General features: G+C 67.3%; 46 protein-coding genes (1 of these 46 running past the window's edge). 21 read left to right on the top strand and 25 right to left on the bottom strand.

From position 1 onward, the window contains the following. Positions 1–478: the final stretch of a metallopeptidase gene (locus ACFULV_RS28605; protein ID WP_378632407.1), read on the top strand. 968 nt of this gene lie to the left of the window's left edge; the window shows 478 of its 1,446 coding nt (coding positions 969–1,446); the start codon falls outside the window, past its left edge; its stop codon occupies positions 476–478. A gap of 189 nt (positions 479–667) precedes the next feature. On the opposite strand, the gene ACFULV_RS28600 is transcribed toward ACFULV_RS28605, so the two are convergent. Then, positions 668–1,990 carry an FHA domain-containing protein gene (locus tag ACFULV_RS28600; protein WP_378662006.1) on the bottom strand — a complete coding sequence of 441 codons (1,323 nt, stop codon included), beginning with the start codon at positions 1,988–1,990 and terminating at the stop codon, positions 668–670. Between the two features lie 143 nt (positions 1,991–2,133). On the opposite strand from ACFULV_RS28600, the gene ACFULV_RS28595 reads away from it, so the two are divergent. The 8 genes from ACFULV_RS28595 (at position 2,134) to ACFULV_RS28560 (ending at position 11,021) form a co-directional block, all read left to right on the top strand. Further along, complete coding sequence (locus ACFULV_RS28595) at positions 2,134–3,333, top strand: hypothetical protein (RefSeq protein ID WP_378662005.1); 1,200 nt, start codon at positions 2,134–2,136, stop codon at positions 3,331–3,333. Between the two features lie 71 nt (positions 3,334–3,404). Next, positions 3,405–4,598, top strand: coding sequence for a hypothetical protein (locus ACFULV_RS28590; RefSeq protein ID WP_378662003.1), 1,194 nt, complete (start codon positions 3,405–3,407; stop codon positions 4,596–4,598). Continuing rightward, on the top strand, positions 4,595–5,827 hold the full coding sequence (locus ACFULV_RS28585; protein WP_378662001.1) for a hypothetical protein: 1,233 nt from the start codon (positions 4,595–4,597) through the stop codon (positions 5,825–5,827). Before ACFULV_RS28590 ends, ACFULV_RS28585 begins: the two co-directional genes overlap by 4 nt. Positions 5,828–5,920: 93 nt before the next feature. Continuing rightward, positions 5,921–7,459: a serine/threonine protein kinase gene (locus ACFULV_RS28580; protein WP_378661999.1), complete on the top strand. Its 1,539-nt coding sequence runs from the start codon at positions 5,921–5,923 to the stop codon at positions 7,457–7,459. 89 nt (positions 7,460–7,548) lie between these two features. After that, the gene (locus tag ACFULV_RS28575; RefSeq protein ID WP_378661997.1) at positions 7,549–8,757 is read left to right on the top strand and encodes a hypothetical protein; all 1,209 of its coding nucleotides are present in this window, start codon (positions 7,549–7,551) and stop codon (positions 8,755–8,757) included. A 26-nt stretch (positions 8,758–8,783) separates the two neighbouring features. Beyond that, positions 8,784–10,013 (top strand): hypothetical protein, encoded by a 1,230-nt coding sequence (locus tag ACFULV_RS28570; RefSeq protein ID WP_378661994.1) that lies wholly within the window; start codon positions 8,784–8,786, stop codon positions 10,011–10,013. A 348-nt stretch (positions 10,014–10,361) separates the two neighbouring features. Then, entirely contained in the window at positions 10,362–10,685 is a 324-nt protein-coding gene (locus ACFULV_RS28565; protein ID WP_378661991.1) for a WXG100 family type VII secretion target, read from the top strand. Between the two features lie 33 nt (positions 10,686–10,718). Further along, positions 10,719–11,021: a WXG100 family type VII secretion target gene (locus ACFULV_RS28560; protein WP_378661988.1), complete on the top strand. Its 303-nt coding sequence runs from the start codon at positions 10,719–10,721 to the stop codon at positions 11,019–11,021. A 123-nt stretch (positions 11,022–11,144) separates the two neighbouring features. Here the strand turns inward: ACFULV_RS28560 and ACFULV_RS28555 are convergent, their stop codons facing one another. The 4 genes from ACFULV_RS28555 to eccCa (ACFULV_RS28540) all read right to left on the bottom strand — a co-directional run bounded on the left by ACFULV_RS28555 (position 11,145) and on the right by eccCa (ACFULV_RS28540) (position 18,108). After that, positions 11,145–11,990 carry a hypothetical protein gene (locus ACFULV_RS28555; RefSeq protein ID WP_378661985.1) on the bottom strand — a complete coding sequence of 282 codons (846 nt, stop codon included), beginning with the start codon at positions 11,988–11,990 and terminating at the stop codon, positions 11,145–11,147. A 96-nt stretch (positions 11,991–12,086) separates the two neighbouring features. Next, positions 12,087–12,647, bottom strand: a complete 561-nt coding sequence (locus ACFULV_RS28550) for a hypothetical protein (protein ID WP_378661982.1) — start codon at positions 12,645–12,647, stop codon at positions 12,087–12,089. Beyond that, the gene (locus ACFULV_RS28545; RefSeq protein ID WP_378661979.1) at positions 12,644–14,074 is read right to left on the bottom strand and encodes a type VII secretion-associated protein; all 1,431 of its coding nucleotides are present in this window, start codon (positions 14,072–14,074) and stop codon (positions 12,644–12,646) included. Before ACFULV_RS28545 ends, ACFULV_RS28550 begins: the two co-directional genes overlap by 4 nt. Continuing rightward, positions 14,071–18,108: a type VII secretion protein EccCa gene (eccCa, locus tag ACFULV_RS28540; RefSeq protein ID WP_378632377.1), complete on the bottom strand. Its 4,038-nt coding sequence runs from the start codon at positions 18,106–18,108 to the stop codon at positions 14,071–14,073. The genes ACFULV_RS28545 and eccCa (ACFULV_RS28540) overlap by 4 nt, the downstream gene beginning before the upstream one ends. 186 nt (positions 18,109–18,294) lie before the next feature. Between eccCa (ACFULV_RS28540) and eccD (ACFULV_RS28535) the strand changes: the two genes are divergently transcribed. The 3 genes from eccD (ACFULV_RS28535) (at position 18,295) to ACFULV_RS28525 (ending at position 22,006) form a co-directional block, all read left to right on the top strand. Further along, positions 18,295–19,761, top strand: a complete 1,467-nt coding sequence (gene eccD / locus ACFULV_RS28535) for a type VII secretion integral membrane protein EccD (protein ID WP_378632375.1) — start codon at positions 18,295–18,297, stop codon at positions 19,759–19,761. Next, positions 19,758–21,176 carry a type VII secretion-associated serine protease mycosin gene (mycP, locus tag ACFULV_RS28530; protein WP_378661977.1) on the top strand — a complete coding sequence of 473 codons (1,419 nt, stop codon included), beginning with the start codon at positions 19,758–19,760 and terminating at the stop codon, positions 21,174–21,176. Before eccD (ACFULV_RS28535) ends, mycP (ACFULV_RS28530) begins: the two co-directional genes overlap by 4 nt. 62 nt (positions 21,177–21,238) lie before the next feature. After that, a complete protein-coding gene (locus ACFULV_RS28525) occupies positions 21,239–22,006 on the top strand; it encodes a potassium channel family protein (protein ID WP_378661974.1) in 768 nt (255 codons plus the stop codon). Here ACFULV_RS28525 and eccB (ACFULV_RS28520) read toward each other — a convergent pair. Continuing rightward, a complete protein-coding gene (eccB, locus tag ACFULV_RS28520) occupies positions 22,003–23,481 on the bottom strand; it encodes a type VII secretion protein EccB (RefSeq protein WP_378661971.1) in 1,479 nt (492 codons plus the stop codon). The two genes, ACFULV_RS28525 and eccB (ACFULV_RS28520), sit on opposite strands and share 4 nt — an antisense overlap. A gap of 113 nt (positions 23,482–23,594) precedes the next feature. Here eccB (ACFULV_RS28520) and eccE (ACFULV_RS28515) point away from each other — a divergent pair, with 113 nt between their 5' ends. Continuing rightward, positions 23,595–25,238, top strand: a complete 1,644-nt coding sequence (eccE, locus tag ACFULV_RS28515) for a type VII secretion protein EccE (RefSeq protein WP_378661969.1) — start codon at positions 23,595–23,597, stop codon at positions 25,236–25,238. 48 nt (positions 25,239–25,286) lie between these two features. On the opposite strand, the gene ACFULV_RS28510 is transcribed toward eccE (ACFULV_RS28515), so the two are convergent. After that, on the bottom strand, positions 25,287–25,847 hold the full coding sequence (locus ACFULV_RS28510) for an NADPH-dependent FMN reductase (RefSeq protein WP_378661967.1): 561 nt from the start codon (positions 25,845–25,847) through the stop codon (positions 25,287–25,289). An 83-nt stretch (positions 25,848–25,930) separates the two neighbouring features. Between ACFULV_RS28510 and ACFULV_RS28505 the strand changes: the two genes are divergently transcribed. Beyond that, a complete protein-coding gene (locus ACFULV_RS28505; RefSeq protein ID WP_378661964.1) occupies positions 25,931–26,935 on the top strand; it encodes a GAF domain-containing protein in 1,005 nt (334 codons plus the stop codon). On the opposite strand, the gene ACFULV_RS28500 is transcribed toward ACFULV_RS28505, so the two are convergent. Then, positions 26,936–27,742, bottom strand: a complete 807-nt coding sequence (locus ACFULV_RS28500; protein WP_378661961.1) for an S-methyl-5'-thioadenosine phosphorylase — start codon at positions 27,740–27,742, stop codon at positions 26,936–26,938. 134 nt (positions 27,743–27,876) lie between these two features. On the opposite strand from ACFULV_RS28500, the gene ACFULV_RS28495 reads away from it, so the two are divergent. After that, positions 27,877–28,203, top strand: a complete 327-nt coding sequence (locus tag ACFULV_RS28495) for a metal-sensitive transcriptional regulator (protein WP_378661959.1) — start codon at positions 27,877–27,879, stop codon at positions 28,201–28,203. Positions 28,204–28,610: 407 nt separating this feature from the next. Here the strand turns inward: ACFULV_RS28495 and ACFULV_RS28490 are convergent, their stop codons facing one another. Further along, positions 28,611–29,576, bottom strand: coding sequence for a helix-turn-helix domain-containing protein (locus tag ACFULV_RS28490; RefSeq protein ID WP_378661956.1), 966 nt, complete (start codon positions 29,574–29,576; stop codon positions 28,611–28,613). 280 nt (positions 29,577–29,856) lie between these two features. Between ACFULV_RS28490 and ACFULV_RS28485 the strand changes: the two genes are divergently transcribed. Beyond that, the gene (locus ACFULV_RS28485) at positions 29,857–31,233 is read left to right on the top strand and encodes an ATP-binding protein (protein ID WP_378661954.1); all 1,377 of its coding nucleotides are present in this window, start codon (positions 29,857–29,859) and stop codon (positions 31,231–31,233) included. 38 nt (positions 31,234–31,271) lie between these two features. Here ACFULV_RS28485 and ACFULV_RS28480 read toward each other — a convergent pair whose 3' ends face one another. From ACFULV_RS28480 to infA, 11 genes are all read right to left on the bottom strand, one after another. Continuing rightward, positions 31,272–32,219: a nitrilase-related carbon-nitrogen hydrolase gene (locus tag ACFULV_RS28480; protein ID WP_378661951.1), complete on the bottom strand. Its 948-nt coding sequence runs from the start codon at positions 32,217–32,219 to the stop codon at positions 31,272–31,274. Between the two features lie 167 nt (positions 32,220–32,386). Next, positions 32,387–33,337 carry a helix-turn-helix domain-containing protein gene (locus tag ACFULV_RS28475; protein ID WP_378661948.1) on the bottom strand — a complete coding sequence of 317 codons (951 nt, stop codon included), beginning with the start codon at positions 33,335–33,337 and terminating at the stop codon, positions 32,387–32,389. A 246-nt stretch (positions 33,338–33,583) separates the two neighbouring features. Next, positions 33,584–34,561, bottom strand: coding sequence for a helix-turn-helix domain-containing protein (locus ACFULV_RS28470; RefSeq protein WP_378661945.1), 978 nt, complete (start codon positions 34,559–34,561; stop codon positions 33,584–33,586). 304 nt (positions 34,562–34,865) lie between these two features. Continuing rightward, positions 34,866–35,678 (bottom strand): tRNA pseudouridine(38-40) synthase TruA, encoded by an 813-nt coding sequence (gene truA, locus ACFULV_RS28465; RefSeq protein ID WP_378662053.1) that lies wholly within the window; start codon positions 35,676–35,678, stop codon positions 34,866–34,868. A gap of 91 nt (positions 35,679–35,769) precedes the next feature. Further along, positions 35,770–36,282, bottom strand: coding sequence for a 50S ribosomal protein L17 (rplQ, locus tag ACFULV_RS28460; protein WP_378661942.1), 513 nt, complete (start codon positions 36,280–36,282; stop codon positions 35,770–35,772). 21 nt (positions 36,283–36,303) lie between these two features. After that, entirely contained in the window at positions 36,304–37,362 is a 1,059-nt protein-coding gene (locus ACFULV_RS28455) for a DNA-directed RNA polymerase subunit alpha (protein ID WP_056818293.1), read from the bottom strand. Between the two features lie 91 nt (positions 37,363–37,453). Then, positions 37,454–38,059, bottom strand: coding sequence for a 30S ribosomal protein S4 (gene rpsD, locus ACFULV_RS28450; RefSeq protein WP_378632347.1), 606 nt, complete (start codon positions 38,057–38,059; stop codon positions 37,454–37,456). A gap of 24 nt (positions 38,060–38,083) precedes the next feature. Next, the gene (rpsK, locus tag ACFULV_RS28445; RefSeq protein WP_019045110.1) at positions 38,084–38,497 is read right to left on the bottom strand and encodes a 30S ribosomal protein S11; all 414 of its coding nucleotides are present in this window, start codon (positions 38,495–38,497) and stop codon (positions 38,084–38,086) included. A gap of 9 nt (positions 38,498–38,506) precedes the next feature. Next, positions 38,507–38,878 carry a 30S ribosomal protein S13 gene (gene rpsM, locus ACFULV_RS28440; RefSeq protein WP_378661940.1) on the bottom strand — a complete coding sequence of 124 codons (372 nt, stop codon included), beginning with the start codon at positions 38,876–38,878 and terminating at the stop codon, positions 38,507–38,509. A gap of 177 nt (positions 38,879–39,055) precedes the next feature. Beyond that, complete coding sequence (rpmJ, locus tag ACFULV_RS28435) at positions 39,056–39,169, bottom strand: 50S ribosomal protein L36 (protein WP_056818299.1); 114 nt, start codon at positions 39,167–39,169, stop codon at positions 39,056–39,058. Between the two features lie 145 nt (positions 39,170–39,314). Next, positions 39,315–39,536, bottom strand: coding sequence for a translation initiation factor IF-1 (gene infA / locus ACFULV_RS28430; RefSeq protein WP_003418601.1), 222 nt, complete (start codon positions 39,534–39,536; stop codon positions 39,315–39,317). Between the two features lie 1,837 nt (positions 39,537–41,373). Here infA and ACFULV_RS28425 point away from each other — a divergent pair. Continuing rightward, positions 41,374–42,930, top strand: a complete 1,557-nt coding sequence (locus ACFULV_RS28425; RefSeq protein ID WP_378662051.1) for an AAA family ATPase — start codon at positions 41,374–41,376, stop codon at positions 42,928–42,930. A 53-nt stretch (positions 42,931–42,983) separates the two neighbouring features. Here ACFULV_RS28425 and ACFULV_RS28420 read toward each other — a convergent pair whose 3' ends face one another. Further along, entirely contained in the window at positions 42,984–43,376 is a 393-nt protein-coding gene (locus ACFULV_RS28420; RefSeq protein ID WP_378632346.1) for a DUF4254 domain-containing protein, read from the bottom strand. Positions 43,377–43,657: 281 nt separating this feature from the next. Here ACFULV_RS28420 and ACFULV_RS28415 point away from each other — a divergent pair, with 281 nt between their 5' ends. After that, a complete protein-coding gene (locus ACFULV_RS28415; RefSeq protein ID WP_378632344.1) occupies positions 43,658–44,467 on the top strand; it encodes a GntR family transcriptional regulator in 810 nt (269 codons plus the stop codon). Further along, positions 44,464–45,063: a GNAT family N-acetyltransferase gene (locus tag ACFULV_RS28410; protein WP_378661937.1), complete on the top strand. Its 600-nt coding sequence runs from the start codon at positions 44,464–44,466 to the stop codon at positions 45,061–45,063. Before ACFULV_RS28415 ends, ACFULV_RS28410 begins: the two co-directional genes overlap by 4 nt. Before the next feature lie 8 nt (positions 45,064–45,071). Here the strand turns inward: ACFULV_RS28410 and eccCa (ACFULV_RS28405) are convergent, their stop codons facing one another. The 3 genes from eccCa (ACFULV_RS28405) to eccD (ACFULV_RS28395) are packed head-to-tail and all read right to left on the bottom strand — an operon-like array spanning position 45,072 to position 52,017. Further along, entirely contained in the window at positions 45,072–49,139 is a 4,068-nt protein-coding gene (eccCa, locus tag ACFULV_RS28405; protein WP_378661934.1) for a type VII secretion protein EccCa, read from the bottom strand. An 8-nt stretch (positions 49,140–49,147) separates the two neighbouring features. Beyond that, positions 49,148–50,560 carry a type VII secretion-associated serine protease mycosin gene (mycP, locus tag ACFULV_RS28400; RefSeq protein ID WP_378632340.1) on the bottom strand — a complete coding sequence of 471 codons (1,413 nt, stop codon included), beginning with the start codon at positions 50,558–50,560 and terminating at the stop codon, positions 49,148–49,150. Beyond that, positions 50,557–52,017, bottom strand: a complete 1,461-nt coding sequence (gene eccD / locus ACFULV_RS28395) for a type VII secretion integral membrane protein EccD (RefSeq protein WP_378661931.1) — start codon at positions 52,015–52,017, stop codon at positions 50,557–50,559. Before eccD (ACFULV_RS28395) ends, mycP (ACFULV_RS28400) begins: the two co-directional genes overlap by 4 nt. Positions 52,018–52,174: 157 nt before the next feature. Between eccD (ACFULV_RS28395) and eccA the strand changes: the two genes are divergently transcribed. Then, positions 52,175–54,016 (top strand): type VII secretion AAA-ATPase EccA, encoded by a 1,842-nt coding sequence (gene eccA, locus ACFULV_RS28390; protein ID WP_378632337.1) that lies wholly within the window; start codon positions 52,175–52,177, stop codon positions 54,014–54,016. A gap of 50 nt (positions 54,017–54,066) precedes the next feature. Here the strand turns inward: eccA and eccB (ACFULV_RS28385) are convergent, their stop codons facing one another. After that, positions 54,067–55,575 carry a type VII secretion protein EccB gene (gene eccB, locus ACFULV_RS28385; RefSeq protein ID WP_378632335.1) on the bottom strand — a complete coding sequence of 503 codons (1,509 nt, stop codon included), beginning with the start codon at positions 55,573–55,575 and terminating at the stop codon, positions 54,067–54,069. 118 nt (positions 55,576–55,693) lie between these two features. On the opposite strand from eccB (ACFULV_RS28385), the gene eccE (ACFULV_RS28380) reads away from it, so the two are divergent. Then, positions 55,694–57,433: a type VII secretion protein EccE gene (gene eccE / locus ACFULV_RS28380; RefSeq protein ID WP_378661929.1), complete on the top strand. Its 1,740-nt coding sequence runs from the start codon at positions 55,694–55,696 to the stop codon at positions 57,431–57,433. The last annotated feature ends 238 nt before the right edge of the window (positions 57,434–57,671 follow it).

The raw sequence follows: 57,671 nt of genomic DNA, 5'->3' as shown, positions 1-57,671 counted from the left end.
CGACTGCAAGGACGGCGCGGTCACCGAACCGGTCACCTACTGCCCCGCCAAGAACACCATCGCCACCGATGTGCCCGGACTGGCCGAACGCGGCGCCACCGACACCGACGACGACGGCCCGCTGCCGGTGAAGGTCAGCGGCGACTACAACGGCTACGTCGTGTTCATCTCCCGCTACACCCTGGCCGTGCAGCGCGGTCACGGCCAGCAGCTGACCGGGGCGAAGACCGGTTTGCGCGCGGCCTGCCTGTCCGGGGTCGTCACCGGCAAACTCGCCCAGCCCGGCCGCCCGGTGAGCCAGGGCGACATCCAGCTGTCGGCGGGCGACCTCGACGAAGCGGTCTCGGGCCTGCTCACCGACGGACTGGCCGCCAGCGACACCGAGGGCAACACGGTGCCCAGCGGATTCTCCCGCGTGGACGCCTTCCGCGCAGGCGTCCTCAACGGCGAAACCACCTGCCTGTCACGCTACAGCTGAGTTATTGGAGCGCTGGCGCGCTCGAGTTCGCGGCCCCTTGTGTCCCGTCGATCAGGCACCGTTGCTTGCTCCTTCGTCGCCTACGCAACGGCACCTGATCGACGGGACGGCCGCGAACCCGCCGCTGCGCGGCGGATCCCTCCTCGGGGTCGGGATGTGCGGGCTGGGAATGCGATCGGCGAAGGGCTGTCAGCCGAACGGGGGTGGTGCGGCCGGTTCGTAGCGCAGCACCCGGTTGCCGATCATCACCTCGGTGCCGGGGACGAGCACCATCGGCTGATTCGGGGTGAGGCGGACCCAGTCGCGGTAGCCGGGGTGGCGGCTGCGCGTGCCGTTGGTGGAACCGCGATCGATGAGTTGCACGTCCCAATTCACCAGGTGCACTTCGGCATGCGCGCGCGACATGCCGCCGGAGGTGTCGTCGATGCGCAGCGGGATGAGTCCACGCTGGGCGGCGTCGGAGTTCTCCGGGTCACGCCCGATCACCGCGTCGGCGGCCATCAGATAGGTCATGCCGTCGTCGAGCACGAGCATGCCGAGCGGCGGGCGGACCACTTCGGCGAGCGCCTGGGTCTGATCGACCGGCATGCCGCACACCGTGCAGAACGCCGAGCGCGGATCGCTGGGATGCGCACGCGCGCACTTGAATCCCATCACCTTCACCGCCAGCACCGTCGACTTGGCCGTGGCCTCGAGCCTGCGCTGCAGGTCGGGGTCGGGTTCGGGTGCGGGATTGGTTCCGGAGAGCCGGGTTTCGGCGTTGTGCGGGTCGGCGACGGGGGCGTCGACCGTGCCGTGCGCGGTGCCGGTGACAGCGTCCAGCATCGAGGTCGCCGGTTGCATTCCCGTCGCGGGCTGCTCGGACGGTCGCGAATCCGGTTGCGCCGCCCGCGGTTCCCGGTCGATACGCGCGGTAGGCGGTGGCGGCCTGCGAGTCTGGCCCACCGGTTCCGCGGTTCGCACCCGGCTGCGCACATCGTTGGACCACATCACGGCCCCGCCGGCCTGCGCGATTCCCTCGACCAGCCAACCGATTCCGCGCTCCGGTGGCAGGTCCGGGATGCGGCCCTTGGCGTCGTCGACGAACAGCGCGACCGCCTTCGCGGGCTCGGAGGCGACCCGGTCGACGGTGAACGCCGCGTCACTACCGCGGTAGTACTCCGGGCCGTGGTCGTCGGCGAGTACCGCCGTCACCGAACCGTGCAGGAAGATCGCCACGCCACCGTTGTCGGCGGCCGACAGCACCCCGAAATCGATCGGCACGCCCGGCGAGATCTGCTCGGCGTACTTCATCAGCCACCGCGTCGCCTCGCGCGCCACCACCGAACCCGGGCCCGACGGCGCCTGCTCGTGCGCGTCACGCACCAACTCCGCCAGCGATTCCAGCGCGATCGCCGCGGTATTGCCGGGCGTGAGCTTGCCCTGCCCGCGATGCGCGACCACGATCACCGCGCCCGCGACCCGTGCGACCGCGTGACTTCCGAGCACCACTTCGACCTGCCGATCCCTCACAGGTATCGGCCTCCACCGGAACTGCACAGCAGGGGGGTCGCCATGTCATCCAGACTATGGCAAGCACCCCGATCAGGTCCCCCTGGGCGGGGTAGGTCCGGTAACTTCATAGGTGTCGCGGGAGGAACATCGAGGGGAACCTGATGATCGATTCGACCAGAATTCGCATCGCGCTCGCCTGGGGTGGGGCTCTGATCGTCCTGTCCGGCTGTGCCGTCAGCGGCACACCCGTCGCCGGTGAGCCCGATGTGCGCGGCCTGGAGACCGGGACCTTCGCCACCGACCGGCACACCTACACCGACACCGCGGGCGACCGGGGCGCGCTCGTCGAGGGCGCGCGGATGTCGGCGGCCGTGGTGCCCGCGGTGCGGATTGATCCGTCGCTCTCGCACGGACGCGGCGGCGTGATCGTCCCCGATATCGAACGCGCGCTGGACTTCGTCGCCAACGTCTCCAAACCTGTTCTGGAGAACCGCAAATTCGTCACCGGCTATGTCGCGCTCGGCGCCGACAAGGCAGATCCCGACGGCCAGACCCGTCCCGGTCCCGACGCGACCGCGCTGACCACGGCGCTGTTCCGTTTCCCCACCGCGGCGGCCGCCACACTCGCCGCGCGGGAACTCGAGGACGTCGACCTGGCCGTTTCCCCCGACAACCGCAAACTCGCCTCCACCAAATATCCCGACGCCTACGTCCATTGGCGCCCCGGTGTGCCCACCATCGGCGCCTTCCTCGCCCACGAAGAGTTCGTGATCTCGCTGTTCATCCAGCGGCCCCGGGCCGACGCGGCCGACCTCACTTCCTGGGTCGACAAGAATCTCGCCGCCGAACTCGCCCAGCTCGCCAAGTTCGACCCCACACCCACCGAGAAGATCTCCGACCTCCCGGTAGACCCCGCCGGACTCCTGGCCCGCGCGGTCGTCGACGACCGCGCCGCCATGCGCCCCGGCCAGTTCTCGTTCGCCTCGTATGCTCCCGAGCACCTCGTCAACAAGGCAGCCGACCTCACCGCCCGCCAAAACCTGGTCGACGCAACGGGAGTCGAAGCCCACGCGGTGGTCGAGGGCGGCGCCGTCACTCGGGTACGCGACCAGTCCGCCGCGCAATCGCTCATGCAGGGCCTCATCGATTCGGCGGGCCACTACGACCCGATCACCGCCCCCGCCGACGTCCCCACCGCGACCTGCCTGAAACTCAACGACAACGGCAACAAAGAAGACGACTACGTCTACCGCTGCTATGTCGCCTACAAGCGCTACCTGGCCATGGTCAGCGCCGACGGTGAGCCCGAGGTCCGCCAGAAAATCACCGCCCAGTACGCCCTGCTGGCCAACAGCCTGTGAGTTCGCTCGGCCCCACTCCTCGATCGCGGTGACGTAGGATTCCGCCGACAATCGTTTCGGGGAGGAATGAGTTGCGAGCCGCAAAAGTCGTCTGCGTCCTGGCGACCGCACTGTTGACCACTGTCGTCACGGCCTGCGGTGGTCCCGATGAGATCGCCGCCACCGACGCTCCGGTGGACCTCGCCACTCTCGACGTCGGCAACTATCCGACCCAGCCCCGCCAGGTCGGAACGGTCGCCAACCTGGATCAGGGCCGCTTCATCGAAGCCGAACGCCTCGGCGACTTCGTGCCGACGCCCGCCGATATCGATCCACGGTTCGTCCACACCAATCCGTCGATCGCGTCGGTGTTCCTCGATGCCGAAGCCGCGCTCGGCAAGATCATGGCCGTCGACCGGTTCGCCGAGGTCGCCCCCGATTTCATCGGCGGATTCGTGAGCTCGGCGGAGACGAAGCCCAGCAATATGGGCCTGGACATGGTGAACGCGGTGATGATCTTCCCCGACGCGCAGAAGGCCACCACCGCCGCCGCCGAGCTGGAGAAACTCGATTTCGGCTACGCCCCGAACAACCAGCGCATCGAGATCCCCGGTTATCCCGCCGCGATCGCGCACTGGCAGCCCGACCAGCAGTCGATCGGGTCCTGGTTCGCCACCGGTCATCTGGTGATCTACACCTGGTTCTACGACTACCTGAAGATCTGGCTGGAGAAGGTCGACAAGCAAGCGCTGCTCGACCTCACCCGCAAGAGCCTCGACACGATCGTCCCCGCCGTCGCGAAATACACTCCCACCCCCAGCACCGAACTGATGACCCTGCAGCGCGATCGCGACGGCATGCTCGGCCGCACCGCGCCCCGCCCCCGCGAGGATTCCTGGATCAACCCACCCGGTGTCTACGCGGGCCGCACCGCCCGCCACTTCCTCTCCGACCCGGTGAGCACCGCGAAGATGATCGACGACTTCGGCATCGACCTCTACGCCAACGACGGCGCCGAGGTCTACCGGGCCCGCGACATCGCCGCCGCCCAGGGTGTCCGCGACGAGCTCGGCGGCGTCACCCGCAAATTCACCGCCTCCGCCGCACCGAAGAACCTGCCGAGCGCCCAGTGCAAGGAATACATCGGCAGGAAACAACGGATCGCGATCCGCTTCTATTGCGCGGTGTCCTACGACCGCTACGCCGCCTATGTCTGGTCGAACCAGCTGCTCGACGCCCAGCAGCGAATCTCGGCCCAGTACGCATTGTTGGTGAACGCGAAATGAGAATCCGATACGCCGTGCTGGCCGCCTCGCTGGCCACCGTCCTGACCGCCTGCGGCTCCACCCTGTCCGGGCAGGCGCTGCCCGGCGAGATGGATGTTCGCAATCTCGACGTCGGCTCGTACCCGACCGAGCCGGTCAACGCCCACGACGACGACCCGGTCCCGCCGTTCTACGAGATGTACGAGGTGGCGGCGATGCGGATCGCCGACTATGTGATCAACTCCCGCGACATCGACGCCCAGATGACCTACGGCAAACGCGCGACCACCGTCTCCGCCGGCGTGATGCCCTCGGCTCTCGGCGACGAGCCCGCGATGTCGGCGATCGCCAAGAAGCACAAGATGCTGTACGGCTTCGAATCCAATGGGGCCGCAAAGGATTCGCGCGTCGAGACCTACGGTGACTGGCCGACGAAGAAGGCCGACAACAGGCTCACCGCCACCACGATGGTCCTGCAGTTCCCCGACGCGGACCGCGCGGCCGCCGCCGCGAGAGAGTTCTACGATACCGACCTCGCCATGAAGGAAGGCCGCAACCAACCCGTCGCCATCCCCGGACACCCTGCGGCCCTGTCACATTGGCGTCCCGACTCACCCTTCCTGCGCACCGTGCTCCCCCACGGCCCCTACGTGATCGCCTTCCTGCTCTCGGTGCCCACGCCCGACCAGCAAGCGCTCACCACCCTCGCCTCGAACGCCTTCACCGAGCAGATCGAGGCACTCGCCGAAACCACGCCGCTGACCGACGAAGAGGTCATGACGCTGCCGTGGGATCCCGACCACCTCCTGATGCGCACCCTCAACCCCGACCAGCTGGCCAACCCCGAGGGCTCCGGCTACTACGTGGTCACCGGCAAACACGGCATCCTGCACTACGCGGGTGACCAGCTCCCCACCGATCGCCACTACATCGACGAGCAGCTCACCAAGATGAGCGCCCAACAGGTCGCCCTGTCCTGGGGCTCGATCGCGGTGCGCACTCCCGACGAGCAGACCGCCCGCCGCGCGGTCACCGAGAAGATGTTCCTCTGGCAGGTAGAAACCGAAGCCGCCAACCCACCCAACCTCCCCGACGCCGCCTGCGTGGAGAACAAACGCACCGGCGCGGCGAAACGCTTCAGCTGCATCCTCGCCTACAACGAATACGTCGGAATAGTCAGCGGCAACCAGCTTTTGGACGCCCATCAACGTGCGGCCGCGCAATATGCACTATTCGCCAACAGCCGATAATCCCACACCGGCCGGCCCCTGCGGAGTCCTATATGCTCCAGCCGGGAAAGCGGCAGTGTGCGGCATTGAGTCAGGAGATCGTAAAAGATGGTGATGAGCCACGGCACCATCGTCGGCGGGTACCGCGTGCAGCGGGTGCTCGGCGCCGGCGGCATGGGCACGGTTTACCTGGCCAAACATCCCAGCCTGCCGCGGATGGACGCCCTGAAGGTGCTCAGCGCCGAACTCAGCCGCGACCCCGAGTTCCGTGCCCGCTTCGAGCGCGAGGCCAATCTCGCCGCCGGCCTCGACCACAACAACATCGTCTCGGTCTACAACCGTGGTGAAGAGCACGGCCAGCTGTGGATCGCCATGCAGTACGTGGACGGCACCGACGCCGCCGCCGAACTGGCCCGCGACCCGCACTCCATGACCCCGCTGCGCGCCCTTCGCATCACCAGCGAGGTGGGCAAGGGCCTGGACTACGCCCACCGGCGCGGCCTGCTGCACCGCGATGTCAAGCCCGCCAACTTCCTGCTGTCGAGCAGCGACGGCGAAGAGGAACGCGTCCTGCTCACCGACTTCGGTGTCGCGAAGTCCACCGACGACGCCACCGAACTCACCCAGACCGGCAGCTTCCTCGCCACCATCGCCTACGCCCCGCCGGAACAACTCAGCGGCGCCGTCCTCGACCATCGCGCCGACATCTACAGCCTCGCCTGCGCCTTCTACAAACTCCTGACCGGCCAAAACCCTTACCCCGCAGCCCAACCCGCCATGGTCATGATGGGCCACCTGCACGAGCCCCCACCCCAGGCAACCCGAGTCCGCCCCGGCCTCCCCCACGCCATCGACCACGTCTTCGCCCGCGCGATGGCCAAAAACCCCGCCGAACGTTTCGCGACCTGCCGCGAATTCACCGACGCGGCATCGAACGCGCTGACCCCGGGCTTCAACCCGACGGGCCACAACACTTCACCGACGTACCCGATCCAGGTGATGCCGCCCCGCGAGCACACCGATCCGCGGGCAGCGGTATCGCTGCACGGACTCACAGCGTCCACACCGACCGCTCCCAGCAAGACCAAGCGCGCGGCAGTGATCGGCGGAGCAATCGCGCTCGTCGTCGGAATCAGCACCGGAGTGGGCGTTTGGGCCGCGGGCGGATCCGACCCGACGACCGGCACCACCGCCAGCACATCGGCCTCCGCCCTACCGCCGATCGAGCAGGAACGCAAGGACAATCCGCAGTTCGCAGGCAAGACTGTCACGCTCCTCAATGTCACGCAGCAACCGAACAAATTCGGAATTTATTTTACCGGCAGCCCGCAGACACAGTTCTTGGAAAAACTCGGTTTCGTCTACAACTTCAAGTACACGAATACTGAAGGGATTCCGTCACCCAAAGAGGTATCGGACAGCTCGAGCGCGCTCGAAGCGCCTGACGACAGCTACGTCATCGTGCTCCGTAGTGACGAGAAGGCCGGTGGCGGTGGGCTTCTCGGTCTCCCGTACGGCATAACCAGTTCACGCGCGATCGTCGTCCCTATCGACGATCCCAGCACGGTATCCGCCATGCGGAATTGGTCGCCCGAATCCGAGGCAACGATGATCAGCAAGCTGGTTCCCGTCCTCAAATCAAAGATCAGATAGAGAAATTCGAAAACTACCGACGGGGGGATGCTTTGCGTTCTGAATTGAAATCATCAAAAGCACCGAGAAAGCGAGCATACAGAGCGGCATTGAGCGTGACCGTTTCTATCGCATGCCTTATGGCGACAGGCTGCGGGGGCGAAGCAAGCCCGGCCGGCCCGGTGGCCGCTCCAGAGGTACAGGTCGACCTGAGTAAGCTCGAAATGGGAAACTACCCGAGCAAACCGACCCCGTTGGGAATGGCAAAAACCGACGATGAGGCAGCACTGGTCGAAGCGCGACGCATTGCCGAAGCCATGCCCCTGCCAACAGAGATCGACCCAGCGCTGAATTTCACGAACCGATTCAACCAGAGTCGTACGTTCACAGATGTATCACACTACCCATTGTCACGGGATCTGCTCATGAGCCGCGAAGATTTCAATACCTTCGCACCTGGGTTCATATCCGGATATTACAGCGAGGGACGATCCAACTTCAATGGAAATCTCTCTTGGACACTGAACAACTATGCCCTTCTGTTTACTGACGCCGAGACAGCAAAAAATGCCGTGCCATCCTTGGGTGCCAAGCACCAGGAAATTCTCGGGGCGAACTACGAAGGCACCCGGCTATCGCGATTTCCTGAAGCTCATGCCGTGTGGACCCCACGATACGATGCAATCTATGTGTGGCATTCAGTAGGTCAGTTCTTGGTACTGACTGTCGTCAGAGACAATCTCAGTGATCAGATCGGATCCGACGACCTACCCGGGATGCAATCCAAGGCAGAGAAGGTCATCGCGGCCATCCAGCCCAGTTTGTCGACATTCACACCGACTCCACGCGATAAATGGAGCACACTGGACCGCGATGTCGACGGAATGCTTGCGATGACAGTCCCTGCTACCAACGACTCCGTAACCGACGGTGCCACGATCCCTACTGCATATCACAAGCACGGCGCATTGCAGGTCTCACTGAATATCACTGAAGACCAGCGACTGTTCGATGAAACAGGCGTTGACGTGGCCGCTTTCAACGGCGGGGAATTGTATCGGACCAAGAATGCGGAGTCCGCACAACTACTCGAGAAGCGACGGGGTGAACGCGGCCGGATGTTTATTGTGGCACCGAGCCCACCAGGACTTCCGTCTGCCAAATGTCACGAAAATCGTGAGAAATTCCGCGGTGTCAACCCGCGGTTCTACTGCACCATCACCTTCGGTAGATATGCGGCCCAGATATCCGCAAACCAACTAACCGATGCACATCAGCGCATTTCGGCCCAGTACTCGCTATTGGCGAACTCCAAATAATAGCCAGACGGAAGCGAGGACAGACCATGCGAAAACAGATTGTTAAAGTTGCGGTCGCAGCTGCTATTTCGTCGATTTTGGCATCAGGCTGCGGATCGAACGTCGATGGCGCGGCGATCGCAGGCGAAATCGATGTCCGAACCTTGGATGTAGGAAAATACCAGACGCTCCCGGTCAGCGCCTACTATCAGTATAAGCACGGCTACAAGTACGGCCAGGAACTAGCAGCTATGCGCCTGGCCGACCATCTCGTACTCGGCACCGATGTTGATCCGAGCCTGAAGTACGGGGCCTGGGGTTCGTTTACATCCGAAACCTTGTTGAGCGAGTTCAGCGATACCGTGAAGCCATCGCTCAAAGAGCATCGGCTGCTTTACGGATTCAGTACCGGGAGCACCGACAAAGAACACTTCGGCACGTTTACCCTATCGCCCGGCGATGATGTCTTAGCAGATACTCAGCGCTCACTCAAACCGACGTATTTCGGAATGCGTGTAATGCAGTTTCCCGACGAGGATGCAGCAAGACGCGCAGCCGAATCGATCGAGGTCCTCGACTTCCAGGTAGCCGCTGACCAGAATCAGAAGCTGACGATCGACAAGTACCCGGCTGCCCTCGCGCACTGGCGCCCCGGAATACCCAGCATGGCCGCGAATATCGCGCGAGGCAGCTACGTCGTGAGCCTGCAGGTGGGTCTGCCGTCAGCTGATCTGCCGCAATTGAAGGATCTGGCCAGCCGAGTCCTGGATGCCCAGTTGCCACGGCTCGACAAGTTGCCGGCGCTCACGCCGATGGAAATACTGATGCTCGATCACGATCCTGCTCATGTGTTGGAACGTGCGTTGAACCGCGAACAGCTGGGCGGGCCGGAAGATACGCGGTCGGCGTCGTACGGTCTCCAAGGTTTCCTGCAGGTACAACGAGCGGAGCAGGAACACCGGGGCCTTTACGAGGAGACCGGCGTCGAGCACATCGGGATAGGATGGGACGCAACCGTTTTCCAGGCACGAGACTCAGCTGCCGCGGAGAAGTTCCAGGCCGGGATGTTCGAGGGCCCGCGATTCGGCCCGGCGAACTCGCCCACCGCGGTGCCCGCTACCAACTGCATCGAGAACAAGGTCACCTCCAGCGACATCAAGCGGTTCTCCTGCTCGGTGCGTTACCGGCAGTACGTCGGGGTCGTCAGTAGCCACCAGATCAACGACGCGCATCAGCGTGCGGCTGCGCAGTATGCCGTCTTCGCCAACGCCCAGTAGCTGACGTTGCACACATGCTCCTGTCCAACAACGGCGGCGCGAGTGGGGTGTGCAGACAGCGTCGCGATCGGTATGGTGATACGCGAAGTGCCGCTGGCCTTGTGACTCGGGCTGCGGCAGGGGAAGGAGGGGGAAGATTCGCGGACATGTAGGCCTCGTGTCGCCCGGGCGACAGCGGAGCCATGAATCCGCAGGTACAGCAGGGTGGACATCGACGTCATCCCGGGGGCCGAAAAAACTCGGAAGATGTGGGAACCGATCCACCCTGGCTCGCGTCCAATCATATGAACGGGTCGACCGGAGCAGTTGCTCCCGACTCCCAGCACAGCAAATCGGAAGGAAGACACCATGGCGGGTCAGCTCAGTGCCAGTGCAACCGAAATTGACAATTTCGTGAAGACCTCCGAGTCCAAGCACCAGGATCTGCTTACCGCGATCCAGGCGCTGAAGACGCTGGAGGACCAGACCACCGCAACGTGGAGTGGTGGCGCCCGCGCAGCGTTCGACTCCTTCATGGAGCGTTACTACTTCCAGGCCGACAAGCTCAACGACAAGCTCCTCGAGACCTGCGAGAACCTGCGTAACGCTGGTAAGTCCTACGACGAGCAGGACCACGACTTCGCCTCGCAGGTGAAGGCCCAGGTCAGCTCGCTCGACCTCCCCGCTCTCTGATCCGACCCCACCACACTTAGTAAGGAGCCATCGATGGCAGGCAACGACGTCACGCGGATTTCCGCTAACTTCGGCGAGGTCGAGGCCGGTGCTCAGCGCATCGTCCAGGATGCCCGCGGCATCATGACCATGCTGGAAGACTTCCACAAGCAGGTCACCGACTTCGTCACCAACAACTGGGCTGGTGACGCGAACGATGCGTTCACTCAGCTGCAGGCGCAGTGGAACACCCACGTGCAGCAGCTCAACACCACCCTCGAAGGTGCCGGCACGCTGGTGCAGACCGGTAACTCGGACCTCAAGGGCACCGACACCGCTCTCGCGGGTCTGTTCTGATCTCAGCACCATACAAATCAGGCCCCGGCTCACAGCCGGGGCCTGATTTGTTTCAGGACCACTGCACTCCCAGGGTTGCCGCCCTCAGATGAGGAGTGGGGTGCCTACCAGCGCGGGGCCGTCCTAGAACCCAGCGCGCTCGAGGTATTTCAACGCGGCATCTTTGTCCTTGAACCCTGACATCACCGTGTACAGCTTCGTCGCCGTGTTGAAGGTTTCCACGGTGGCCCCGCCACCCGGGATCGTGTCATCGATGCGGAACTTCTTCTCGCCCTTGTCCATCAGCCATTCCGGGTGCTGACTGCTCCACTGACGGAGCAGTTTGTCCGGGTTGGTATCGATCCAGGCGATCGGGTAGCGGTCGATGTCGACGGCTGTTCTGAGCAGGCCTACCGTCAAGCCGTTCTTGGCCGGCACCGTGAAGACCACCCGGACCGCGTACGGGTCGTTGCCGATCGGGGCCTTCTCGGTGATGTTGTTGACGGCGACGACTTCGCGCAGGGGCGCGGGCAATGCTTCCAGGACGATCTTGGCGTCGGCCGAAACAGGTTGCGGGGCCGCCTTGGTCGTCGTCGGTGCGGGTTTGGAGGTGCTCTTCGCAGAGGTGGGCGCCGCAGGCGCTTCCTGGACCGACGATGGGGGTGCTGCGACCGTTCCCGCCTCGTCGTCGCCTCCGCCGGCGACAGCGACAACCCCGACCACCAGCACACCGATGACGACAACAGCGCCGCCGACCAGCACCAGGGGCGATTTCCACCACGGGTTCCGCTGCGGCGGTTGGGGCCATCCCTGCTGCGGTGGTTGACCCCAACCCTGTTGCGGGTGGGGCTGACCGCCCGGCTGCGGATGCGGCTGCGAGCCGTACTGCGGCGGCTGCATCGGCGGATACGGCTGCTGACCGGCATACTGCTGCGGCGCACCCTGACCGGGCGCCCAACCCGGACCTTGCTGCGGCGGTGGATAAGTCATGGTTTCCCCTCCCGATTCACAGGCCGCAGGCGGTACACAGGCGACCCGCTGCGAGCGTACTTGCGCACGCCGCCGAACCCGAATCGAGGCAATCCGCTACCGCCCGCTGATCCGCACACCGCTCAGAATCGTGTCCAGGTCCGAGCGGTAGCGGGGCACGTTGGCGATGGGGGTTCGGGTGGTTATTTGGATGGGGTAGAACTTGTCGCCCACCGGGTAGGCGAACTCCAGGTAGTCGTTGTGGGAGTTGGCGGTGGTTCCGGTGGTGAGGTGGGCGGAGGTACCGCAGATCCGTACTTCTTCGGAACGTGTTCGGTGCCAGTCGGATTCGTGGGGACGCAGGATCCGCAGGGTGTTACTCGCGGCGTCGGCGGTATTCGCTGGGCTGAAGGTGGTGACGGTGACCATGGCCATGCCGAAGGGTGGGTCGGCGCCTTCGATGGTTTCGATACGGTGGAGGACGAGACCGCCGCCTTCGACCGGCTGGGCCGACCAGCCCGGGAGTTGCGGGGCATGGATGGTGAAGCCGGCGGGGTTGGCTGTGGTGGCTGACGATAGGTCGGCAGGGCACGAAGGCGCGCTGGATGTCGACAGCTCGGCCGGGGTGCATGCCAGAGTGCAGGACGCCAGGAGTACGGCGAAGAGGATGCGGCTCATGCCCCGACGTGGACGCCTCCGACGACCTGCTCGCAGGCGGAAATCACACCGGCCCAACCATTTTCGGCGTACTGGCAGCCGATGCTGACCTGGACTCCGCGTTCGACGAGGACCTGCCAGCGAACCGTTGACCCGTCGGCGGGACGTTCTTCGTAGGAGAGTCCGGGGCGGCCGGCGAAGACTACGTCTCGGCGCACGGGAGTGACGGTGCCCGCGGGCTTTTTGGCGATTTGGGCGCTGAGGTCGGCGGCGACCTCGTCGTAGCCGGCACCGGGGGTGACCGGTTTCTGGGTGATGGTGATGCGGTGGCGGGCCGCGTCGTCGGGGACGAGGTCGGCGCGGGAGTCGGTGTCCGTGGTGCGGTGCCAGCCAACAGGGATCTCGACGACGACTCGGCCGACCGTCTCGGTGGTGGGTTTCGGCTTCGGCTTCGCCGACGTGGGTTGGGGCACTTCGCTCGTCACCACGGGGGCCGAGGTGGTCGCGACGGCGGCCGTGGCCTGTTGGTCACCGGATCCGAACAGGAAGAAGCCACCGATCGCCGCCGCGGCGACAACAGCGGCGAGAGCCGCCGCGCCGATGTAGAGCGGGCGGCGATCGACCGGGTTGGTCGCCGCGGCACGTTCGCGCAGCGGCTGCATCCACTCGGCCGCGGGCGGGATGTTCGGCGTGTAGGTGGGGGTCTTCTGAGTCGGGCGCGCCAGATCTGTTCCGGTCAGCGGGCTGACGGGAACGCCCGCACCGCACGCGCTTTCGACTGCGGCGGTGACCGCGGCCAGTACCGCCGGATCGGTAGCGCCGAACACCTGGACGACGTCGGCGGGGCGATCGGCGAGCAGGCGGCCGAGAAGTGCCGTGAGCCGGCCGAAGCCTTCCTCGTCGGCGAGTTCGGAGGCAGCCAGGTTCGGTTCGACCTCGACCGCCTCGACGTGGGTGCCGTACGTGTCGTAGGTGACCGACGACGCCGAGGTCGACAGCATGCCGAATTCGATGATCGCGGTGCGGCGGCTACGACTGGCGGTGACATCGACGGCCGAGGCCCGCAGGGCACAGGCCTCGAACGCCACCTCGTGGGTGAATTGCTGTGCGGCGGTACCGAACAGATCGAGTTCGGGTTGCCCCCACGAGGTGGGATGCACGACGACGATCCGCTCACACAGCGGCGTCACCCGCAGGGTGTCCATGATCGCCGCGAGCAGCGCGGACAGGGCTTGGCTCACCGTCGGCATCCGAGGTGGCAACGCGAGCACACCACCGGCCAGGTACTGCACTACCGACACCGCCTGGGTGGGCGGGGTCAGCGGCTCACCGACGACGAGATCGGAACCGTTGCTGCCCAACACGACCGACGGCGCGACATCCCAATGGGTGGTGGCGCCACGCGCCCATACTTTGGCTTCGCTGACAACGAGCTCGACGACGGTCATTCCGGTTGCGGCATCCAGGCGGTCTGGACCAGGCCCTCGGTATTACGCGTGACGAAGGTGCCACGCCCGGCGGGCTTGGGGCCGGGACGGGTGGTACCGACCATGACGCCTTCGTCTTTGCTGCAGCTCATCACCAGTGCGGCCGAACCGAGGTCCTTCATCCGCGCCAGCGTCGCCTCGTACATGGCGCGGCTGGCTCCGCCGGAGCGGCGAGCGATGATCAGGTGGAAGCCGAGGTCGCGGGCGTGCGGCAGATGCTCGACGAGCGCCGAGACCGGGTTGCCCGACGAGGTGGCCACCAGGTCGTAGTCGTCGACGAGCACATACAGCTCGGGACCGGTCCACCACGAACGCTCACGCAACTGCTGTGGCGTCACCTCGGGACCGGGGGTCCGCTTGGCGACATACGCCGCGAGGTCGGCCATGTTCTGGGTGAATTGCGGTGCGGTGGAACCATATCCGGCCTGGTAACCCTCGGGGATGATGCCCAGCATCGAGCGGCGGTAGTCGCCGACGATGAACCGTGCCTCGTTGGGGGTGTTCGACGCGGCGATGCCCTCGATGATCGAGCGCAACAGCGTGGTCTTACCGGACTCGGAGTCGCCGATGATGATGAAGTGCGGGCTTTCCGCGAAATCGATGTAGACCGGAGCGAGCTCGGCCTCGTTGATACCGATCGGGATGCGCAGGCACTTGGTCGCCGGATCGACGCGCGAGGGCCAGTTGCCCGCCAGGTACAGCAGCTGTTCGCGGGGCAGCTGATCGGGCAGCATGCGGACCTGCGGTGCGGGGCGGCCCGGCGTCATCCGGGCGATCGTCTCGACCGCGGACGACACCGCTTGGCCCAGATTGGACGGATCGGCGGAGCCGTCGATCCGCGGTAGCGCGGTGAGCATGTGCAGGCACTCGGCGGTCATACCGCGGCCGGGGCGACCCTGCGGAACCAGCGACGCGAACTTGCGGCCGAGGTCGGAGTCCATCGGATCGCCGAGGCGCAGCTCGATGCGGGTGCCGATCTGGTCCTTGAGCGCGGGGCGGGCTTCCGCCCAGCGGGCGAGTGCGATCACCACGTGCACGCCATACGAAAGACCCTGCACCGCAAGGTTCATGATGACCTGCTCGAGCGCGTCGAAGTCCTGGCGGATCGAGCCGTAGCCATCGATCACCAGGAACACGTCACCGAACGGATCCTCGTGCGCGCCCTGGGCGGCCGGGCTCGACGCCGGGTCCATCGAACGCAGGCGACGGAATTCGACCATCGACTCGATGCCGAGCTGACGGAACTTCGCCTCACGTGTGCGAACGATCGTGGTCATCTCGGCGACGGTGCGCCGGACCTGGTCCTCGTCGAGGCGGCTTGCCACCGAACCGACGTGCGGCAGACCCTGCAGGCTGGTCAGCGTGCCACCACCGAAATCGAGGCAGTAGAACTGCACCTGCTCGGCGGTGTGGGTCAACGCCATCGCCATGATCATCGAACGCAGGGCGGTCGACTTGCCCGACTGCGGACCGCCGACGATCGCGACATTGCCTCGCGAACCGGACAGGTCGACCACGAACGGGTCGCGGCGCTGGTCGTAGGGGCGGTCGACGATGCCCATGGGGGCACGCAAGGTGGCGATCGCGGCGAATTCGCCGGTGAGGATCGAGCGCGGCACGAGCTGATCCATCGTCGGCGCTTCGTCGAGCGGCGGCAGCCAGATCTCGTGGGCAGGTCGGCCGTGGCCCGAGATGCGCGAGACCAGCATGTTCAGGTTCGACATCTGCTCGTTGTCGTCGCCGACCGGTTCCGGCTCGAACTCGGCCTCCACCGGCAGCGGAACCCGATCGGCGGCGCGGAAGCCGACGTGGGTCGCGGCGAAAGGCCGGGCGTTGACGTCGATCTCGCCGCCGACGATGCCGGCACTGGTGACCTCGCGGGCCGAACCACCACCGACGTAGGGACCCGACACGTACGAAGCCTGGAAGCGCTGGATCTCACCCGAATCGGACTTCAGGTAACCGCCACCGGGGGTGCTCGGCAGGTTGTAGGCGTCGGGGACGCCGAGGACCTGACGGGACTCGTTGGCGGAGAAGGTCTTCAGGCCGATGCGGTAGGACAGATGCGATTCCAGGCCCTTGAGCTTGCCCTCTTCCAGACGCTGCGAGGCGAGCAGGAGGTGGACCTGCAGCGAGCGACCGAGGCGGCCGATCATCACGAAAAGTTCCGCGAAATCGGGGTGCTGGGTGAGCAGTTCGGAGAACTCGTCGAGCACGACGAACAGCGCGGGCAGCGGGTCGAGGTCGGCGCCCGCCGCGCGGGCCTTCTCGTATTCGGAGACGTTGGCGAAGTTGCCCGCCTGCCGCAGGACTTCCTGGCGACGGTTCATCTCGCCCGCCAGCGCGTCTTTCATACGGTCGACGAGGTCGGCTTCGTCCTCGAGGTTGGTGATGACCGCGGCGACGTGCGGAACGCCGTCGAGGCCGAGGAACGTCGCACCACCCTTGAAGTCGACGAGGACCAGGTTGAGCTGGTCGGGCGAGTGGGTGGCGAGCAGGCTGAGCACCAGGGTGCGCAGGAACTCCGACTTACCGGAACCGGTCGCGCCGATGCACAGGCCGTGCGGGCCCATGCCGTTCTCGGCGGCTTCCTTGATGTCGAGCTCCACCGGTGCGCCGTCGGCGCCGATGCCGAACGGCACGCGCAGACGCTCGCGGCCGTAGCGGGGACGCCAGGCGCTGGCCGGGTTGAAGTTGCCGATATCGCCCAGGTTCATCAGCTGCGACCAGGTGGAGATCGTCTCGGTCTCATCGGTCTCGACATCGCTGCTGCGCTGGGTGGCCGCACGGTAGGGCGCGAGCCTGCGGGCGAGCTGCTGGGCCTGCTCGGCGCTGACCCGGTCGATGGTGGCGAAGCGTTCCTGGTTGCCGGTGGCACCGCGGCCCAGGCACTCGCCGTCTTCGACGACCATCTTGATGCCACGGGAAACAGCAAGGCGCGGTGCGTAATTGCACAGGTCGATGATGGTGACGCCCTCGTACCCGGACTCACGCAGCTGGTCGTCCTCGGCCTCGAGCAGGCCACCGTCGACGACGATCACCACGTGCACCATGTTCGGGTTGTTCGGCTGGTTACGCGAGTAGCGGACCCGGTTGCCGAGCAGCGGATGCAGGCCGCTCATCGCCTCGCGGATGGAGCCGTAGAACATGCGCTGGGTGCCGATGCCGTCCTGGGAATCGGGGTGCTGAGTATGCGGGAGCCACTTGGTCCACTCCCACTCACGGGCGGTGTCCGGGCCACAGACCACCGCGACGAGCACCTGGTCGGGCGCCTGGAACATGCACAGCTGCAACAACATCGCACGCGTCATGTCGCGCGCCTGGGCGCGGTCGCCGTCGAGGGCGACGGTGCCGAAGCCCTTCACCGCGATGGCGGTGGGCAGATCGGGAACCGTGGAATGCGCGCGCACGAAACGACGCAGCGACACCGCGGCGATGGGCTCCAGCTCTTCGACGGGGCCGGTTTCGGGGGCTACCAGCCTGGTCGCCAGGCGCTGGCCGCCGAGGCCGATGCGCGCGTGGCAGAAATCCTTGTCGCCGGAACGGCGCTCCCACATCCGGCTGGTGCCCGCGAGCATCCAGATCAGGCCGGGCTCGGGGTGGCTCCACTCGACGGCGGCGCGCTGCTGCTTGGCGGTCTCGTCGACGTCTTTACGGACCTGATCGAGGTAGCGCAGATAATCCTTGCGGTCCTCGTTGGCTTCCGCGGCCTTGGCTCCCTTGCCACCGCCCTGCCCGAACATGGTGACCATCGACATGATCATCATCATCGGGAACATCATCGACATCGGGTTGGACAGCATGCCGCTGCCCTGGGTGAACATCAGCGCCATCATGCCGACCATGCCGACGACCATGACGACGGGCATCAGCTTCGCGAGCAGGTTGCCCGGGGTGATCCGCGGGATCTCCGGCGGCGGCTGCAGCGTGACCTCGCCACCCGGTGTACGCGGCATCTCGCGCCGGGCACGGCGCTGGAACCTGACGGTGCTCATGGTCGAAGACTCCCCCTGCTTGACTACTCGCTCATCTGTCGTCGCGACGGGCTCAGTGTAGAGGTCGCGGCCGACATGTCGTATGGTTCGTCAGGCATTCTGCTGTCCGAACGGTGGGTTCCGCAAACTGTCGACCGTGTGAGCGGTCGAGCGGAAACACGAGGTAGAGACGGAACTGGGGGAGTTTTGACGCACGCGCGACTCGATCATGTGGAAGAGGACTCCGCACGCGGCATCGTTCGCGCGCCGGACCTTGCCCGAGTAACCATCCTGGCTAAGCACACGCAGGTGGACATGGCTATTCCGGTCGACGTGCCGGTCGCCCTCGTCATCCCCAGCGTGGTCGACATGGTCGCGCAGCACAGCCGCTCGAATGATTTCGACAACGACGGCGAACGCTACGAACCCGCCGAGTGGGTGCTCGCCCGCATCGGCCACCCCCCGTTCTCGAACTCGCTCAGCCTCGGCGAACAAGGCGTACGCGACGGCGAACTACTCATGCTGGAGAGCGCCTCGCACGCGGCGCCGACGCCCCTGTTCGACGACATCATGTACAACGTCGCGGTCGCCGACGCCGAGCACTACCGCAGCTGGACCCCGAAGACCGCCCGCGTCACCGGTTCGGTGCTCGCCGCGCTCACCATGCTGGTCGGCTGCTTCGGCCTGCTGGCCGCGCCGGATGCGTTGCCGTTCTGGGTTTCCGGGTCGCTCGCACTGTTCGTCGCGATCCTCTGCGTGGTGGCGGGCACGGTGCTGAGCCGCATGTACCGCGACGCCTCGGCCGCGCTCGTGCTGGCCGGCTGCGCGCTGCCGACCGCGTTCACCGGCGGCATGCTGCTGGTGCCCGATCACTACGGCGCGGCGCATCTGCTGCTCGGATTCGCGCTGCTCGGTTCCATCGCGGTGCTCGCCTGGCGGGTCACCGGCATCGGCCTCGCGCTGTTCATCGGCGCGGCGACCGTTTCGGTGTTCGGCGTGCCCGCGGCCCTGGTGGGGCTGCTCACCGATCAGCCGGTCAAGGCGATCGGCGCGGCCGTCGCCGCGCTCGGTCTGGCCGGACTCTCACTCGCGCCGCGTGTTTCGATGCTGCTGGCCAAACTGCCGTTGCCGCCGGTCCCCTCCCCCGGCACCCCGATCGATCCGACCGAGGACGATCCGGACGACCACCGCGCCCTGCCGACCCTCGACGCCCTGCGGGCGCGGTCGGAGCGGGCCCGTAACTACCTCGCCGGCCTGGTCAGCGCGACCACGCTGGTCACCGTCGCCGGCGCGCTGCTGGCGACCGACGCAGGCTCCGAAGATCCCTACTGGCCCGGTATCTCGCTCGCGCTGGTGTGCGCGGTGGTACTGATGTTCCGCAGCCGCACCTACGCGGGCGCCGAACAGGCCATCGTGCTGATCGCGGGTGGCTCGTCGATCGTGCTGATCATGCTGGTGGGCGTCGCGCTCGAAATGCGCCAGCCGCTGGTCGTTTTCGGTGCCGCGCTGGTGATTCTGATCTCGGCGCTGGTGATGGGCCTGATCGTGCCGAACCAGTCCGCGACGCCGCCGATGCGCCGGGCCGTCGAACTGCTCGAGTACGCGTTCGTCGCCGCGGTGCTGCCGCTGGTGTTCTGGGTCGCCGATCTCTACTCGCTGGTTCGCGGGCTGTGAGGCTCGGCTTTCGACTGACGGCCGTTGCTCTGGTCGTCGGTCTGAACGCCGGATTCGGTCTCTACGGCACAGCGCACGCGGACCGGCCGCCGGCCATCGACCCCGGAATGCTGCCCGCGGGAGATCCCGCCGCGCCGCCGGACAAGACCGAACGCGGCAGCGGTACCAACGGACTGTGCTTCCGCACCCAGGCGAGTACGGCGACGGCGGTGATTCCTCCCAGCCAGCGCTCCCTCGATCTGGAGCGGGCGTGGGAATTCTCGCGTGGCGCAGGACAACTCGTCGCGGTGATCGACACCGGCGTGGAGCCCCACCCCCGCCTGCCCGATCTGTGGGCAGGCGGTGACTACGTGGCCGCGGGCGGCAACGGGACCGAGGACTGCGACGTGCACGGCACGGTCGTCGCCGGCATCATCGGCGCGACCAAGATCGACAACCAGGGCTTCTCCGGTGTCGCGCCCGAGGCCCGCATCCTCAGCATTCGCCAGACCAGCTCCCTCTACCAGTCCGAGGGCGCGGGCCGGAACAAAGGGCCCGACGATTTTCCCGAGGGCTACGGCAAGGTCTCCTCACTCGCGAGCGCGATCCGGCGGGCAGCCGACTTCGGCGCCCGCGTCATCAACATCTCGCTCGTCGCCTGCAACAGCGTTTCCCCGGCCAACGAAGCGGCGTTCGGCGCGCTCGGCGCAGCTGTGCGGTACGCGGCGCTGGAGAAGGACGTGGTGATCGTCAGCTCGGCGGGTAACTCCGACAACGCCTGCAAGTCGGGCAATCCCGGGCCCGACCCGCTCAAGCCCGCACAAGATCTGTGGAGCACGATCCGCACCTATGTGAATCCCGCCTGGTACGACGAGTATGTGCTCTCGGTCGGCTCCATCAGCGCCAACGGCGCACCGTCGTCGTTCACCGTGCCCGGTCCGTGGGTCGGCATTGCCGCACCGGGAGAAGGCATTACGTCCCTCGATGCCAGGACCACCGGCATCTCCGACGGCAAGTACGACAACCAGGGCAAGTACATGGCCTACAGCGGAACAAGTTTCGCTTCGCCGTATGTCGCCGGCGTCGCCGCACTGGTGCGCGACAGGTTCCCGGACCTGACCGCCAAGCAGGTCATCCAGCGGTTGCAGGCCACGGCCCACGCACCGGCAGAGGGCTGGAATCCGTACATCGGTTACGGCGCAGTGGATCCCGTCGCGGCGCTCACCAACGAAGTGCCGAGGGAACTTCCGCCGAAGCAGGCCAGCCCGGCGCGCAGCCTGCAGCTCGCGGTGCCCGCACCGCCGCCGCCCGCGGACAACACCGCGCGCAACGTGGCCCTGATCGGTTCCGGCGCCATCGGCCTCATCCTGGTCCTCGGCGTACTGGCGTCGTTCCCGATCCGGCGCAAATTCGGGATGTCGGCCGACGATCTCTGACCTGCTCGACCAAAGAGCAGGGTACGGTCGGCGGGCCAGAGCCCGTCGACCCAGGTAGCCGCATGAATTCGTCAACAACCGACCGTCCACCCACCCGCAGGCAGCGGTGGGAGCGCGCGACCAATCTGCCGTTGATGGCGCTCGCGGTGGTGTTCGTCATCATGTACGCGTGGCGGGTGCTCGACACCGATGTGTCACCGCGGCTCGACACCAGCCTCGTGCTGGCCGATATCGCGATCTGGGCAGTGTTCTTCGTCGATTTCGTGGTCAGATTGCGGCTCTCGGGCGACCGGTTGCGCTTCGTCCGCAAGCACCCACTAGACCTGCTGGTCGTGCTCGTGCCGCCGTTTCGCCCGCTGCGTCTGCTCCGTGCTTCGCTGCTGCTGCTCGACGCCCTCAACCGCGCGACGCACCCGCGCACCCGCCTGGTGACCTTCGTGGCCACCAGTTCCCTGCTGATCCTGTTGCTGTCGAGTCTGGCCTTCTTCGACGCCGAATACGGCGCACCCGACTCCAAGATCGAGACTTTCGGCGACGCACTGTGGTGGTCGGCGGTCTCGGTGACCACGGTCGGCTACGGCGACGTCTACCCGGTGACCACCGAGGGCCGACTGGTCTCGCTGGTGCTGATGACGTTGGGCATCGGCCTGATCTCCTTCGCCATCGGCACCATGACCAGCTGGGTCGTCGAACAGCTCAAGACCGTCGACGATGCCGCCGACCGTGCCGAGAGCATGCTCCGCGAACTGGTCGACGAGGTCAGAGCCTTACGGACCGAGGTCGCCGAACTTCGCTCCGATTCCGCGAAGTCGGCAGCCCTACCCGACTAATTCACCGTGGCGACAGGCTTTTTGGCCGGCGAGGGATCGGGCGCGACACCGTCGTGCGCGACCATCGCCTCTTCCCGGCCCATCGTCGGCCCACCCGCGAGCAGTCCGATGATCGGCCACGGCGCCGGCTCGGCCTTGACTTCCTCCAGGCCGAGCGCCTTGACCGCGTCGGCGTTCTTGATGCCGAAGCGGACGCCGGTATCGGCGATGTAGAACAGGCTGTCCTTGCGGCGGCTGTTCGGTTCGATGCCGGTGGACTGCACGTAGGCGCCGGACGCCGGCGGAATGAAGACGGTGTCCGCGTTCGGGCCCGCGCCGTCGGCCTGCGCGAGGTCGACCATCTTCGCCTTGTCCGGGATCGGCAGATCGATGCCGGTCAGCAAGGTCAGCTCGGCGCGTGCGGTGGCGTCGGCGTTGTCGGTGGCGCCCGCGATCGGCTTCCACGACATGCAGCTGACCGGCTGGTCCTTGGCGGTGATCAGCGTCGGCCGCTCGCGCGGGTAGTCCTGCACCTTCAACGTCTGGACGATGGTCGCGTAGGTGCGGTCGGTCGACTGAATAGTCGTGCCGTTCATCATGGTCGGATAGAAGTTGCGGATGATCTGGGCGGTCAGCGCCGAAATCTCCTGCAGCCCGTTCTGGAGCACCACATAGTTCTGGTTGGGCTCGTTGAACACCTGGACCACGTCACCGATCTTGTGGCCGCTCACGTTGTAAGTCGGTGTGCCACCGGGGTTGTCGATGACCGGCGTGATCAGCGGCAGCACTTCGGGAATCGCGTTGAGCAGGCCCTCGCCGATCGGGCGCGGAGTCACGCCGGTGATGCCGAGTGCGTGGGTGACGGCCGGATCGTCCATCTTCACGCGCGCACGCTTGCCGTCGTAGACCAGGTAGACGGCGTCCTTGCCCTTCACGAGCATGGCTTTGCCCGCATCCACCTTCGATGCCTTGGCGCCGAGATTCGGGTCACCGGCCAGCACCGACGTGGTCAGATCCGCTGTGCCGTCGGACTTGAGCTGATCGCACACCGTCCAGGTGCGGCCCTTGCCGCCCTTGTCGTAGAGGATCGACGATGGGGCGCCCGGAATGCCGATGAGCTGACCGCGGGGCTTCTTCCCGAGCTCGGACTCCTTGACGATCGCGGCCTTCGACGCCTCACCGGCCGCCAGCCGGGCCGAGGCCAGGTTCAGCGCGGGATGCACCACATTGTCGACGACCACGTAGACGCCGCCGGATTCCTTCGCGATCAGGATCTTGCTGTCGCCGATCTTGTCCTGCGGGCGCAGCAGCGCGAGCACACCACACCCTGCGAGGACCACGATGCCGAGCACCAGCCCGACCACGTAGGCACGGGTCTGCGCGCGCATCGGGTCGTGCAGCATGCGCACATCCCGGCGCACCAGGGCGTGCTCCATTCGCCGCACCAGGAAGCGGTATCCGCTGACCTGCCAGCGCGTTGTGGGTTTTGAAGGCATGGTTCCTCCCCCGAACAGTGCTCTCGTCCGGGCAACACAGTACAGTTCCCGGCAGCAGTTGTTCGCATTCGGCCATCGGCCGATCGACAAATGGGTACCTGGGGGAGGAACGAATGGCTGAGTTCACCGGGGCGGGACCGCGCCCGCTGTTCGGTCGGATTTCGCTGCCGCACCTACTCATTGCGCAGGTCCTCGGCCTGATCGCGGGGGTTGTCGCGCTGATCTGCCGCATCGATGCGCTGACGTCGCTCGCCATCGCCGTCGTGGTGGCGCTGCTGCCGCTGATCCCGATCGGCAAGCGCACGATCCTCGACTGGATCTCGACCATCCGCCGGTATTCCGCCAAGCGCGACTACACACTCGGCGACACCGTCGACTTCCGTGACACCGACGGGCGCTCGCTCGGCCTGTACTGGGACGGCAGTCGCGTGGTCACCGTCGTCGAGGTGCTGCCGCCGCGCGGCGGGCTGACCCGAATCGCTCGCACCGCCGTGCACGCCTCGCACCTGTTGCCGCTGCCCGAACTGGCCGCCTGCCTCCACCAGCACGACATCCTGCTCAGCGGGATCGACATCATCAGCCACGGCCACCGCAGCCGGTCCGGCACACCCGCGGGCGCGATCTACGAATCGCTGCTCGGCCCGCTGCCCGCGACCGCCCACCGCACCGTGTGGCTCGCCATCAGCTTCGACGCGGTGGCCTGCCCGGACGCGACGGCTCGTCGTGGCGGCGGCACCGACGGCGCTTCCCGCTCGGTCACCATCGCCACCCAGCGAATCATGCGCACGCTCGAAGACGCCGACTGCAATGCGCGCATCCTCACCGCACCGGAGATCCGCAAGGCCGTTCAGCAGATCACCGCGGGTCTCGATCCGCGCACGCTGAGTCAGCGATGGAAGTACGCCGAGATCGGCAACGCGGTGAACATCGGCAGTGCGGTGGATCCCAAGCAGCTGGGTTCGGATCTGCTCGCGCAGCTGTGGGTCGCGCCGTCGCGGGGGACGACGGTCGCGGTGCGGTTGCGTCCCGGTAGCGACGCCGAATCCGTGAGTGTCGGCGCCGCATGGCGATTGACCGCGCGCGAGCTGCCCGAGAAGACCAAGTCCAAGGGCATGGTGTCGATGAGCGGTCGTCATCGCGACGCGCTGCTGGCGCACCTGCCGATCGCGGTGCCCGGTGTCGACGACACGATCCCGACCATCGAGTACCCGATCGACGTCATCGGCGCACTGCATCTTCCGTCGTCGGGTTGCGGGCAGCTGCTGGGCTCCGACGACGAGGGCAACGGCGTCGCCACCAGGATCGTCGGCGCCGGTATCTCCACCGTGTACGTCGCCGGTGAGCTGTACCTGGCCCAGCAGTTGGTGTTCCGCGCGCTGGCTGTCGGCGAGCGGGTGCTGGTGCGCACCGACCGGGCGCAGGCCTGGGAGCAGTTGGTGACCACCGTCGGCAATCCGGAGCGGCTGACCATCGCCGTCGAAACACACCAGTCCGACGCGGGTTTCACCGCGACGGTGGTGGACGGTGTGCTCGCGCCCGCCCCGCACGCCGGTGTTACCACGATCTACCTCACCGGTGATCCGAACGGCTGGCCCGCTTCTCGCCCCGACCTGGAGATCTTCCAGCCCGGAGCGATCGGCAACCGCGTGGTGCTGCGCACGGGAACGACCAGGGTGAACCTCACGCTGGTATCGATTCCGCGCGAGTCGACCTACATCGGCCAGCCGCGTGGTCAGCGCGCGATGGCGTCGGCCTGATCGGTTCGCCGTAGCTCGCGTCACCACGCGGGCGACGCCACGGCCGACTCAGCCCGGATACGGTTCCACGGTCCGGGCTGCCCGCAAAGTCGTTCCCCACCAGGACAATTGGTTCAGCATGCGGTCGCATGCGTCGATCGCGGCGGCGTCGTCGGTCATGCCGGCCTTGTCGAAGCGGCGTTTGGCCTGGGCGAAACTCACCGATTCGCGCACCGACACCATGTGCAGTTCCGCGACCACCTGACGCAACTGCTCGACCGCGCGCAACCCACCCGACAACCCGCCGTAGGAGACGAACCCGATCGGCTTGGCCCGCCACTCGTGCTTGGCGCTGTCGAGCGCGGTCTTCAGCGAAGCCGGATACCCGTGGTTGTACTCGGAGGTGACGGCGACGAACGCGTCCGCACCGGCCAGCCTGGCCCGGAACGCCTCGACCTCCGGCGTTTCGGTGAGGTCCACCGGCAACGCCAGATCGCGCAGATCGAGCACCCCCACCTCGAATTCCGGCCGCTCCCCCAGCGCGGTGACCAGCCAGCCGGCGACCACGGGCGCGAATCGCTCGGGCCGGGTGCTGGCGACGATGATCTCCAACCGCAGCGGTGCATTCATGCCGCCGAGCTTATCGACCCCGAAATGCCCCGGTACCGGAGCCGCCGGTCGGCTCGTGCACCATAGGGCTGTCGGTTTCGTTCATGGGGCGCAGGGGGTCGCACGGGGTGATTATCGGACGTTGGCAGTTGGTGGAGACGTTGGGGACGTCGCGGGATTGGTCGATGTTGACCGCGGGTACCACGCCGCGCGAATGGGCGTCGTATCAGCGGGCTGTTCCGGCCCGGTTGCAGCCGTTGATCGCGGCCGCGCACGAGACCGGGACGCCGGTGGAGCAGATGTTGCCGAAGTCGCGCAACCCCTGGTCGGAGTTACGATTTCGGGCCGTGCCGGTGTTGTGGCCGGACTCGTCCGTGCATGCGGTGAAGGTGTGGGTGGGGCCGGAGGTCCCGGCCGACGAGCTTCGCGTGGCCCCGTTCCAGGTCGACGCATACGCCCGCGTGGTCCGCACTCATCCCGCCGGGCTCGGACCCCACTTCGGTTCGGCCCCGGTCGAATACAGCGGTGCCGAGCCGTTCGAGCGGATCGAGCGTTTCGATCGAGCGCTGGAATTCGTTGCCGCGCTGTACCGTTCGCAACCTCGGAGCAGGTGGTCGGGCGTCGCCACCGTGCATTCGGCGATCGGCCCGCGCTCGCTGCTGGTGGCCGCGCGCAACGGCGACGCCGAGCAGCGGTTCACGTGGCGCGGGGTGTCCGTCGATGTCACCGACAGTGTTGCCCCGCAGAACAAGTCGTTCGAGGCCGCGACGCTCGAATTGCTGCGCGAGTCCCAGCCGGGCCTCTACCTGGTCATCGTCGACACCGCCCAGGTGCGCGCGGTGCGCTGGGTCACCGAGCCGGTGCCGGGGCTGACATGGCGCGGGGTCGACGAGCGAACCGTCCCGCATCCCGAGGACCGGCCCAGAATCGCCGCCCTGCGGGCCGAGGTGCTGGCCGGTGCCACGCGCGCCGGGTTGAGCGGGTTGCGGCTGGCCGCCGAGGCGGGTGGCTGGCTCACCGTCGACGTCGAGGTGTCACCGCTGCCCGGCGGCGGCGCGGCGCCTGCTTTCCTGCTCGCTCAGTTGCAGGTCACCGCGCAGCCGGGGTGATCAGGGCAGTTCGAAGGGCAGCGACACCCCGGCGTGTACGCGGCAGCGCTCGCAGGTGTCGGTGTCGTCGACCGCGGTGACCGCACGTCGCATGAGCTCTTTGAAGGGTCCGAGGTTCTTCTTGAATTCGGCGAACACATCGACTGCGTGCACACCGTCGCCCTCTTCCAGGCCGGCATCCAAGTCGGTGACGAGAGCGACTGCCGCGTAGCACATTTCGAGTTCGCGAGCGAGAACAGCCTCGGGGTGGCCGGTCATGTTGACCAGGTCCCAGCCCTGCCCGGCGAACCAGCGGCTCTCGGCGCGGGTCGAGAAGCGCGGGCCCTGAACGACGACCATCGTGCCGGAATCCTCGACCCGAAGGTCACCGGCGGACTTCACCGCGGCGGCGCGCAGATCATCGCAGTAGGGATCGGCGAAGGAGACGTGCACACCGCCGCCGTCGAAGTAGGTCTGCGGGCGACCCGAGGTCCGATCGACGAGCTGGTCCGGCACCGCCACGGTGCCGGGACCCCAGTCGGCGCGCAGGCTGCCGACCGCGCACGGCGCGAACACCCGGCGCACCCCGAGCGAACGCAGCGCCCACATGTTCGCCTGGTAGGGCAGGGTGTGCGGCGCGAACTCGTGCTGCTTGCCGTGCCGGGGCAGGAAGGCGACGGCGCGGCCCTCGACCTCCCCGATCGCGACCGGCGCACTCGGCGCGCCATACGGTGTGTCGACCTCGACGTGCACCGCGTCGTGGTCGAAGAAGTCATAGAAACCGCTGCCGCCGATGACGGCGAGTGCGGGCCGGGGAAGCGAACTCATAGCGCCGATTCTTCCGCCCGGGCCGTCCGCGCGCAGCACCGGGGACCTGTCACCTGACATTTCGACCGCGAAACTGTACCCTAGGGGGGTATTAGTTCGCCACGCGAGCTACCAGGCAGGCGAGGAGACCTACGGTGACAACACCCACCCCCGACACCGCGACCGGCGGCGAGCACGCAGGCCACGGCTACATCACCGCCAAGGACGACTACCTCAAGCGACTGCGCCGCATCGAGGGTCAGTCGCGCGGCCTCCAGCGGATGGTCGAAGAGGAAAAGTACTGCATCGACATCCTCACCCAGGTCTCCGCCATGACCAAGGCACTACAGGCCGTCGCGATGGGGCTGCTCGAGGATCACATCTCACACTGCGTCGTCGACGCGGCGATCGCCGGTGGACCCGAGGCCGAAGCCAAGATCAAAGAGGCCACCGACGCGATCGCCCGGTTGGTCAGATCCTGACCGGCTCACGAAATCGCCAGTAAGCCCGACCGTCACCCTGTCCGCAGACAATCCTGTCCGCCGGTCCGCGGCTTCGTCGCCTCGCCGACTACGAGATCGGTCGAACAGCAGCCCTGACTTACACGGTCAATCCGGAGAACGCGGCGACGTGGACCTGCTCCCGCCACAGGTCCACGCGCCGGCCCGGGCAAACATGGTCGACTCCCCCCAGGACGCCGACCCAGCCCAGTTCGGTGTGGTAAACCGCCGACGGCGCTACACCGCCGGCGAAGACTTCACGTTCCAGTGGCGTCGGCGATCGTGATCGCTCCTCGTACGCACTGGTCCGACGAGATCCAGTGTGCTGCGAGAACGATCGTGCTGGCAGTCCTCCCGCGCCAAGCCTCTGACAATCAGTGCCACGTTGATCAGCCGATGTGCGACTGCCGATATTCGCCGGGCGTCATCCCAGTTTCCTGGTGGAACACCCGATAGAAGTGCCGTTCGGAGGCGAATCCCGAGGCGTAAGCGACCGCTGCGGGTGGGTGGCTTCTCGTACGGGCCAGCAGCTTGCGCGCATGCATGATCCGCAATCTGCGCAGGGTGGTGCTGAGGCTGTCGCCGGTGCCGTCGAAGATTCGAAACAGCGTGCGGCGCGAGATGTGACAGGCCGCGGCCACCTCGTCGACGGTCAATTCCGGGTCGGTGCACCGCTTTCGGAGGTAGACCATGACGTGTTCGCGACTGAGCGCGTCAGCAGGGGCATCGACAGGTTCGCTCCCCGCGGCGAGCAGCACCGCCGAGCCGAGGAGGTCGAGCGCACTTCTGGCCAGGATGTCGGCCTGTGCGGGCGATTGCGCGCGGACCCGGGCGAGCTCACGAAAATAGGTGGCCACCACGCCCGCCGGGCTGTCCGGAGCAATCGCGGTGGCGGTCGGTATGCGGACCTCGGCGAGACCCGGCTGCAGGCGGAGCAGTCGCGTCGGCACTCGCACGAGCACCTGCTCGTAGGACACGCTGTCGTGCCAGAGCGAGGGCCGTGCGGTGTCGAGAAACGTCATCTCGCCCGGCTTCAGCAGCACCGAGCGGCCGTCTTGGGTGAGCCGGGCACGACCGGCGACCTGAATGCTGACCAGCAGGTATTCCTCGTCGGCACACGCCACATGCGTCTTGGTGCGCCGGAATTCCTGATTCCAGCCCGCGAGCGCGGTCAGCGAGAAGTCGGCGACTCCGGGCAAGGGGCTGCTGGTGAGCCTGCCGAACGTGGGCGCGTCCAATGTGGGATCGAGCGCGAGTGGGAAATACGTCTTCGTCATCAACGCTTCCCACTGCTCGAACTCCGCACTGCGCGGTGTCGGCGCCGAGAACTCCAGCGTCGTCGTTTCGTTCGCCACAGGCGACCTCCGGAAACGAGAATCGGGTGCTGCCGTCATTGCGGCATCGCCCAGAAGAATACCCCCGCTCCGCGCCTCGAATGCAATTGCAAATGTACTTACATTCGGTCTTTGACCAGGTAAAACCTCACTGCGCAAGCATCTTTCAGCACACTCCGGTACGAGGGCCGCAGACAGCACCCGACACACGTGCGCGCGGTACCGGAAGACGTGACCGGGCCGTGTTTACTGGTGGTTGCCAGCAGGATGCTCGTCGACGCGCCACCGGGAGGACACGTCCATGTCTGCCGAACCCGCTGTCCTGTCCGTGCGCTCCGAGGACGGCCGCTCGTTCGTCGTCGAGAACGCCGCGGCCAGCTCCTTCCCCGCCGGATCCCTGATCGTGGTCAGTTGCGCGGGGCGCAGGCAGCTCGGGCTGGTCGAGGAGCGCACGGCGACCGTGCCCGTCGGGTTACGCGGCAGGTTGATCGGCGAACTCACCGATGACGGGATCGACACCAGAGCCAGTCACGCCTTCGACGGCGGGGAGATCGGCCCCGCCGATCGCGACACCGTCGCCGCACTCCACCACACCACCGGCGCCGAACTCGAGGTGGGCGTGAGTCTGTCGGCGCCCGGCGGCCCCGCCCGACTGCTCCCCGCCCGCTTCAACCGGCACACGTTCTGGTGTGGCCAGAGCGGTTCCGGCAAGACCTACGCGCTCGGCGTCGTCCTCGAGCAGCTGATCGCGCACACCGCGCTGCCGATCGTCATCTTCGACCCGAATTCCGATTTCGTCCGCATCGGCGAGGTGATCCCCGGCGCCACCGGCCCCACCGCGCAGGCCCTGCGCGAGCGCGATATCCGCGTCCTGCGACCGAAATCGGAGCCACCCGGTCGCCTGCGGGCGAAGTTCATCGACATGCCCTTGACCTCGAAGGCCGCTGTGCTGCAGCTGGATCCGGTGGCCGACAGGGAGGAGTTCAACGAACTGATCCATCTGTCGTCGGCGATGTCCGGCGAAGTCCACGATGTCCTGGACAACCTGCGTGCCGTCGAGAACACGGCTCGCCGCCGACTCGCGATGCGCGTGGAGAATCTGGGACTGCTCGACTGGGAGGTCTGGGCGGGAACCGACCAGGCGGTCACCGAGATCGTCGCCGATCGCCCCGATGTGACGGTCCTGGATCTCGGCGGATTCTCCACGCCCGCACAGCAACTCGTCGTCGCCTTGTCGCTGCTCGACGATCTGTGGGCCAAACGCGAGGAACGCCGCCCGGTTCTACTGGTGATCGACGAAGCGCACAACCTCGCCTCGCCCCGGCTCGAATCGCCGGTGGCCGTCGCGGTGCGCGAGCGGTTGATCCAGATCGCCGCCGAGGGGCGCAAATTCGGTCTGTGGTTGCTGCTGTCGACACAGCGCCCGTCAAAGGTGCACCCCGGCATCATCTCTCAGTGCGACAACCTCGCCTTGATGAAGATGACCTCCCCATCCGACCTGGAGGAACTCGGCACCTACTTCGGCTACGCGCCGAGCGGCCTGCTCGCCCAGGCGCCCTGGTTCCGACAGGGTGAGGCGTTGCTGGCGGGCGGATTCGTCCCGACGCCCGCCCTGGCCAAGGTGAACGCCCGGCTGACCCGTGAAGCGGGCGCCGATGTCTCGGTGCCGCTGCGATGACGTCCGGCTTCGTCGCACTGTGGTTCGCGGCCGTCGCCTCAGGCCCCCGCGAGGCCGACGCGCACCGGCTCACGCCGCACGATCCGACCGCTCGGCCCCCGGACCGGCAAGCGCTCACCGCGGGGCGCGGCCGCGGCGGCCGGGCGCACGGTGCGGCCGAGATCTAGATCGGCGTAGAGCAGTCCCTCTTCGCCTTCCGCCAGCGGTGCGGCGAGTTCGAGTCCACCGGGACCGAAGATTCGCGAGAGGCCGCCACCACCACGCAGCAGGCGCCGCTCCGGCATCCGCGCGTCGACGACCTCCCAGCCTGCCACCGGCACGACCGCGACGGGCGCGATGACATGGGTCGATCCGTCCATCGCGTAGCGAACACTGGCAGCGGTATTGAGGTCGGGCCCCCATTCCTTGCCCTCCCCGTAGTACACGGTGAAGCCCGACCAGGCGGCGACGTGGAGCTGCTCGCGCTGATCGTGCATCTGTCCACGCAGGTCGGCGCGGAGATGATCGGCGCCGCCGAGGACGCCGATCCGGCCGTGCACGGTGTCACGAACCAGCGGTCCCCCACCGGGCGAGGCATTGAAGACAGTGCGCTCGAGCCCGGTCGGTTCCGCCTTGCGAGCGACGGCGATGGTGCCGTCGGCATCGATCAACGCCTGGGACATGAAGACCTCGTGTCCGGCCCGCTCGGCGAAGCCGATCGAGACGTGCACGCCCGTGCGCCGGGCGGCGTACGCGATGGCACGCAGTTCGGGACCGTCGACGGTCAGCGCGTTGGCCAGATACCTGGCCAGGAATTCCTCACCCCAATCGACCGAATTGAGCCACATCCACCACGGGAATCCGGGCAGGAATGTCTCCGGAAAAGCAATCACCTGCGCGCCGCCGCGTTCCGCCGACGCGATGTATTCGATTGTCTGTTCGACTCCGGCAGACAGATTCAACCACTTCGGCTCGGCTTGCACCGCTGCCACGCGTACCCGACTCATCGTGCCCCCTTATCGCTCAACCAGTGAAGAGTGTTCAATTCACTCTCTCGCAGAATGGCGCCACACAAACTGTCATCCCGTGCCAGCCGACTGACCGTTTGTGCCAATCCGCCGATTGCGACGAGTTTCGCCGAAGGGCTACCGAATATCGCGTGGGAACGGCGGTATCAGATAGACAGCGCGCTCGACGCAAGCATGCGGAATTCGCCGGGAGTCATCCCCGTCTCCAGCCGGAAGGCCCGGAAGAAGTGTCGTTCGGAGGCGAAGCCGGACGCGAGCGCGACCGTCGCCGTCGCGCGGCCGGGGTCGCGAGTGAGCAGGGTGCGCGCGCATTCCACCCGCATGCGCCGCAGCACGGCGCTGAGTCCGTCTTCCACATCACCGAAGAGCCGGTACAGCGTTCGACGCGATACCAGACAGGCACGGGCGATGTCGTCGACGGTCAGGCTCGGGTCGGCGCACCGGGTCCGCATGAAGGACAGCACCTGCTCACGGGACAGCGCCTGCGCCGGCTGACCCGACGGGATTTCGCCCGAGGCCAGCCGGACCGCGGAGGCGAGCAGTTTGACACCGTTGTCGGCCAGGACAGTCGCATGGCCGGGAGCGCTCTGCTGGATGCGGGCCAGATCGCGAAAGAAGCCTGCGACCACCCCACCCGCGCTGTCGGCGGCGACCGTCACCGCGGTCGGCAACGGGGATCCGCCCGGGCCGAGCTGTTGGCGCAGGACCTCGAGTGGCGTCTGCACCACGACTTGCGCCCACGGACCCTCCAGGTCCCAGTGGTACGGGCGCGAGGTGTCGTAGAAGACCATGTCGCCGGGGCGGACCGAGGCCACTCGATCGTCCTGGTGCAGTAGGCCGGAGCCTTCGGTCAGGATGGAGACCAGGAGGAATTCACCGTCGGTCTTGGCGATCCCGCGAGGCGTGCGGCGGATGCGCTGGCCGCTCGCGCGGACCGTCGACAGATCGAAGCCGGGGTGACTGCTGCGCTCGATGCGGCCGTGGAAGGTGCCGTCTCCGCTCGGATCCGCCATCAGCGGGACGTAACTCTCCGACAGCAGCGACTCCCATTCGGCAAACGATTCACGTGCTCCGGCGCGGGTCTGCGCGATCTCCATGCCAACCACCTCGCTCCCTATCCGAGTCGAACAGCAAACAGTTGGCGTCGCACAATCGTCGGGCTCGCCCGTGGCCGAGCCTGCCAGATCAACCGTCCAATTTCCATCAACTGTTTCCGAATGGGATGGTTTGTCGACATCGGAAATGCGTCTAGCACCGCCGATTCCAGCGGATAACCGTCATGAGTCTTTCAATATGAAACATCCATGTGATGCACATCACCTAACCCGTCTTGACGGCAATCGTCAGCCGATATCGGCGCCGGAACGAGCTACTACTCGGTATTCACCCGGCGTCATGCCCGTCGCCGCTTGGAACGCACGATAGAACTGTCGCTCGGTGGCGAATCCCGACGCGGTCGCTACCGCCGCGATCGAACGGAAGTCGCTCGCCACGAGCAACACCCGCGCCCGCTCCAACCGCATTCCGCGCAGGACCGCCCCGAGCCCGCCCTCGAACTCCGCGACCACCCGATAGAGCGTGCGCCGCGACACCCGGCAGCCGTCCGCGATCCGCTCGATCGTCAGTTCGGGGTCGGTGAAATGGGCGCGCAGATAGTCCAGCACCTGCTGCCCGTTCACCGCCGCGATCTGCGCCCGCCCGGGCCGCTCGCCCGCCGCGATGGTGGCCGCCGCACCGAGGAGGTCGATGCCGCTGCCTGCGAGCACAGCCGCCGCCGCCGGATCGGTGCTGTGCAGCTGGGCGACCTGGCGGAAGAATCTGGCCAGCATGAACCCGACGCCCCCTTCCCCGATCACCATCCCGGCAGGCAGCACATCGGCACGGATACCCAGGTAGTCGACGACCTGCTGCCGGGGCACCCGGACCGTGAGATCCTCGATCAGACCCTCCGAGCGCCACCGAATCGGCTGCGAGGTGTCGTAGAAGATCATCGCGCCCGGTGCCAGCTCGACGCGGTTGCCCGCGTGCTCCACCTGGGCGTGGCCGGCGAGCACCACGCTCCCGATGACGTGGAAATCGTCGGCCCTGGCGATATGCCTACGCGTACGGCGCAATTCGTGCCCCTCGGCGACCACCGTGCCCACGGAGATGTCCCCGAAGTCGGCCGACCTGATCCGCCCCTCGAACGGGCGCGACACGGTGGGCGCGATCGACACCTCGGTGATAGCGCCGGCGACCAGCTGTTCCCAGTGCGCGAAAGCGTCCGGCACCGCGATCTGCGCGGTCGAGCAGATCTCGGGAAAACCTTCGAACGACGTCATCGCCCGACGTCGCTATTCCACCGCGACAGGGCGCATGCTCGCCCCGAATTCAGCTGGCGCCATTCGTGTCTCCGCCATGATCGCTGCCACTCGTCGAATGGGGTGGCCGAGGAAGTATCCATCGTCTGGGAAATCTAGCATCGTCACCGATTACCACACCGATAACGTGAGCGCCACCACCACAACTCGGTGGCCGAGACAAGAAAATTTCCTTCTTTTCTTCGAATAGGGAAAAGTCTCGAACAAATATCGGATCGCCACTCGACAGTTCAGGTGTCACAAATTCGGTGAATGGATACGGCTATTAATCGCCGCAGCAACCGCCTTCGGGCACCGGCACAGTTCTGGATTCCCGGGTTTGAGCATTACGGGCGGCGAGGTCGGCGTCGGCCGGATAGTCGACGGCGATGAGGCTCAAACCGTGGGCGGGAGCGACCGTCACCGAGCTGGAACGTGCGGTCTCGGCGAGCAGGGACGTAGTCCATTCGGGGGCGCGGCGGCCCTCGCCGACCGCGAGGACGGCGCCGACGAGGCTGCGGACCATCGACCAGCAGAAGGCATCGGCGCTCACGTAGGCGGTGAGCAGGTCGCCGTCACGTTCCCAGTCGAAGCGCTGGAGTTCGCGGATGGTGGTCGCGCCCTCGCGACGTCGGCAGAAGGCGGCGAAGTCGTGCAGGCCCAACAGGTTTCGTGAAGCGGCGCGCATAGCCTCGAGGTCTACGCCGGGCTTGCACGGCACCACCCCGCGCGCCTGCAACGGCTGGGCGCCGTAGGGGGCGGTGGTGAGCCGGTAGGCGTAGTGGCGGCGCATCGCGGAGAAGCGGGCGTCGAACTCGGGAGGGGCGGTGCGGATTTCGGTGATCCGCACGTCCTTGGGCAGGAACTTGGCCATCCGGTACAGCAACTTGCCGGCATCGAATTCGGACTCGGTGTCGAAGTGCGCGACCTGTCCCTCGGCGTGCACGCCCGCGTCCGTGCGGCCGGCGACCGTCAGCTGCAGCGGCTCACGCAACACCTTCGACAGCGACTCCTCCAGCACGCCCTGCACGGTGCGCAACCCCGGCTGACGTGCCCAGCCGGTGAAATCGGTGCCGTCATAACTGATCCCGAGCCGCACCCGAGTCATGCCATCCTCCTGAATTCGCACGCGGAAAAGAACCGAGCCCGCCACCCACGAAGGGTGACGGGCTCGGCAGAACTCCTGAGAATCAGGCGTCCTTCTTGTCCTCGGTGGCCTCGTCGGCGGCCGGGGCGTCAGCCACGGTCTCGTCGGCGACGGTCTCCTCGACCTCAGCGGCCGGAGCCTCTTCGGTCTTCTGCGAAGCGGCGACGCGACGGGCCCGATCGGCCTCGTTGGTCACGGTCTTCTCGCGGACGAGTTCGATGATGGCCATCGGCGCGTTGTCACCCTTGCGCGGCAGCGCCTTGGTGATACGGGTGTAGCCACCCTCGCGACCCTCGAACGAGGGGCCGATGTCCGCGAACAGGACGTGCACGACGTCCTTGTTGCGGATGTCCTTCATGACCTCACGACGGTCGGCAAGGCTGCCGCCCTTCGCCTTGGTGATGATCTTCTCGGCGTAGGGACGCACCGCCTTGGCCTTGGCCTCGGTGGTCGTGATCCGACCGTGCTCGAAAAGCGCCGTGGCCAGGTTGGCGAAGATCGCCTTCTGGTGCGACGCCGAGCCGCCGAACCGGCGGCCCTTCTTGGGCTTGGGCATTGTGGGTTTCTCCTGGGCGTATTAAAGCTGTTCGGTTTCGGCGTAGTCCTGCTCGCCGCCGTCGGTATCACTGAACGTGCCGCTGTCGCTCCACGTTCCGGTGCTCGCGTCGTAACCCACCACGGAGGACGGGTCGAACGACGCCGGGCTGTCCTTGAGCGAGAGGCCCAGCGTGTGCAGCTTGACCTTCACCTCGTCGATGGACTTCTGGCCGAAGTTGCGGATGTCGAGCAGGTCCGACTCGGTGCGGGCAACGAGCTCGCCCACCGTGTGCACACCCTCGCGCTTGAGGCAGTTGTAGGACCGGACGGTGAGGTCCAGGTCCTCGATCGGCAGACCGAACGAGGCGATGTGATCTGCCTCGGCCGGGCTGGGGCCGATCTCGATGCCCTCGGCTTCGACGTTGAGCTCACGGGCCAGGCCGAAGAGCTCGACCAGGGTCTTACCGGCCGAAGCCAGCGCGTCCCGAGCCGTGATGGAGTTCTTGGTCTCCACGTCGAGGATGAGACGGTCGAAGTCGGTGCGCTGCTCAACACGGGTGGCCTCGACCTTGTAGGTCACCTTGAGCACCGGGGAGTAGATCGAATCCACCGGGATCCGGCCGATTTCCGCGCCGGTCGCCTTGTTCTGCACGGCGGGCACGTAACCGCGGCCCCGCTCGACGACGAGCTCGATCTCGAGCTTGCCCTTGTCGTTCAGGGTGGCGATGTGCATGTCCGGGTTGTGCACGATGACGCCGGCAGGCGGAACGATGTCACCGGCGGTGACGGTGCCCGGGCCCTGCTTACGCACGTACATGGTGACCGGCTCGTCCTCTTCGGAGGACACGACCAGGCCCTTGAGGTTCAGGATGATGTCGGTGACATCTTCCTTCACGCCGGGGACGGTGGTGAACTCGTGCAGGACGCCGTCGATGCGGATGCTCGTGACCGCGGCCCCCGGGATGGAGGACAGCAGGGTACGACGCAGCGAGTTGCCGAGGGTGTAACCGAAGCCCGGCTCGAGGGGTTCGATGGTGAACTTCGAGCGGTTCTCCGCCACAACCTCTTCGGTCAGTGTCGGACGCTGGGAAATCAGCATGAGGATCTACTTCCTGTTCAGGGCATCCGCTATTTGATGCCTCGTCAGTGATTGTGGGGGTCGCCGCGTAGCGACCCCCACCGTTAAGCGATTACTTCGAGTAGTACTCGACGATGAGCTGTTCCTGCAGCGGCACATCGATCTGCGCGCGCTCGGGCAGCTGGTGCACCAGGATGCGCAGGCGGCCGGGGACGACCTGCAGCCAACCGGGAACCGGGCGGTCGCCGACGGTCTCGCGAGCCACCTGGAAGGGCAGCGTCGGGAGCGACTTCTCCTTGACATCGATGATGTCGTACTGGGAGACCTGGAAGCTGGGGACGTCCACCTTGACACCGTTGACGATGAAGTGACCGTGGCTGACCAGCTGACGGGCCTGACGACGGGTACGGGCCAGACCGGCGCGGTACACGACGTTGTCCAGACGCGACTCGAGCAGACGGAGCAGGTTGTCGCCGGTCTTACCCTTGAGGCGGTTGGCCTCTTCGTAGTAACGACGGAACTGCTTCTCCATGACGCCGTACGAGAAGCGAGCCTTCTGCTTCTCCTGCAGCTGCATGAGGTACTCGGATTCCTTGATCCGCGCGCGGCCGTGCTGGCCGGGCGGGTAAGGACGACGCTCGAACGCCTGGTCGCCTCCGACGAGGTCGACGCGCAGACGACGCGACTTGCGGGTGATGGGGCCTGTATAACGTGCCATTTTGAGCTTTTTCCTTTCCCGCTATTAGACGCGACGCCGCTTGGGCGGACGGCAGCCGTTGTGCGGCTGGGGAGTGACATCGGAGATCGAGCCGACCTCCAGGCCGGCGGCCTGGAGCGAACGGATCGCGGTCTCGCGGCCCGAACCCGGGCCCTTCACGAACACGTCGACCTTCTTGACGCCGTTCTCCTGCGCCTTGCGGGCAGCGTTCTCGGCAGCGAGCTGCGCGGCGAACGGGGTGCTCTTACGCGAACCCTTGAAACCGACGTGACCCGACGACGCCCACGAGATGACATTGCCCTCGGGGTCGGTGATCGAGACGATGGTGTTGTTGAACGTGCTCTTGATGTGCGCGTGGCCGTGCGGGATGTTCTTCTTATCCCGGCGACGCGACTTCTGAGTCTTCTTCGGGCCAGCGGCCCGGCTCTTCGGAGGCATACGCTATCCCTACTTCTTCTTGCCGGCGACGGTCTTCTTCGGACCCTTGCGCGTACGCGCGTTGGTCTTGGTGCGCTGACCACGAACGGGCAGGCCACGACGGTGGCGGATGCCCTGGTAGCAGCCGATCTCGATCTTGCGGCGAATATCGGCCTGAACCTCGCGGCGCAGGTCACCTTCGACCTTGTAGTCCGTGGCCTCGATGAACTCACGGAGCTTCGCCAGGTCGTCGTCGCTCAGGTCCTTGGAGCGCAGGTCCGGGCTGACGCCCGTCTCGGCCAGGATCTGGGTGGCGCGGGTGCGCCCGATTCCGAAAATGTAGGTCAGCGCGATCTCCATGCGCTTTTCGCGCGGGAGATCAACGCCCATCAGACGTGCCATGTGGCAGGTTCCTTAATGGTTGCGGAGGTCTGCTCCCCGTCCGTCCCCCCGTGTACAAAATGGGGGCACCGGCCTCCGTGCCGGTGGATGGCGCGCACAAGTGCGTGCGCGCTGGAACTGGGAGTGCTTCTTTCGGTCAGTCCGATCAGACGATCGGTGCCCGGTGGTGAGGCTGTATCAGCCCTGACGCTGCTTGTGGCGCAGGTTGTCGCAGATCACCATGACCCGACCATGACGGCGGATCACCTTGCACTTCTCGCAGATCTTCTTGACGCTCGGATTAACCTTCACGTCAGTCCAATCTTGTATTGGTCCACACAGGTGGTGTGAACACAGTTTTTCCCCAGCCAGAGGACTGGGGAAGTCTGGTGTGCGTCCCGTTGCCGGGACACTGTGCGACGCCGCGCGCCGGTGAGGCTCGCGACGCCGTCAGGCATCACTTGTAGCGGTAGACAATCCGGCCGCGTGAGAGGTCGTACGGCGACAGCTCGACGACAACGCGGTCTTCCGGAAGGATACGAATGTAGTGCTGCCGCATCTTTCCGCTGATGTGCGCGAGAACCTTGTGACCGTTCTCGAGCTCGATCCGGAACATCGCATTGGGCAGCGGCTCGACAACTCGACCCTCGACCTCGATGGCCCCGTCTTTCTTCGCCATATCCTCCGCGATCCCGGTTACGCTCAACCTGAGTTTGATGGCCGTCCGCGTGTGTGACGTCGACCAAGAGCCCGTCGACATGCATGCGAACAGTCGGCGCATAGGTGCACCGCCGCTCAAGCTTACCGGGCCGGGCGGCCAGAGGCAAAAGTGCCCCGAACCGTACACCCTGACCGGGCCCCGTGCCGCACAATCGGAAGGCCTGCGAGCGCGCCGCCCTGAGCACGGTGTCCAGCCACCGGGCGGCCACCACGCCGTGGGGGTTGTCGCGTAAACTCACCGGCGTCGGAGAAGTGGGTCGATCAGATCGGGGGACCCTGGTGAGCGAGGCGTGCCGGTGAGCCGCAACAACGACAGCCTCCCCATGCTGCCGCCGTGGCTGTCGGAGAGCGACGTCACACAGGTCGGTTACGAGGCTCCGGTCGAGAACCTGCCCCAGGACGACGAGATCGACGACGCACCCAAACGCCGCCGCTTCATGGGCGGGCGCGGTGACGACGCGCCGCGCAAGGAAAAGGGCAGGCGCCGCCGCAAGGATCGCGAATCCGAGGAAGAGGCAGCCACCCCACGTCCGGGCGAGGCTGTCGACCAGCGCCGCCCCGCCGAGCCGACCCACCAGTCCGGTTCCGGCTGGTCCACCCCGCAGCAGCCCGCCGACCCGCTGATCCCCGGCCCGTCCCACCAGCAGCCCCGCCGTGAAGAGCAACCGCGTCCGCAGCCCACCTACGAGCAGCCCGCACCCCAGGCCGGCCGCGATACGTCGCAATACCAGCAGCCACACCAGCAGGCCGCGCCCGCACAGCCCAGCGCCGGGTGGCAGGCTGCCCCGAACCCGCTGACTCCGCCGGTCAGCCCACCGCCGCCGGCTGATCCGGCGCCGCGACCGGACACCAGCGGTCCGTCGTCGATTCCGGGGCCCTCGGCCGCAGATCCGGCGCCGTGGGCCGGCGGTCAGGCGTCGACAGCGGCTCCGTGGTCGTCGGGTCGGCCACCGGCGGATCACGCACCGGCATCCACCGGTACACCCCCTTCGCTCCCGCCCGCACCCAGCAGCGGGCCTGTGCACGCGGGCCCGGCAATACCCGCGCCGATCAGCGAGGCGGTGGATCACGCCGCGAACGCGCTCCCCACCCGCACGCCCGCGCCACCGTCGACCGGCTTCACCCCGCTCGGCCCGAACCAGCAGCGTCCCGACCTTCCCCCGCCCCCTCCCCTGCCGGACCCGCCCGCGCGCCCGACCCAGGCCCCACCGCGCCTGACCGTCCCGCCGCAGCCGACCACCGCCGAACCGCGGCCCGTCGCTGCCGAGCAGACGGTCGAGCAACCGGACCCGGCGCTATCGCCGGTCACCGCGCGTGATGAGGTCGAACAACCCAGCACGGACGCACTGTCGATACCCGCGCCCGGCGAGGTCGAGCAGTCGGCCGATGTACAGCCTTCCTCGGCATCGTCGTTCCAGGAGACCGAGCAGGCCACACCGCCTCGTCCGTCAGCCGCCGAGGTGCCCGAACCGACCACGGCGACGACCGCCGCGGAGTCCGCCGAATCGGCGGCAACCGGTGCGCGCCACTCGGCCGACGGGCTGTCCGCGCCCGGCGAGGACGCGATCGCGCCACGACACGGGTCGCCGTACAGCTCCGGCGAGTCCGTAGCTCCGCAGCAGCCACCGGCTACCGAGCACCAGTCGCCGTACGCATCGGGCGAGCGCGTGCCGCCGTCGGCTTACCCCGCGACGCAATACAACCCGGTCCCCGGTGATCCGGCACCGGTCGCGCCGACGCATGCGCCGGATGGGCGGACCGAGGTGTACCGGTCCGACGATCCACGGCTACACGGCATGGCGCCGGGTGAGCACGGTCAGGTGAGTCGGCAGGGTGGCACCGACCCCGCGGAACAAGCACGCGCCGCGCAGACCGGTTATCGCTCGGGTGAATTCGTGCAGGCGGCCGACACCGCGTCGCCGTATCCCCGCCCCGACGGCACCCCGGCCCAGCACCAGCAGCCCGACGGCCTGCCCACGTACGGTCCCGACGGCGTCGCCCAGCGGCCCGACGGTGCGGCACCGCAGTATCGGCCCGATGCCGCTCCCGCGCAGCATCCCGACGGCGCTCCCGTACCGCCGTATCGGCCCGACGGCTCCCCCGCTCCGCAGTATCAGCAGCCGAATCAGGGGGCGCAGCAACAGTTCCCGCCGAACGGTCCGGCAGCGCAGTTCCAAGCCGACGGCACGCCCGCGCCGCAGTACCAGCAGCCGCAAGGCCCCGGCCAGCAGTACCAGCCCGACGGCCCACCGGCACAGCAGTACCACCAGCCCAACGGGCCCGGTCCGCAGTACCAGCCCGACGGCACGCACGCACAGCAGTACCAGCAGCCGAACGCGCCGCAGCAGTACCAGCAGCCGGGCAACTACCAGCAGGGCCACCAGCAGCCCTACGGCCAACCGGGTTGGGGCGCACAGCCACAGGGCTACCAGCCCTCGCTCGACGACGTCCCGGTCAAGCGGGCGAAGAAGGCCCCCGGCAGTGGTTGGCGCAAGGCCGTGCACCACGTGTCCGGCGGTGCGATCAACCCGGGGATGTCCGCCGAGGAGCTGCGCCTGCAGGAACTTGTGGCCCGGATCCGCCAGCCTGTGCGCGGCGACTACCGCATCGCGGTCCTCTCACTGAAGGGCGGCGTCGGCAAGACCACCACCACCACCGGTCTCGGCTCGATCTTCGCCTCGATCCGCGGCGACCGAGTGATCGCCGTCGACGCCAACCCCGACTTCGGCACCCTGTCGCAGCGCGTCGCCATCCAGACCCGTTCGACCGTGCGCGATCTGCTGCTCGACCCGGCGATCCAGCGCTACTCCGACGTCCGCAGGCACACCTCCCAGGGCTCGAGTCGCCTGGAAGTCCTTGCCAGCGAGCGTGATCCGGCCGCGTCGGAAGCGTTCAACGACGAGGAATACCGGGCCGTGGCCCGCATCCTGCAGCGCTTCTACAACATCATCCTCACCGACTGCGGTACCGGTCTGATGCACTCGGCGATGAGCGGCGTCCTCGACCTCGCCCATTCGCTCGTGCTCATCTCCTCGGCCGCCATCGACGGCGCCCGCAGCGCCGCCGCGACCCTGGACTGGCTGTCCCTGCACGGCCACGACCACCTGGTCCGCAACGCGGTGGTCGTGATCAACCTCCCGCGCGAGGGCTCACCCAACGTCGGCGTCCAGCAGCTGCGCGAGTACTTCCTGTCCCGCTGCCGCGCCGTTCACATCATCCCGTTCGACGAGCACCTCTCCGAGGGCGCCGAGATCGACCTGCACCGCTTGCACAAGACCACCAAGCGCGCGTATGTGGAACTGGCGGCGACGGTGGCCGACGAGTTCGGCGTCCACCACCACCGGCTCGGCTGACACGCACGTCCGCGGTGTGCACCGCGGACGTGGTGTGCGGTCGAAGTGCTAGCTCACCACTCGGGCAGCCGCCTGCGCCCGGCCAGTACGTCACGCACCAGATCGTCGTAGGCGTCGGCCAATTCGGCCAGGTGATGCCACGCGCAGTGCAGCATTTCGTCGTTGGCCGCCAGCGTCATCAGGGCGTGGTGCGCTCGCACGGAAGCCTCGGCCATGCGGTCGATGACCGCGCCGACGGTCTCCGTGTGCAGCGTGGCGCCGAGGCGGTGCTGCGGGATGGACCGCAGCACCCAGTCGTCGATCGCCAGCACCAGTTCACTACGCCGGCAGTCGATTTCGCGCAGGACCACCGGATCGGTGTCGACTCGGCCCCCGCGCCCGACGATGCGTTTCTCGTGCAGCACGGCCAGATCGCGCGCGAACCACAGCAGCGGTCCCCCGACCACCCGATGTCCACGACACGCCCGGACGAGAATGTCGGAGAGGGGTAACAGACCGGTAGCTGCCGGGAGCCCGGCGGAATCGACACTCCGCACTGTGTCGGGGAAAGCCATGACAACTGTTGAACTCTCCGAACCAGCCACATTGCCTCGCCGTCATCGCCGCAGAGCACCGGATCAGGACGTTCATTACAATAAACCTCGCAAGCTTTCTGTCAAGCATTACTCGGCCGTAGGTAACCGATACGAGTACACTTCGTTACCTGCACGACCTACCGAGGAGCATGATGGCGGACGGTCCGACCTATCTCCGGATCGCGAACCTCCTCCGTGAGGAGATCCACGCGGGCACATGGAAACCGGGCGACCGGCTACCCAGCCACTCCGAGCTCGCCGATCAGATGCAGGTCTCGATCACCACCTCACGCAACGCGATTCAGGTGCTCGTCGCTGAAAATCTCGTCTACACAGCGACTTCCCGCGGCACCATCGTGCGCAACCAGGAAGTCCTGGAGTCGGTGGTCACCGACCACATCCGGCGCGATCGGCCCAGGTCGGCGCACGACATCTTCGAGGAGATCGCGCGCGCGGCCAACCGGGAACCGTCCAAGCAGTTCAGCACCAGGATGGAACCCGCGAACACCGAAGTCGCGCGCTGGCTCGGTGTCGCCGCCGATTCCTGGGTGCTCGCGCGCACGGTCGTGCAGTACCTGGACAACGAACCGTGGTCGTGGGAGGTGAGTTTCTACCCCCGCGACCTCGCCGAAGCCGCGGGCATCGACTCGCCACACGACATCCCCGAGGGCACCACCCGTCGCCTGGCCGACCGCGGCTACGGCGAGACCGCCCACCGCGACACCGTGCTGGCCCGCGCCGCCACCGCCGAAGAAGCGGCAGTGCTCGGCGTAGCCACCGGCACCGTCCTGCTCGACCATCTGCGCATCGGCGCCAACCACGAACGCGTCACCCGCGCCACCCGCCACCGTTCCCTGGCGGGCCGCAACCAGCTGGCCTATCAGCTCGGCGACACCACGGGCACCGACGTCATCGCCCGCACGTTGGGCATCGCACCCCGGTTGGCCGTCGCGCTGCCATGACGGTGCGCCTGCGCCCGGCCACCCTGGGCGACCTGCCGCTGATCTGCCGCCTGCGCGTCCAGCGCACGTCGTGGCTGACGGCACGCGGGTCGGATCAGTGGACGGTGGCGGGGCGCGGCCGACCGATCGAGATCTTCGCCGGGGCGGTCGGGCGGGCGCTGGATCGCGGTGAGACGTGGATCGCGGAGGTCGACAGTGAGCCCGCGGGGACGATCACGGTCAACCAGCGAGCCGATCCCGGACTGTGGTCGGCGTGGGAGCTGGCCGAGTCGGTGATCGTGCATTTCATGATCGTCGACCTGCGGTTCGCGGGCCTGCAGGTGGGGCACCGGATGCTCGCCCACGCCGCACGGCTGGCCGACCAGAAGCACCGGGACTGGGTCCGCCTCGATGCCTGGACCGCCAACCGCCACCTCCACGACTACTACCGCCGTGCCGGCTTCACCCTGGCCCGCATCGCCGACCCACTGACGACCGGCCCGTCCTGCGCGCTGTTCGAACGCCGCACCGACAGCTGGTGCGGTCCGCCGGTCCGCCGCGCGGCCCACCGGCGTTCCGTCCCGGCACTGCCGCTGATGGATCGCTTCCCCGGCTGACCGCGGGGTTACAGCGGTGGCAGGTCGGCGATGTGCACGAGTTCGATGCCCTGGCTCCGGGAGACCAGTGTGCCTCGGCCGGGCGGCATCTTGCTCGGGCGAACATCGCCGATCAGCTTTCCCTCGTCCCGGGAACCGCTCATGATCAGCGTCTGCACCGACAGGTTCTTCATCGCACCGAGCACCGGGTCGTACAGCGCACGCGACGCGCCACCGATGCGGCGGGTGACGACCAGGTGCAGGCCGATATCGCGTGCCTGCGGCAGGTATTCGAGCAGCGGGGCGAAGGGATTGACCGATCCGGTGACCACCATGTCGTAGTCGTCGACGACGACATAGATCTCCGGGCCCGACCACCAGCTGCGTTCGCGCAGTTGCTGCTGGGTGATGTCGGAACCCGGAATTCGCTTGGCCAGGTAGCCCGCGACCTCGGCGATCATCGGTCCACAGGTCTGTGACGAGGTCGAGTATCCGGCCAGCTGATCCCCCTCGAGCACACCGAGCATGGTGCGCCGGTAGTCGATCAGGATGACCCGCGCCTCGGACGCATCGGACTGTTCGGCGATGCTCATCACGATGTTGCGCAGCAGCGTGGTCTTGCCGCATTCCACGTCCGCGAAGGCCATGAAGTGTGGTTCGAGACCGAAATCCAGCACCAGCGGCTGCAATTCGGACTCGCCGAGACCGACGACGACCTTGCTGCGGTCGAGCTTCACGCCCTGCCCCTTGGCGGTGGCGACGACCTCGTCGCGCGGGAAGCTCAGCGGCAGCATGCGCACCTGCGGGGCACGGCGTCCCGGATACAGCGCGATGAGCTCTTCCCGCGCCCTGGTGACACCGTCGGCCACCGTGGACGGGTCGGAGTCCGAATCCAGGCGGGGCAGCGCGATCAGCATGTGCAACTGTTCGCGCGTGAGACCACGACCCGGCCTCCCGACCGGAACCTGGTGCGCGGTACGGCGATTCATCTCCGAGTCACCGGGATCGCCCAGACGCAGCTCCAGCCTGGTACCGACCTGGTCCTTGACGACCGGCCGGATCTCAGCCCAGCGCGAGGCGCCGATCATCAGGTGGACGCCGAAGGAAAGACCCTGGGTGGCAATGGCATTGATCAGCGGTTCGAGGATGTCGAATTCCTCGCGGATGGCGCCCCAGCCGTCGATCACCAGGAACACGTCACCGAACTGGTCGGCGGCGAGCAGGTCGCCCGGTGCGGCGGTGGTCCCGTTGATCTGTCGCGCCTCGAGCGCGGAGAACTTGCGCCGGCGGAACTCGGCCATGGATTCGATACCGAGCTCGGCGAACCGTTCCTCGCGCTGCCGCATGAGGGTGGTGAGCTCGGCGATGGTGCGCCGGACCCGATCGCCGTCGAGACGGCCGGCAACCGAACCGACGTGCGGGATCCCGACCAGACCGGCCATGCTGCCACCACCGAAGTCGAGGCAGTAGAACTGCACCTGCTCGGGAGTGTGCGTGGCGGCCGCGGCCAGGATGATCGTGCGCAAGGTGGTCGACTTGCCCGACTGCGGGCCACCGACCACCGCGACATTGCCCTGTGCGCCCGCGAGATTGATGGTGAGCACGTCGCGGCGCTGCTCGTAGGGCTTGTCGATGACACCGATCGGCATCCACAGCTGACCGTGCCGGTTCACCGGCGAACGCCAGTCGGGGTCGGGCAGCAGCATGTCGGCGGTCGGCGATTCCTCCAGCGGTGGCAGCCACACTTCGTGGGCGGGCCTGCCGTGCCCGGTCAGCCGCTTGACCACCACGTCGAGCAACGAATCCGGGATGCCCTCCTCGGCGCTCTGGCCACCGGGTGGGGGCGGTGGGGGGAGTTCCGGACGACCGCGCAGGATCGGGTCGGTCTCCTCGTGTCCCGGCTCGAGCTCCGCGGCTTCGACGGGTGCCGCGGTGAACACCACGGGCCGCTGTCCGCCGACCGGTGCGCCGTCGTCGTCGATGACCGTGCCGACCGGCGCGACATAGGAACCCGAGACATAGCTGGCGTTGAACCGAAGCGGTTCGGAGGCATCGCTTTTCAGGTAGCCCGCGCCGGGCACGCTGGGCAGGTGGTAAGCGTCGGTGATGCCGAGTACCGCGCGCGATTCGTTGGCCGAGAAGGTACGCAGACCGATCCGGTAGGACAGGTGCGATTCCAGGCCGCGCAGCTTGTTCTCCTCCAGGCGCTGCGAGGCCAGCAGCAGATGCACGTGCAGCGAGCGACCGAGACGGCCGATCATCACGAACAGTTCGGCGAAATCGGGTTTCTGCGAGAGCAATTCGGAGAACTCGTCGACCACCACGAACAGCGCGGGTAGCGGATCGAGCGGAACGCCCGCCGCCCTTGCCTTCTCGTAGTCGGTGACGTTGGCGTAGTTGCCCGCCGAGCGCAGCAGCTCCTGGCGGCGGTTCATCTCACCGGCGAGCGCGTCCTTCATACGGTCGACCAGCGAGAGCTCGTCCTCGAGGTTGGTGATCACGGCCGCGACGTGCGGCAGCGAGTCGAGGCCGAGGAACGTGGCGCCACCCTTGAAGTCGACGAGGACCAGGTTGAGGGCATCCGGCGAGTGCGTGGTGACCAGCGAAAGTACCAGCGTACGAAGGAATTCCGACTTACCCGAGCCGGTGGCGCCGATGCACAGGCCATGCGGGCCCATGCCGTTCTCGGCCGACTCCTTGATGTCGATCTCGACCGGCGTGCCGTCCGGGGTGATACCGATCGGCACCCGCAGACGTTCCCGCGCGGTTCGCGGTCGCCACACCCTGGCCGGGTCGATCTGGGCGGCGTCGGGAATGCGCAGCAGGGCCATCAGGCCGGGGTCGCTGGTGGTGCCCTCCCCCAGGCTGACGATCTGCGCGGCCGTCGCGAGCCGGTAGCGGGCGAGTGAGCGCGCGAAGGCCGCCGCCTCGGCCTGGCTGACCTCGTCGGCCGTGGCGAACCGTTCCACCCCGGCGGCGCTGCGCGCCGACACCGCGCCGTCGGAGACGACCAGTTGCAGGCCGCGGCGCGCCGCGAGTCCGTTCTCCGGCGCGGTCAGATCGAGCACGGTCACCGAGTCGAGGCCGGATTCGCTGATGGTGCGCTCGTTACCGCTGATGTAGCCGTCGTCGATCACCACCACCAGGTGCAACCGGCCCTGGGTGGGCTGCGGATTGCGCATGAACCGGCCGCGTTCCATCAGCTCGGCCTGCAACGCCGATTCGAGCTCGCCCAGCGAGGTGTACATCATCCGCGCCGACCCCAGTCCGTCGCGCACCGACGGATGCTGCACGTGCGGAAGCCATTTCGCCCAGGCCCAATGCGTATCGGGATCGGCGCAGACGATGGCGACGACGAGATTGTCCGGCCCGTGGAAGGTGGTCAGTTCCATCAGCATGGCCCGCACCAGCTCGCGGCCCTCGTCGAGGTCACCGCCGATATTGATGGCAGGAAAGGCCCGCAGCGAGACCGCGGTCGGCAGTTCGTGCACCACCGAATGCGTGCGGACGAAACGGCGCAGCGCCACCGTGGACACCGGTTCGAGGTCTTCGAGCGGGCCGGTTTCGGGCCTGGCCAGCTTGGTGGCGAGGCGGTGGCTGCCGACGCCGACTCGCACATGCCCGAAGTCGGGGTCGTTGGGGCGGCGCTCCCACATCCGCCTGCTACCGATCAGCGAGGGCAGATCGGCGGGTTCGGGATGACTCCAGCCGAGCGTCTCGAGCTGTTTGGTGCCGGTGGTGCGCACGTCCTTGCGCACCTGGTCGAGATACCGGAAGTAGTCCTTGCGTTCCTCGTTGAGCTCGACGGCGCGTTTGGGACCACCGCCGCGCATGCCCGCCATCATGCCGACCATCGACATGAGCATCATCATCGGGAACATCATCATCATCGGATTGGCCAGCAGATTGCGGCCCATCGTGACCATCATCGCGATCATGCCGACCACCGCGACCACCATGATGACGGGCATCAGCTTCATCATCAGCGGCGACGGGATGGCGCGCTGGATCTCCGGCGGCGGGGTGAGCGCTACTTCACCGCCCGGTGCGCGCGGCGGCGCGATCCGGGGGCGACGGACGAAACCTTCGGTTGCCATCGAACCCTCTACTCCTCGAATTCCTGATTGAGGTCAACACCGCGGCGGCGGAACGGGAACCCGAACGCGGCGCCGATTCCCAAGGCGGCCAACAGGAACAGCGATCCGGCGATCGCGACCTGGCGCGGCCGGGAATCCGGTTCCGGCGCCGCGTAGGGTTCGGCGATCGGATGGCCGACGTCGGCGCCCCTGCTGGGCGGCTCGGCGGACAACGGCGCGGTGAGCGCCGCGAGCGGGTCGATCAGACCGGCGCCGATGGCATCGTCACGGCCGCGCCCCGGTGCGTGCGCGGTGCGGGTGATCCGTTCGATCACCTGCTGGGCGGACAGTTCCGGAAAGCGTGACCGGATCAGCGCGGCCAATCCGGCGACATACGGTGCGGCGAAACTGGTTCCGTCGACCGGCTGCACACCCTCCATCGTCTGTACGCCGTCGACCAGCCCGGTGCCACCGGGCTTGCTGTCCAGCGACACGATGTTGCGGCCGATCGCGGCGGCCCCGACCCACGGCCCGCGCAGCGACAGCGCCGAGGGCTGGCCGTCGGCGTCGACCGAACCGACCGACAGCACGTACGGGGTGAACCACGCCGGGGACGGGACAGTGGTCACCGAACTCCAGCCGGATCCCTCGTTCTGGTTCTGGCACGGCCCGCCCTGCTCCACATTGCCCGCCGCCGCCACGACCACCACATTGCGGTCGTAGGCGTACTTCACGGCAGCGCCGAGCGCGCCGTCGGCGGTATTGGAACCAGCTGCGGTGCAGGCCACTTCGGAGATGTTGATCACGGTGGCGCCCATGTCCACCGCGCGCACGACCGCACCGGCGAGGGTGAGCACACTGCCGTAGCCGTCGCTGCGCAGCGCACCGTCCTCCTTGACCGAACCGGCCCGGTCCTTACGGTCGTAGGCGAGGCTGAGCTGGCGGATGGCCAGGATCTCCGCGTCCGGGGCCACCCCGACGAACGCGTCGTCGGGTGAGGGCCGGGCGGCGATGATGCCCGCCACCAGTGTGCCGTGGCCGTCGCAGTCGACAGTGCCGTCGGTATCGCTCACGTAGTCACCGCCCGCTTGCAGCGCGGGCAGGCGCGGATGCCGGTTGACGCCGGTATCGATCACGGCCACCTTCTGCCCGGCCCCCCGGCTGAACTGCCAGGCCGAGGGCAGATCGAGGACCTGCTGCGACATCGGCGGTTCGACCGGCGCGTTGCCGCGCAGCACCGGTTCGGCGCACAGTTCGCGCTGTTCGGTCGCCTCCAGCGGAGCCGGTCTACCGCTCAGCGCCAAGGCAGCGTCGAGCGCGCCCGGATCGATCCGGGGCGGGGCGATGGCGCCCGCCGGCATCGGGAATCCGGCGACGGTGCCGAGCACGGTCGCCGCACAGGTGAGCCGCAGCAGCGCGCGCCGCATGGCTGCGCCGGTCATATGTTGCGGGCGGTCGAGTACACATCCATCACCCACAGCGCGAGCGGGATCATCGTGATGATCAACAGGTACTCGAAGATCTCGATCATCCGCCGTGTCACCGGTGTCACTTCGACATGGGGTCCGATGACGCCGAACCCGATGACAGCACCCGCGGTCGCCAACAGCAGTGCCACCGCGACGAATTCGAGCGATTCGTGGCCGAGGCCGAGGCCGGACAGCAACGCGAGCAGGGTGAGCGCGCCCGCGATGATCAGCGTGGCAGCCTGCACCAGGTCGGCGTAGGAGCGACCGCGCAGACACAGCACGATCCCCGCGACCGCCGCGAGGGCGACGCCGCCGGAGTGGAACGAGCCGAACGGGTCGGCCGCGCCGACGGCACCGATCAGCGCGGCGAGCGCGCAGGCGACGACGAGCCCGGTCTGGATCTGATTCGCGACCCGGGCGCGTTCGCCGAGCCCGGCCGCCGAGGGCAGCGCGATCGCGCCGACCGCGCCGACACCCTCGATGGTGGGCCGCTGTTCGTGATCGGCGGGGTCGATCGCCCCGCCCGCGGTCGGCACCGGCGGAATCGGCAGCCGTGCCGTCACCGCGGCCAGCCGTGGCACCGACGACAGCAGCATCACCGCCGCCACGAGCACCCCGGCGAACAGCTTGGCCAGCCCCGGATGCCAGATCAGATAGATCGCACCCGACACCGCGCCGAACACGCTGAGCGTGATCGCGGCGGCGAACAATCCGGCTCCGATTCCGGTGACCCGATACCCGATCACCGCGGCGACCAGGAGCATCACGCTGCCGAGCAACAGGCTGCCCGCCCCGAGCACGCCCGGCACCACCAGCGCACCACCGCCGAACAACAGCAGCAGCGCGTCCAGCGAAAGCCAGTTCGCGGTAATCGAATCCGTGAATTTCCGCGCGGCGATTCCGGCCGCCGCGGACGCGGCGATCCCGGTGCCGAGCAGTGCGAACGCCGGGGCGAGCGGATCGGTGTGGGTGCGCGAGACGATCAACAGCGCGAGTGCGGCGATGATCGAGACGGTCGCCAGCACGAGCCCGGCCCAGCGGGCCGCCGATCCGGACCAACCGCGGAACTCGCCTGCGGTGAGCCGGGATACGGCGTCGATGACGTCGTCGAACAGCGCGGGCGACTCCCGGCGGGTCACCGGGCTCAGCACCAGCAGCTCACCGTCGTAGACCTCGGCCTCGGTGAGCGTGCGGCTCGGTGCGAGCGGGTCCTGCCCGAGTCGCGCCAGCGTCCAGTGCTGGGCGCGGATCGGAGCGGAGTCCTCGTCGCCTTCGGGCAGGCGCGGATCCCGCGAACGGATCAGCGCCACCAGATCACCGATGAATCCGGCGATCGGAACCGTGGCGGGCAGACCTATGTCGAGCTGCGTATCACCCCCGATCACTGAAACTCGGCATAGTTCGGGCTCATTGCCTAACAACGTCGACACCAGTGATGAACTCTCAGTCGTAGCTGACTACTTCCGTTGCGACCACACGGCAGCGTTACCTAATCTAACGGACAGGGCAAACCGGCGCGATCGAAGTCCTGCCGCCGGATTGAACACCAGCTGTCCATCAGAGGAAGATTTCGGGGTCCGACACCACATGCCAGACATTCGCCAGGCTCAACGCGCCTTCGACGCGGGCGTCCTCTCGCTCGGTCTGTCCATCGACGGTCAGGAGTCCGCGCGCGACGAGGAGTACGCGAAGCTGGCCTTCCAGCGCGCGACGGAATGGGACTCCTCGATGTGCGACGCGTGGCTCGGCCGCGCGGCAGCCGGCGAGGTGACCAAGGAGGTGCTGTTCAATCTGCACCGCACCAGCCTTGATTCACTCGGCCGCGAGCAGCGCAGGATCGGCCTGGCACCCCGCGCCATGGCCGGGCGCTTCCTGCCCGGGCTCTACATCGACTACCCGCTGGCCGGGCTCACCGAGATCTGGCTCGCCTGGGCATCGCAGCTGATCGCGGACACCGACTACGACCAGGCCGAGCAGGTGCTCGACGAACTGGCGAAGCTGCGCGGCGGGCGCGCCGACGACCCCGACAAGCAGATCGACGATCGGATCAGCGCCTACATCCGCGGCATCCTGCACTACAACACGCAGCGCTGGTCGGATGTGATGACCGTGCTGGCCGGTTCGGAAAGCTGGAAAGACCCCTATCTGGCCACCGGCGCGAACGTGATGGTGGGCACCGCCTGCGCGCAGCTGGGATTGTTCGGCGAGGCGATCCGGCGGATGGAACAGGCTGAGGCGGGTCCGATTCCGTCGGCCAAGTTCACCGCCATGTACAACCGCGGCCTGTGCCTGCGAGAATCGGGCAACGAGGCCGAGGCCCAGAAGCTGTTCGAGCAGGTCTACTCGCAGCTGCCCGATTTCGCCGCCAACACGACCGCCATGCGCGACCGCACCTTCCGGATCGTGGTCACCAGCCGCGAGGTGATCGACGCGCGCACCGACAAGTGGGATGCCGGCTCGGCGCCGACCCTGGCGTCGATGAACGAGGCCGCCGCGGAGGACCGTGCGAAGACCGTGCTCGCCGAGGCACGCGCACAGCTCGACAAGCAGGTCGGACTGGCCTCGGTGAAGAACCAGGTGGCCAAGTTGCAGTCCTCGGCGCAGCTGGCCAAGATCCGCGCGGGCAAGGGCCTGTCGAGTCAGTCCCGTGGTCAGCACCTGGCCTTCACGGGTCCGCCCGGTACCGGTAAGACCACCATCGCGCGGGTGGTCGCCAAGATCTATTGCGGTGTCGGACTGTTGAAGACCGACAAGGTGGTCGAGGCCAAGCGTGTCGACTTCGTGAGCCAGAACCTCGGCGGCACGGCGATCAAGTCCGAGAAGCTGATCGACAGCGCGATGGACGGCGTGCTGTTCATCGACGAGGCCTACACACTGATCCAGACCGGGCTTTCGGGCGGTGACGCGTTCGGTCGCGAGGCCGTGGACACGCTGCTGGCGCGCATGGAGAACGACCGTGACCGCCTCGTGGTGATCATCGCCGGGTACGACGGCGAGATCGACCGGCTGCTCGCCGCCAACGACGGCTTGGCCTCCCGTTTCGCCAAGCGTCTGCAGTTCCCGTCGTACACCGCCGCCGAACTCGGGCAGATCGGCGAAATCGTCGCCAACAGCCGGGATTCACAACTGTCGCCGGAGTCGCTGGCCACCCTGATCGAGACCTGCGACTACCTCTACAACCTGGAGAGCACCGACCAGAGCGGGCAACCGCGCCGCGGTGTGGACCTGGCAGGCAACGGTCGCTTCATCCGCAATGTGATCGAGTCGGCCGAAGAGGAACGCGAGTTCCGGCTGGCCAATACCGAGGGGCTGGATCTGGCCGAGGTCGACGACGACGTGCTGATGCGCATCGAGGAGCCGGACATGCGGACCGCGCTCGCCGGGATCGTCGCCACCCTCAATATCGGACAGATCCCGAACCTGAGCTGAACGCCGAAGGGGGCCCGGTGCGAATGCGCGCCAGGCCCCGCTCCTTTCGGCTACTTGCTGGCCGAGGGTAGCGAATCGTAGCTGGTCAGCGCGTCTTTCGCGGACAGCGTCGGGCCGGGGACGAGCTGACCGATGATCGACCACGGCGCGAGCTTCGGCTTGTCACCGAGGCCGAGCACCGCGGCGGTCCCGGCGTCGGGGATGCCGTAGCGAATCCCGTTGTCGGCCACATAGAACAGCGATTCCCGCCGCAAGCTCCCCGGCTCGACGCCGGTGACCTGGACGAATTCGCCGGTGCTCGGCGCCAGGTACACGGCATCCATTCGGTTGCCCGAACCGTCGGCAGTCGCGAGCGTCACCGGCTTGGCCGATCCGGCCAGCGGCAGTTTCGTTCCGGCGAGCAACGTCACCGTGGCGCGTTCGGTCGGCCCGTCCACCGACTTGCCCTGCGCGGTGGCCTCACCGGGATCCTTGGCCCAGTTCACACATGCCACGGGGGCGTCCTCGGCGGACAGGATCCGCGGCTTGTGCTCGGGGAAGGCGTCGATCGGCAAGGTGTGCAGCATCGGCATCCGGTCGAGCACATCCGGCGCCAGCTCGGCGATCTCGCGCATCCCCCGCGAATCGGCGTTGCGCAGCAGGTCGGCGGTGAACTCCGAGACGCGCTGTACGCCGTCGGCGAGCACCACGTACATCGTCTCCTTGCCCGCGGCCTCCACGCCGGTCACCGAGATGATCCCGCCGATCGGCACATTCGACAGTTTGCCGGGGCCGGGTTCGCCCGCGCGCTCGATGGCCGGCACGGCGAGCGGCGGGGCCTGAGTGGTGGCGCCGAGCACCGCGCTACCGATCGGGCGGACCTGCTGACCGGTCAGCCCGAGGGTCCGGGCGAGCACCGAGTTGGTCGGGTCGACCTCGGCCCGCGCGCCCTTGTACAGAAGGAAGGTCTTGTCGCTGTGGCGCATCAGCATGGCGTCGTCTGCGCCGACCGCGCCGATCCGGTCGCCGGTCTCGAGCTTGCCGACGATGGCGGTGGTGAGGCCGCCGCCCGCGCCGGACGCGCTACCCGCGGCCGAGAGCGGGGTGGTCTCGCACAGCGTCCAATTCGAGCTCGAGCCCTGCTTGGAACCCGGCATGGCCGCCGGGGCGCCGGGAATGCCGAGCAGCGGACCACGTGGCATCGAACCGAGCTTGTCGTCCTTCACCGATTTCGGCGCCTGCGCGTCGCCGGCGATGAGCCGGGCCGAGGCCAGATTGAGCACCGGGTGGAGGGTCTTCTCGCCCTCTTTCGCCTCGACGACCACATACATGGCGCCGCTCTGCTTCCCGGTGACGATCAGCGCGTCGCCGATCGCGCCCTGTGGTTTCAGAAAGCCGAGGATGGCCGCCCCTGCCACGATGATCAGACCGAGGACCGCGCCGACCATCAGCGACCGGCTCTGCGACTTCATCGGATCGTGCAACATGCGCACGTCACGGCGGACCAGGGCATGGTCGAGCCTGCGTAGCAGAAAGCGATAACCATTGACCTGGGCTTTGGTTGTCAGCTGTGCCGGCACAGGGACTCCATTGCTGAGTTGATCACCATCTCGTCGGACACGGTACCGTAAATCCGGAACTTGTCCTTCACCATGATTCGACGTACGCCAAGCGGGGACAACGGCTTTGAACAACAGTATGAACGCCGGGCAAACCGGCAGCGCACACGTCTACGACACCCTGCGTGACCCGGAATTCTGGTTGTTCCGGATGTACCCGCTGCGTGCGTGTGTGCCGACCGCGATACTCGCGGCGATCGTGGCCTGGATCGTGCTGGCGACGACGGATTCGGTCTACGGCGCGATCGGCGGCGCCGCTTTCGTGCTGTTGATCGGGCTCGTGCCGATCCGGCGACGGCCCCCGGCGGTCCGCATCGGTGACTGGCTGGCCCGTCGGGTGCGCGGCCGCGCCGACACCCTCGATCGGGCGCCCGCGTTCGACGTACCGCTGCCGGAGGGCGGCGGCTGCGGGGTGCGCTGGGACGGCGATTTGCTGCTCACCATGCTGCGGATCGACCCGCCGCCGGACACCCTCACTCTGCTGCGTCGCGGCTCGCTCAGTGCCGACCAGCTGCTGCCGCTCACCGAAGTGGCGCGCTGCCTCGAGCAATTCGATGTGGGGCTGGTGAGCATCGATGTGATCTCCACCGGCGCGCGCACCGCGGGCACCGGTGCGGCCGCACAGCTGTACAACCGGATTCTCGGCCCGCTGCCCGCCATCGCGCACCGCACCTGCTGGCTCGTGCTGCGCCTTGACCCCGTGGCCAACGCGACCGCGGTGGACAAGCGTGGCGGCGGTGCGACCGGTGCGCTGCGCACCATGATCATCGCCACCCGCCGGGTCGCGAATCGGCTGGCCACCCAGGGCATCGACGCCGCGGTGCTCACCGCGACCGAGATGAACAGCGCGCTGCGCGAACTGTCCTACGGCTTCGACCCGCTGCGGCTGACCGAGTCGGCGCACGGCCTGGAATCCGAGTACGGCAGGCATCTCACCCATTACCAGCTCACCGCGCCGATGATCGGCACCAACGGACTGGCCGAGATCTGGTCGCTGCCCACGTTGTCGACCACCGTCACCCTGCGCCTGCACCCCGGCGCGGGCCGGATCGGCCGGGCGGACGACAAGGCGGGGACCGTCGTGCTCAACGCCGTCGTCCGCTTCGATTCGGTGGAGCCCTACGACAAGGCGCCGATCGCCGGGCTGCGCGAGCTCCCGGGCAGCCAGCGCCGAATCCTGCTCGACACCTTGCCCATCGGCGCCGCCGACGCCCTCGGCGGCCGGGACGGCTACCGGGGCACCCTCACCGCACTCACCGACATCGCCGTGCCGACGACCGGCTGCGGCCAGCTGATCGGCGCCGACGAACGCGGCCAGGGCATCGCCGTCCCGCTGATCGGCGCGGGCACCCGCCATGTCGACGTGATCGGGAACCTGGACCTGGCTCAGCAGGTGGTCCTGCGGGCCACCGCGCTCGGCGCGCACGCCGTCGTGCACACATCACGCCCGCAGGCATGGCAGTCGATGGTCGCCAATCTGGCCACCCCCCAACTGCTGTCGATCGCGCCGCGCGCCGCGGGCGCGACCCCACAGGCACCCCCCGGCCCGCCACCCGTCCCCGCGGCCCCGTACCCGACCACCACCGTCCTGGTGTTCGACGGCATCGCGCCGACAACCCATCTCGGCGGCGCGACCTTCGTCGAAATCCGCACCACCGAACGCGATCCGGACGCGCTGCCGCCCGACGTGACCCTCATCCAGGACCCGTACGCCCCGAACCGGATCACGGTCCGCACCAGCACCGGCAGTGCGACAGTGTCGATGGTGACCACCCCCGACGAAATGCACTACATCGGCGAATCACTCGCGGCCCGCTGAGAATTGCCCGACTTCACACCCAGTTCGGGAAACCGCACCGCGAGCCCAGCACCAGCCACCCACCCGCACAACCGAACCCCATACGGGCCGACCTCGCACAGGTCCACCCCGTACGAGCCCGACCCGCACAACCCAACCCCCACGGGCCGACCTCGAGGAGGCCCTCGCCCGCGCAGCGGGCGTAGCGGCCCGGCCACCCGAAAAACGGGGCGGGACAAAGTGCCGAAGGCACGAGTCC

The sequence above is a fragment of the Nocardia sp. NPDC057272 genome, assembly GCF_042668615.1.
Classification (GTDB): Bacteria; Actinomycetota; Actinomycetes; order Mycobacteriales; family Mycobacteriaceae; genus Nocardia.
This window is presented reverse-complemented; position numbering and strand designations above follow the sequence as displayed.

Coding starts and splice junctions, on each gene's coding strand:
- ACFULV_RS28595 (WP_378662005.1), top strand. CDS start 2,134: ATGATCGATTCGACCAGAATTCGCATCGCGCTCGCCTGGGGTGGGGCT.
- ACFULV_RS28585 (WP_378662001.1), top strand. CDS start 4,595: ATGAGAATCCGATACGCCGTGCTGGCCGCCTCGCTGGCCACCGTCCTG.
- ACFULV_RS28580 (WP_378661999.1), top strand. CDS start 5,921: ATGAGCCACGGCACCATCGTCGGCGGGTACCGCGTGCAGCGGGTGCTC.
- ACFULV_RS28570 (WP_378661994.1), top strand. CDS start 8,784: ATGCGAAAACAGATTGTTAAAGTTGCGGTCGCAGCTGCTATTTCGTCG.
- ACFULV_RS28565 (WP_378661991.1), top strand. CDS start 10,362: ATGGCGGGTCAGCTCAGTGCCAGTGCAACCGAAATTGACAATTTCGTG.
- ACFULV_RS28560 (WP_378661988.1), top strand. CDS start 10,719: ATGGCAGGCAACGACGTCACGCGGATTTCCGCTAACTTCGGCGAGGTC.
- ACFULV_RS28555 (WP_378661985.1), bottom strand. CDS start 11,990: ATGACTTATCCACCGCCGCAGCAAGGTCCGGGTTGGGCGCCCGGTCAG.
- ACFULV_RS28550 (WP_378661982.1), bottom strand. CDS start 12,647: ATGAGCCGCATCCTCTTCGCCGTACTCCTGGCGTCCTGCACTCTGGCA.
- ACFULV_RS28545 (WP_378661979.1), bottom strand. CDS start 14,074: ATGACCGTCGTCGAGCTCGTTGTCAGCGAAGCCAAAGTATGGGCGCGT.
- eccCa (WP_378632377.1), bottom strand. CDS start 18,108: ATGAGCACCGTCAGGTTCCAGCGCCGTGCCCGGCGCGAGATGCCGCGT.
- ACFULV_RS28525 (WP_378661974.1), top strand. CDS start 21,239: ATGAATTCGTCAACAACCGACCGTCCACCCACCCGCAGGCAGCGGTGG.
- eccB (WP_378661971.1), bottom strand. CDS start 23,481: ATGCCTTCAAAACCCACAACGCGCTGGCAGGTCAGCGGATACCGCTTC.
- eccE (WP_378661969.1), top strand. CDS start 23,595: ATGGCTGAGTTCACCGGGGCGGGACCGCGCCCGCTGTTCGGTCGGATT.
- ACFULV_RS28510 (WP_378661967.1), bottom strand. CDS start 25,847: ATGAATGCACCGCTGCGGTTGGAGATCATCGTCGCCAGCACCCGGCCC.
- ACFULV_RS28505 (WP_378661964.1), top strand. CDS start 25,931: ATGGGGCGCAGGGGGTCGCACGGGGTGATTATCGGACGTTGGCAGTTG.
- ACFULV_RS28500 (WP_378661961.1), bottom strand. CDS start 27,742: ATGAGTTCGCTTCCCCGGCCCGCACTCGCCGTCATCGGCGGCAGCGGT.
- ACFULV_RS28485 (WP_378661954.1), top strand. CDS start 29,857: ATGTCTGCCGAACCCGCTGTCCTGTCCGTGCGCTCCGAGGACGGCCGC.
- ACFULV_RS28480 (WP_378661951.1), bottom strand. CDS start 32,219: ATGAGTCGGGTACGCGTGGCAGCGGTGCAAGCCGAGCCGAAGTGGTTG.
- ACFULV_RS28475 (WP_378661948.1), bottom strand. CDS start 33,337: ATGGAGATCGCGCAGACCCGCGCCGGAGCACGTGAATCGTTTGCCGAA.
- ACFULV_RS28470 (WP_378661945.1), bottom strand. CDS start 34,561: ATGACGTCGTTCGAAGGTTTTCCCGAGATCTGCTCGACCGCGCAGATC.
- rplQ (WP_378661942.1), bottom strand. CDS start 36,282: ATGCCCAAGCCCAAGAAGGGCCGCCGGTTCGGCGGCTCGGCGTCGCAC.
- ACFULV_RS28455 (WP_056818293.1), bottom strand. CDS start 37,362: ATGCTGATTTCCCAGCGTCCGACACTGACCGAAGAGGTTGTGGCGGAG.
- rpsD (WP_378632347.1), bottom strand. CDS start 38,059: ATGGCACGTTATACAGGCCCCATCACCCGCAAGTCGCGTCGTCTGCGC.
- rpsK (WP_019045110.1), bottom strand. CDS start 38,497: ATGCCTCCGAAGAGCCGGGCCGCTGGCCCGAAGAAGACTCAGAAGTCG.
- rpsM (WP_378661940.1), bottom strand. CDS start 38,878: ATGGCACGTCTGATGGGCGTTGATCTCCCGCGCGAAAAGCGCATGGAG.
- infA (WP_003418601.1), bottom strand. CDS start 39,536: ATGGCGAAGAAAGACGGGGCCATCGAGGTCGAGGGTCGAGTTGTCGAG.
- ACFULV_RS28425 (WP_378662051.1), top strand. CDS start 41,374: ATGGCGCCGGGTGAGCACGGTCAGGTGAGTCGGCAGGGTGGCACCGAC.
- ACFULV_RS28415 (WP_378632344.1), top strand. CDS start 43,658: ATGGCGGACGGTCCGACCTATCTCCGGATCGCGAACCTCCTCCGTGAG.
- ACFULV_RS28410 (WP_378661937.1), top strand. CDS start 44,464: ATGACGGTGCGCCTGCGCCCGGCCACCCTGGGCGACCTGCCGCTGATC.
- eccCa (WP_378661934.1), bottom strand. CDS start 49,139: ATGGCAACCGAAGGTTTCGTCCGTCGCCCCCGGATCGCGCCGCCGCGC.
- mycP (WP_378632340.1), bottom strand. CDS start 50,560: ATGACCGGCGCAGCCATGCGGCGCGCGCTGCTGCGGCTCACCTGTGCG.
- eccA (WP_378632337.1), top strand. CDS start 52,175: ATGCCAGACATTCGCCAGGCTCAACGCGCCTTCGACGCGGGCGTCCTC.
- eccE (WP_378661929.1), top strand. CDS start 55,694: ATGAACGCCGGGCAAACCGGCAGCGCACACGTCTACGACACCCTGCGT.